The following is a 57,671-nucleotide window of genomic DNA, read 5'->3' as shown; positions in this document are numbered from 1 at the left end:
ACTGCTGGTATTGCCCATGAAATTCAAAACCCCTTAAACTTCGTCAATAATTTCTCTGAAGTAAGCAATGAACTTGTTGATGAAATGAACGAGGAATTGGATAAAGGAGATCTTGAAGAAGTGAAAGCTATTTCATTGGATATCAAGCAAAACCTTGAAAAAATAAACCATCACGGCAAACGTGCGGACAATATTGTAAAAGGTATGTTACAACATTCTAGAAGTAGCAGTGGCACAAAAGAACCTACGGATATAAATGCACTTGCAGATGAGTATTTGCGCTTAGCCTATCATGGTCTGCGGGCAAAGGATAAATCATTTAATGCAGAACTCATTACCGATTTTGACGAGAACATTGGAAAAGTAAATATTGTACCACAAGACATGGGGCGGGTAATTCTTAATTTGATTACCAATGCCTTTTATGCGGTAAATGAAAAAGCTAATTCTGACATTGAAGGTTATAAACCTACCGTAAAAATTACATCAAAGCGAACTCCCCACCTTGGAGGGGTTGGGGGTGGGTCTCAAAGTGTACAAATTTCCATTTCCGATAACGGTAACGGTATTCCTGATAAAGTAAAAGAGAAAATATTCCAACCCTTTTTTACCACTAAACCTACTGGGCAAGGTACCGGCTTGGGGTTAAGCATGAGCTACGATATTATTACTAAGGGGCATGGTGGTGAATTGCTGGTGACAACACAACAAGGTAAAGGAACCACTTTTAAAATCATTTTTCCCATAATTTAAATGATAATGAAACATATATTATACATTATTGGTTTTCTGCTTTCGTTGACAATTTTTAGTCAAGAGGACAAAGTGTTAGTCATTTCAGATAGTACTGTTGCTGATAATTGGATGATTCTTGGAATGGATTGGCGTTTTCAAAAAGGAGATAATATATTATGGGCTAATCCAGAATTTGATGACTCTACCTGGAATGAATTCTCTAGTAATAACTTAAATCTGATTGACGGAAAAAACGTAATTGCAGATAGGGGCGAAATTGTATGGTTGCGTAAACGTATTATGGCAGACCAGTCATTAAATGATGCACTGGTTTTAAATATCTTTCAAGAAGGAGCTTCAGAAATTTATTTAGATGGCAAACTAATTCACCAATTGGGCAGTGTAAGCTCTAATAAGGATGAAGTTATCTACCATAACCCATTTAGCCAGGTACTTCATTTACCTTTAGAGATAGGCAAGGAACAAATTTTAGCTGTACGTTTTGTCAATGCGCAATACAAATACCCTATCTACTATCATAACGGACTAATTAGAATTTATATATCGTCTTTGCGTAATGCCAATTCAACTGATGTGGTAAAGAATAAACGTGTAGCTTTTTTTCAACAATATGTCAATAGTTATTATATCTCACTTGGTCTTGCTATTCTAATGTTTATTATTTTCCTATCGTTTTTTATTTTCTTTCCTAAAGAGAAAATTAACGGTTATTTTGCTGCCTCTTTATTATTCTTAATTCTATTTACCTTAGGAGTATTGTCGTTCTATCATAATACTGGCACTTATTTTTGGCTAACGTTTTATTATGACACTTGCATTCTTATTTCAAGCCTTATTCTTTTATTCTGTTTTTACAAAATATTAGAACAGCCTATAGACCTTGTTTTTAAAGCTATTAGTTTTTTATGTTTTTCAACTATAGGTTGTTACTTTTTATATGATCCTGAGCAGTTGGGGCCAATCTGGACAATTTTCTATTGTGCTGGTATTATACGTTTAAGTTTAAAATCTTGGAACAAAAATAAAGTTGCCAGCTTTTTATTTTTAAGTACTAGTTGTATTAACCTTGTCTTTTGGACTTTAATGATATGTTGGTATATGGGTTTAGTAGACCAGCGCATAGATAAATTTATTCCTTTTTCTTTTATGCTCGTTCCTGTTGTTTTAGCTATCTATTTAGGTTACGCATTTGGAAAGCGCAGTCAAGATTTAAGATTAAATTTAAATCGTGTCCAAGAATTATCCAAAGAAAAAGAATCCATTTTATCTGAACAAAAAGATACTTTAGAGCAACAAGTTAAGGAGCGCACATCAGAATTAAATCAATCTTTAGAAGAATTAAAAACCACCCAATCTCAACTCATACAATCCGAGAAAATGGCGAGCCTTGGTGAACTCACTGCCGGCATTGCCCATGAAATTCAAAACCCCTTAAACTTCGTCAATAATTTCTCTGAAGTAAGCAATGAACTTGTTGATGAAATGAACGAGGAATTGGATAAAGGAGATCTTGAAGAAGTGAAGGCTATTTCATTGGATATCAAACAAAACCTAGAAAAAATAAACCATCATGGCAAACGTGCAGACAATATTGTAAAGGGAATGCTTCAACATTCCAGAAGCAGCAGCGGCACAAAAGAACCAACTGATATCAATGCCCTTGCTGATGAGTATTTGCGCTTGGCCTATCATGGTCTGCGGGCAAAGGATAAGTCATTTAATGCAGAACTCATTACCGATTTTGACGAGAACATTGGAAAAGTAAATATTGTACCACAAGACATGGGGCGGGTAATTCTCAATTTGATTACCAATGCCTTTTATGCAGTAAATGAAAAAGCTAATTCTGACATTGAAGGTTATAAACCTACCGTAAAAATTACATCAAAGCGAACTCCCCTCCTTGGAGGGGTTGGGGGTGGGTCTCAAAGTGTACAAATTTCTATTTCGGATAACGGTAACGGCATTCCGAAGGAAATCGTAGAGAAAATATTCCAGCCCTTTTTCACCACCAAACCTACTGGACAAGGTACCGGCTTGGGGTTAAGCATGAGCTACGATATTGTGACAAAAGGACATGATGGAAAGTTAAAAGTAGAAACAACTAAAAATAAGGGAACCACATTTATTATAGAATTACCGAACTAAACCAACAACCAAACCAGTATGAAAAATACACAACAAAGTAAACTTGTTCTAATAATAGGCTTTTTCTGCTGCTTGTTTTTGGTTTCTTGCCATAAACAAAGCAAGTCCGAAACTGAAACTACTGTAGGTGACTTTAAGGTTCCCGAAACCATTCCATTACAATTTACGGACCCCGAACCTTTTGAATGGGAAACCATAACCAATGATACGCTGACAACTCCCGTTTTTTATGATTTAAACGTAGATGCCTTGCCAAGCAAACCGTTTGAATTTAATGAATTTAAGCCACTGGAAACTCCCATGAAAGAATACGATTTGGATTGGGAAAATTTTCCTGTAGAGAAATTGAAGCTTGATTCTGCGTCATTTACAGTTACAAAATCTACCATAAAAAAACCAACTATTACTAAAATGAAACCCCCAGCGAATATGGCTGGCACAAATGTGAATCTTCTACAGCTTTCCACAAATGAGGGATTGCCCTCTAACGATATTACATCGTTTTTAGAAACTGAGGATGGTGGTATTTGGATAGGGTCTTCCATGAATAATACACCCCTAACCTACTATGATGGTGAGAACGCCTTAGTTTACGATTACCCAGGAGTGTATAAAATGACATTTGACCAACAAGGTAAGCTTTGGTTGGTAAGTCCTGGACCAAATTTTTTAACGGTGTTAGACTTTATAAACAATACAGCTTATACAATAACTAAAACGGCAAGCTTTATTCCGTTTGACATTCTCTGCGATCATACGGGAACCCTATACATAATCTCCGATAGTGAAGGGATATACAAAATGGACTCGGAAATGAAAAGTTTGCAAAAGATTTCAAATATAGGACGAAATAAGCCCTTTAAACTTTTTGAAGATAGCAAAGATAACTTATGGTTAGGGTTTATAGATGGTCTTGCGGTATTGAATAAAGAAAGAACTGAGATTAAAACAATCTCAACCATAGCCAATTTAGAAATAAATTCTGTTGTTTATGAATTTAAAGAAGATGCACAAAATGGTATTTGGTTAAGTTACCCTTACCCAAATCCTGATACTAAAACCACTCCAAGCATTTTAAGACTAGCATTAGATAAGAATAAAGTTAGTGTATTAGGTGAAGAAAACGGATATACCATAAAAGGTGACAATATGGAATTTGATTCTGACGACAACTTATGGATATTTGGCCCTAGAGAGGCATATATTCTAAGTGCAAATAGAAATGCCTCTAAAAAAATTAAGCTAAACGCTAAACGAGAAGAATCCCTTAAAATACCAACACCCTTAAAGCGTAAGGATGGGTCACTTTGGATTGCCTCCACTGATAATGGAGTAATTATCGCCAATGAATTTACTTTACAAACAGAATATTTTGATACCACCAGAGGCTTAATAGATGACCAAGTTTGGGAAATAGAAGAAGACTCAAAGGGTGAACTATGGCTTGGAACCGCTGCGGGTATAAATATTATTGACTTAAATAAAAAAACTATAAAAACCCTAAGTTTTGAGCAATTACATAGTGCACCCAATACAATCAATTTTATCAAAGAAATATCACCGGACATGTATTATTTAAGCACAAGGCCCGGCTTTTCTATTCTTGATAAAAAGAAAAATAAACTTTCCGTCTATGCCAATTCTTCCAACATTTTTGGTGCAGGAATTTCTATTTTAAATGAAGGTACAATTGCGAACTACTCTAGATCAGGACTGTACATATTTAATATTGAAAACAACACCGTTAAAAAAGCAGTCTCTAAAAATGGCCTGGAAATTTTAAAGGCAGGAAGCGGATCCGTCATAGCTTATGACAAAGAAATTATTTGGATACCTACTACAAACGGACTAGCCAAAGTAAATTTAAAAACGAACTCCGTTAGTTATCTTAGTAAAGAGCAAGGTCTTAGCCATGAAAATGTATCTTCAGCAAAACTTTCTAATGAAGGTGAATTATGGATAGCAACCTTAAACGGTATAGACATACTTAATTTAGAACAAAATACGCTTACTACTATTGAAAGTGAAAATGGATTATACCCACTAGATTTTTACGACCTAGTTGAAAGAGGGAACTTTATGTATGCGGCTAGTGGTAATGGTTTAATTGCCATGGAAAAAGCCACTGCAAAAACAACAGATAAAGGCTTCTACAATTTTAATGTTGGACTCGGTTTTAAATCGAATGATTATTTACAAAATTCACCTAAATTTTTAAAAAACGGCCAGTTTTGGTCAGGTGTTACGAATGATTCCAATGAGTGGAAACTACTTGTTCTTAATTCAGAACCACAACAAGATAGTACTACTGGAACAGTGAAAATTAACAACATTTTCGTCATGGATGAAAACCCGGGGTTCGGGTTCAACCTAAAGAAAGATTCTACAAAGGTGCAAACTTCAACCTATGCCAATACCAATGGTATAACATGGGAGTCGGTAAAACATCTTTACAACCTACCTCAAGGCCTTATCCTACCCTATGACCAGAACAGTATTAGTTTTAGTTATGGAAGTAATGATATATTCAACAGGGATAAATTAAACTATCGTTTTATTCTAGATGGTGAAGATGAAGATTGGAGCTATGCTGCAAATGCTACCAAGACCAAAAACTATTATAACTTAAAACCAGGAGATTACACCTTTAAAGTGGCTGATAGAAGTGGTAATAGCGACTGGTCCGTACCAGATACACTTTCATTTAAAATAAAGCCGCCATGGTGGCAAACTTGGTGGGCATACTTGCTCTTCGGTTTAATTGCAGCTAGCATATTAAGGGCATATATTGTATTTAGAGCCAGAAAATTAACTAAAGAGAATAGAATCCTAGAAGAACGTGTTTCTCATAGAACGGTTCAGCTTAAGACTAAAATAGACGAATTAAAGTCTACACAATCAAAGCTTATACAATCCGAGAAAATGGCAAGTTTGGGTGAACTCACTGCCGGGATTGCCCATGAAATTCAAAATCCGCTAAACTTTGTCAACAACTTCTCTGAGGTAAATAAAGAACTTCTGGAAGAACTGGAAGAAGAAATTGAAAATGGTAATTATGATGAAGTAAAAGCTTTGGCTAAAGATGTATCTGCTAACGAAGATAAAATTATCTTTCATGGCAAACGTGCCGATGGTATCGTGAAAGGAATGCTACAGCATAGCCGTAGCAGCACCGGTCAAAAAGAAATGACCGATATCAATGGTTTATCTGATGAGTACCTACGCCTAGCCTATCATGGTTTACGTGCAAAGGACAAAAGCTTCAATGCCACGTTAAATACCGACTTTGATGATGCTATCGGTAAAATAAACATTGTTGGCCAGGATATTGGGAGGGTTATTTTAAATCTTATTACCAATGCCTTTTATGTGGTAAAAAAGAAAAAAGAAGAAAACCCAAATGGTTACGAACCTTCCGTTTCGGTAACTACAGAAAAACAGGGCAATATGGTGCTTATTAAAGTATCTGATAATGGTAATGGAGTGCCTAAAGAGGTATTGGATAAAATATTTCAACCCTTTTTCACTACCAAACCTTCTGGTGAAGGCACCGGATTAGGACTATCACTAAGCTATGATATTGTAAAGGTACATGGTGGCGAATTAACGGTAGAAACAAAACAAGGAGAAGGCACCACCTTCACCATCTCATTACCAATGAATTAAATAGCAAAATGTTCCCTCATTATAATATGTACAAACACAAAAAAAAAGATTATGAAGATATTAGTTGTAGATGACGAACAAGATGTAAAAGTGCTTTTTCAACAGCGTTTTAGAAAAGAAATAAGAAAAGAGGAACTAGAATTTGTTTTTGCATTCTCTGGAGAAGATGCACTCAAAATTATGAAAACAATGCAGCATGAAGCGGTATTGATTTTATCAGATATCAATATGCCTGGCATGAGCGGCTTAGAGTTATTGGATAACATCAAAAAAAATTATGTGAAACCACCACCAATGGTTATGATGATTACCGCTTATGGAGATGATGAAAATAGAACAATGGCAAAAAATCTAGGTGCAGACGACTTTCTAACCAAACCTTTAGATTTTTCACTTCTTAAAGACAAGCTGATAACCTTAACGTAAGACTATGGCAAAAATAATGGTAGTAGATGATGAGACGGACTTAGAGATACTCATCAAACAGAAATTTAGAAAACAGATACGGCAGAACGAATACGAGTTTGTATTTGCTATAAACGGTAGAGATGCGCTAGAGAAACTTGGGGAAAATCCCGGTATAGATATTGTTTTGAGCGATATTAACATGCCAGAGATGGACGGTCTTACCCTACTCTCAGAATTACATGAATCTAGCCCTTTAATTAAATCGGTTATTGTTTCCGCCTATGGTGACATGGAAAATATTCGTGTAGCCATGAACCGAGGTGCCTTTGATTTTATCACCAAACCCATAAACTTTGAAGACTTGACCATTACCATGGAAAAGACTTTAAAGCATGCCATGGAAATTAGAAAAACGCTACAGGCCATTAAAGAAAATAATATTCTAAAAATGTATGTTGACGAAAACGTACTCAATTTTATGGGTGGCCAAGAGTATGAGTCTAAGATAATGGCAAACGAGAATATTGAAGGTACCATAATGTTTGTAGACGTATGCGGATTCACAAAAATTAGTGAGACCACTAGTCCTGACATTGTTGTTTCAATGCTAAATACCTATTTCGATACCATGGTCAAAGAAATAATGGAGCAAGATGGTATCATAGATAAATTTATAGGTGATGCCGTCATGGCCGTTTTTAGAGGAGAATATCATTTAGACCGTGCCATTGATGCCGCATTGGCCATTAGAAATCAAGTGAACAGCTTACCCAAAGAGGAAGGCAAAGAAACATACCAGCCAAAAGTTTCTATAGGTATTAAAAGTGGTGAAATGATTTCCGGAAATATTGGTTCCGCTACCCTTAAGCGTTTAGATTACACTGTTATAGGAGATTCGGTAAATACTGCCGCTAGATTGCAAGATGCCGCTAAAGAAAATCAAATTATCATCTGTGAAAGTTGTTATGAACAGGTAAAAGAGGCTTTTAAATGTGAGAACCTAGGTAGTATTAACATGAAGAACAAAGCACAACCGCTTACGGTGTACAATGTGATAGAATAGCCATTGAAATTAAAATTAAAGCCATCAACAAATCAACAAACAAAAAAAGAAAAAACAACGTGAGAGTAAGCTGTCCGATACATCAAATATGTAACAGCCATAATAATGAAATACAACAAGAAAACGTAAACCAGAACAAAACCATCCAAAAATGAAAAAAATGAAATATGTTGTACAACTACTAATATTCGCACTTTTATTTACAAGCTGTGCCGATGAACAACGAGCAACAAAGAAAACAACCTTACCCCCTATTTCAGAAGTGTATGAAAGTTATTATGAGGGTAGTTTGGCGTTGTATCCTGTCTATGGAAATTTTTATGGTATCAATAGGTATTTTGATACACTACCTAATAACCTGACAGATGAATATAGAGCTAAAGAAGTAGCCCATTATCAAACACACCTTGATAAAATTCAGAAGTATAACAGAACAGAACTAAACGAATCGGACCAATTAAATTATGATATTTTGGTTTGGTATGCTACAAACCAACTGGGTTACAATCACAATTTTACAAAGTATTTGCCCATAGACCAACTAAAATCTACTAACCTATATGTAGCGCAACTGGCTTCGGGTAGCAGTATACAACCCTTTGCTACCGTAAAAGATTATGAAAACTGGATAAAAAGACTAGAAGATTACAATGTATGGTTAGACACAGCGCTTGTGAAAATGAAGGAGGGCATTACATTAGGGTATGTGCAGCCAGAAGCTATTGTAAAAAAAATAATTCCGCAATTTGAGGCAATGGCAAAAGGACCGGCTGAAGACCATTTATTTTACAGTCCCGTAAAAAATATACCTGAAGGGTTTACAGAAGCTGAAAAATCAGCCATTGAAGCTATGTATCATAAAATGATTACAGAAGAGATTATACCTAGGTATCAAAAATTAGCAGAATTTTTTAAAACGGATTATTTAAAAGCCGCCCGGTCCACTTCTGGTATTGGTCCATTACCCGGAAGTTCGGAATTCTATAAAAATCAAATTGAATACATGACCTCTACAAACCTTTCTCCAGATTCCATATTTGATTTAGGAAAATCTGAAGTAGCACGGATTAGAACAGAAATGGAATTGGTTAAAAAAGAGGTGGGCTTCCAAGGTAGCCTAGATGATTTTTTTATTCACGTTCGTACCAATAAAGACTTAATGCCTTATACAGACCCACAACAATTGTTAAGCAGTTTTGATTCCATTCAACAGCGTATGGCACCACAATTAGCCAAGTTGTTCGATAAAAAACCTAAAACACCCTTTATGGTTAAACGCACTGAGGCTTTTCGTGAAAAATCGGCAAGTGCACAATACAACCCTGGTAATCCTGATGGTTCAAGACCTGGCATATTTTATATACCTATTCCTGATGTTACTTCCTATAATGTATATTCTGACGAGTCCTTATTTTTACACGAAGCAATCCCCGGTCATCACTATCAAATAATGCTTGCCTCAGAAAACGATAGCATTCCTGCTTTTAGGCTGTTTACAGAATCCGGTGCTTATATAGAAGGTTGGGGTCTGTATGCTGAATCGTTAGGAAAAGAATTAGGATTATACGATGACCCATATCAATATTTTGGAATGTTAAGTGCTGAAATGCATAGAGCTATACGCTTGGTCGTAGATACCGGGCTACATCATAAAGGGTGGACACGTGAAGAAGCCATTGCGTATTCAATGGAAAACGAAGCATTTCCAGAAGCACAAATTGTATCAGAGGTTGAGCGATACATGGTGATGCCGGCTCAAGCATTATCCTATAAATTAGGGCAGCTAACTATTTTGAATCTTAGAAAAGAAGCCGAAAAAGCATTAGCTGATGACTTTGATATAAAGGCGTTTCACAATACCATTCTTGATGCTGGTGATATGCCGCTAGCCGTATTAGAACAAAAGGTTCGAGCTTGGATTGAAAAAGAAAGAAAATAGCGAGCGAAAAAAAATATAAAGGTTTGATATTGGACTACTAAAGAAAAAATTATGAAAAAATCAAAAATTTTCAACATCATACTTATGATAGCCTTAATGATTCCTTTTTTTGGATATCAGCAAGAGAATGTCAAGCAAAGAACAAAGCAATCAGTTGAAGAGCAACTGAGCTTCATTAAAAACAAGTCTAATTTTGAAGATGAAAGTGAACGACTAAAAGCTTTTTTTGAAGCTTATGCGAAAAATCAAATAGCGGCATCCCCAGCAATAGCAACATTCTTTGGCAAGCCAGGATATGATGATGTATGGGATGACCTTTCAATAGAGGGTGCTAAAATTAAATTAGCTAATTTAAAATTGTTCAATGAAGCTCAAAAGTGGTTTGATGTCAACGAATTGACGGAAGAAGAGCTCGAAAATTTAGATATTTTCAATAGAGCTGTAGGTAGTCAATATTCTCTTGAAAGTCAGTTTCCTGAAAAGTATTTAATCATTGATCAAATAGATGGGTTTCACATATATCTTCCTGCAATTATACAAATGATGCCTACCAATTCTTCAACTGGAGTAAAGAATATTTTGTCCAGATTAGAAGGACTACCTAAATTATTGCAACAGGCTCAAAGTACCTTGACCGAGGGAATTGAAAAAGGAATCGTGATGCCCCGAAATACGGTCATTCAAGTACCCGAACAATTAAAACAAATCATCTCGAATACTCCCGAAGAAAGTGTTTTCTATGCCCCCTTCGCAAACCTCAAAGAAGGAATTACAATAGAGGAGAGAACGTCCATAACCGATGATGCATTAAAGATTATAGCTAATAAAGTAAATCCTGCTTTCATAAAGTTTACTGATTTTATGGAGAAAGAATACCTGCCCAATGCTCGTGAGAGTTATGGTCTTAACCAGTTACCCAATGGCGAAGCTTGGTACAATGAACTTATTACATATCACACATCCACCAATATAACCGCCAAAGAAGTACACACATTGGGATTATCTGAGGTAGCAAGAATTAAAAAAGAAATGGAAAATTTGAAGTCGGATATTGGCTTCGAAGGAGACCTTACCGCCTTTAATAATTTCTTAAGAGAAGACCCTCAATTTTTCTTTGAAACTCCAGAAGAGCTGCTCACAGCCTACCGTGACATTTGTAAGCGCATAGATCCTGTTTTACCTAAACTCTTTGGTAAGCTACCTAGACTACCTTATGGTGTAAAGAAAGTACCAGCCTACTCAGAAAAAGCCTCTACAACTGCTTATTACTACCCAGGTTCTTTACAATCTGGGGTACCTGGTTATTTTTATGCAAACACCTATAACTTAAATGCCAGACCTAAATGGGAAATGGAAGCATTGAGTATTCATGAAGCCGTTCCCGGTCATCACCTACAAATAGCGCTAGCTTCAGAGCTTGAAGACGTTCCTGAATTTAGATCTATGCTGAATTTCACCGCATTTATTGAAGGTTGGGGACTTTATTCGGAAAGCTTAGGTCCAGAATTGGGTTTCTATAAAGACCCTTATTCCAAATATGGGCAACTAACGTATGAGATGTGGCGTGCCATTCGCTTAGTCGTAGATACGGGAATCCACGCTTACGGTTGGTCTAGGCAAGAAGCCATAGACTATTTTAAAATGAATTCGGGTAAAAGCATAGGTGATATTACTGTAGAAATAGACAGGTATATTGCAATGCCAGGACAGGCGTTGGCTTACAAAATTGGGGAATTAAAAATAAAAGAATTAAGAAAAAAAGCTGAGACAGCTCTTACTGATCAATTTGATATTAGGGCATTTCATGATGTGGTTTTGGGAAGTGGGACTATTCCCTTGGATGTTTTGGAAGTCAATGTGAATAACTGGATTTTAAAGCAAACAAAAGAACTATAAAATCAAAATTAAATATTATGACATTAGAGTTAAAAGAGGCTTTTAAATGTGAGAACCTAGGTAGTATTAACATGAAGAATAAAGCACAACCTCTTACGGTGTACAATGTGATAGAATAGCCATTGAAATTAAATTTAAAGCCATGACCAAACCGATTGACAATAAAAACAAGAATTCCAATAAAACCAAACAAGAACATAACCCATTGTCCGCTTTTGAGAAAGGTCTTTTAGATGAATTAAAATCCAAGGGACATGCAGAAGAATTAGTAGATCATTATTGGGGCACCATTAATTATGTATCTGGACTCATAAAGGCTTCGGAATTGAAGGCGGGACTTATACTCTCTTTCTACGGTATTATTCTCAATTTCATCTACCAAAGTGCTGCTCCAGTAATGCATTCCGTATCAAATGCCATTTTGTTCTATATACTAATTGGACTGTGGTTTGTAGCTACCGTAGTTTCCATTTTTTTTAGTGTACGCTGCTTTATTCCAAAACTTGAAGGGAACTACAGTGATAATGTGTTTTATTTTGGAGATGTCATTACCAAATTTGGAACCATCAAAGAATTTTCAAGGAAATTTTACAACGTGAGCATTAATGAACAAGAAGTTTTTGAGCAACTGGGGGAACAGATTTACATCAATTCAAAAATATCTGCGTGGAAGTTTAGAAACGTTCAACGATCTATATTCTTTTTAGCTATTAGCCTTGTACTACTGCTATTAACAGCAGTTTATTATGGAGTGTTAAGAATTATGTGACCATAAGCACAGACCGCTATAACACTTAAATGTATTATTTAAAACTAACATCAAATAACCCATATAATGAATACTATGAAACCTTTACTACTACTTATAACTTTATGCTTGACCACTCTGGTTTTTGCTCAGACAGATTCAGAAAAAGCAGAGATGACCGTTGATAAAAATGAAATTGAGGGACATATATATTTTTTGGCCGATGATGCCTTAAAAGGTCGTGCTACTGGATCTCCAGAATTAAAAATAGCGGCATCCTATCTAGCTAATACTTTACGCGGGTATGGCATAAAACCGCATTCTGCCATAAATTCTTACTATCAGAAATTTAATTTAATACAAACCACTGCACCCAAAGTACTAAAGGTTGCCATTAATGGAGAAAACTATCCACACACCATTGCAGTGGAAGCAAAAGGGAGTGATCTTTCCGGAGAAGCAATCTATCTTAATTTTGGAATTGAAGAAGATTACAAAGGAAAAGATGTCAACGGAAAACTTATTATAGTAAAAGGTGGAACTTCAGAAGCTTCAGATGCTAGAGCAGTATATAATACCCATAAAGAAAAACAGGAATTAGCAATCAAAAATGGGGCAATAGGATTAATTGAGATGACTTTACTTGAAGAAGATTGGTGGACCAGGGTTTCTCATTTCATGGAAGAAGGTGTTAAGATACCTGATACTAAAGATGAACAAATGCCAAAACCGGATTTTATTCATCTTTGGGTAAATTCCTCAGCTAATAAACTTGCTACATTTAATAATGCTAAGCTAGCATATGCAATAGAAACTGACGGAATAAAAGAAGAAACCCTAGAAACACAAAATGTAATAGGTGTTCTAGAAGGTACCGATCCAAAACTAAAAGAAGAATTCATTATGTATTCTGCACATTATGACCATGTGGGTATTGGTAAACCTGATGCTGCGGGTGATAGTATTTATAATGGTGCACGGGATAATGCCATAGGCACTACTGCTGTTTTAAGTATGGCAGAGAATATTGGAAAGTTTCCTACAAAACGGTCAGCTATATTCATTTTTTTTACCGGAGAGGAAAAAGGTTTATTAGGTAGTCAATATTATGTTGAGCACCCTATATTTCCTCTCAAGCAAATAGTATATGGTTTCAATACCGATGGTGGAGGATATAACAATACAAAATTGGCTACCGTAGTTGGATTAAATAGAACAACAGCACAAAAACATATTGTTTCAGGTGCCGCAACTTTTGGTTTAAAAGCCATTGATGACCCTGCTCCTGAACAAGGACTATTTGATCGTAGCGATAATGTAAGCTTTGCCAGTAAGGGTGTTCCCGCTCCTACTTATTCAACTGGTTTTGATGCCTTTGATGATGAAATTAACAAATATTACCACCAACCTGGTGATGAGGCGGATAGTTTGGATTATGATTATCTATTGAAATTTTACCAAGGCTATGTGCTCTCAGGTAGGTTGATAGCCAATGACCCTGAAACTCCTTTTTGGGTGAAAGATGATAAATATGAAGCTGCAGGTAATGTGTTGTATGGTAAAGTTCCTGAAGCTCCAATTAAAAATTGAACCCCCTCTAAAATAAATCAATTTGACGCCAAGAAATCAGAACAATTGACCAATGATTAATTTCTTTAGAAAAATCCGCAGAAACCTGCTCGAAGAAGGCAAAGTCTCCAAGTACTTAAAATACGCCATCGGTGAAATTATTCTCGTTGTTGTTGGAATATTGATTGCATTACAGATTAATAATTGGAATGAGTATCGTAAAAGCAGAGAAGTAGAACTGAACTACCTCAAGAACATTCAAGAAGATATACTATCGGATTCTTTATATTTTGAAAGAAGTTGGTTTAAAAGAGGTGATAAAAAAATACAAGGCTTAAATAAAGCTAAAAATTATTATCTGAACGGTATTATACCAACCGATACCATCACATTTATAAATGATGTAGCTTATGGTGGTATTTATGGCATCGGCAGGCTTACCCCTAATAACAGAACTTATAATGAGTTGTCAAGTACAGGTAATATTAGCCTAATCTCAGACCAAGACATTCGTGATGAGATTGTTGCGTACTATTTAAATTTAGAATTCTTATATGAATATGGGGCCGATTCACGTAGTGATTATCCTCATTTTATGAACTCATATAAAGTATTTAACCCTAAATTTCCAGATTCAGTAAGCCCCGCCGAAATCCCCATTCTTTTAAAAATGATGCGTAAGGATAAATTTTACCAACTCACTAATTCAGAATTAACCTATGCCTATTCCATTCTAAATAGGCTTGAGTATGTCAAAAAAGATGCTGCACTCTTATATCACAGAATAGATAATTATTTAGAGCATCATGAAAAGTAAGATTCAAGCCAGTTTTAATTACTCATCACTTACCAATCTAAGGCGAGGAAATTGAATGTGCATATAATATACTTCTATCGAATCTTAAATAAAAAATTTCTAAGCAGACTCAAATAACCCACCCCTAACCCCTCCAAGGAGGGGAATAGTTCGTTGCTTAACCAAATCTTCATTTACAGATGCTCGTAACTTACTAATTTGAAAACCGAAAGAAACCTTCAAACTAAAACGTGTTTTTCCCCCTCTCGGGAGGGGATTTAGGGGTGGGTAATACGAATAGTGAATCAACCTGCTAGAGCTCTCAAAAATCTACAAACCTTTATAAGCCTTCAACACATTCTCAATCTTAGCCTCTGTCCCTTCATCTATGTTTTGATGTTCTGGATGCTCTAACAACCACTTTACGGTCCTTTTTATCCCTTCCGAGAACGGAATTGTGGCTTTAAACCCCGGTACAAAAGTTTTTATCTTGGTATTATCGAACAAGACACTTTCTGCTTTGTCCGCTAAAAGTGTACCCGTAAATGACGGCTCTACTTTACAAATAAAGTCCGACGCTATATGAACTACTTTTGCTTCCTTCCCTAAGGCATCAGCCAAAATCTTATAAATCATATTCCAGGTCAGCACCTCATCTGAAGTAATATGAAAGGCATGTCCTATTGCGGTCTGTAATCCTAATAAACCTACAAATCCCTTTGCAAAATCATCTGAATGTGTCACTGTCCAAAGTGAGGTTCCGTCTCCATGTACAATTATTTCTTTGCCATCCAATATTCGCTGTGCGGTATTGAACTTATCAAATCCACCAACGGCTATAGGTATTACCGTATCGTACGTTAAGGATGGTCTTACTATAGTAATAGGAAACCCTTCCTCACGATATGCTTTCTGTAACCTGTCCTCACATTGAATTTTACCTTGAGAATAATCCCATAGATTATTATGTAACGGAGTAGATTCCGTAATCACCGGATAGCTCAATGGCGTTTGATAACAAGATGCCGAACTTATAAAAATGTATTGCTTGGTCTTTCCTTTAAACAATTCAATATCACGCACAATATCATCAGGTGTAAACGCTATCCAGTTCACCACAACATCCCACTCATGTTTTTTTAGCTCTTCAAGTTCATCTGGTTTGTTGATATCACCAATGATGCTGTGCGCGCCATTGATATCAACTTTGGCTTTGCCCCTATTTAATAGGTACAAATCCATTCCTTTGGCAACTGCCAATCTACTACTTGGTGTACTTATATTCCCTGTTCCTCCTATAAATAATACTTTCATTTCTATATTTTAAATTCTTGATGATTCCATGAAACTGAACGGTCTAAACATCTCTATAAAATGTTAATCCGTTTTTAAATGGATCGTAAAAAGCAAACTCCCTTGTTCCCCATGCGGTTTCCCTTAGCAATGTATGTGCATTAAAAACATCTACACTTGAATACTCGTTGTACAAAGCTTCTATGTTTTGAGAGACAATGCGCAACATAGGTCTATCTATATCTACCTCCCACATTTTTTTATTGTGCCATTGCAAATGGATCTCAATATCGTCCCTTAAGATACCCGCATATTTTGGGTTTTTAGCATCATCTGCAAAGGCAATTCTAAAACCCAATCGGTTAACATAAAAATCTAATGCTTCAACCACATCCCAAACCGGAAGCACAGGGTGAATTTGATGTAAATAGCCTTTTTCTTCCATACCGTGAAAATACAAAAAGGATTAAAGGTTTGAATGTTAATACTTCCTCAAATCTTAATGTAATGCGTTCAATTTTTTTAGTAATTCGCTATCTTCAAGGCATCATTTCAAACCAAACTCAACACTATGAAAATTATTACAAAAACACTCTTTCTCCTATTATTTTCAATAACGGTAACTGCACAAGTTTCTTCAAATCTTGAGCTTACCGATATATTTAATATGGAGTATGTATCTGACCCTCAGATATCGCCAGATGGTAGTAAAATAATCTACGTTAGAAACTTCAAGGATATTATGACCGACAAGAATTTATCTAATCTTTGGATCATAAATTACGACGGTTCACAAAATAGACCTTTGACAACTGGCAACCAAAACGACTACTATCCACGCTGGTCTCATGACGGTAAAAAAATCATTTTTAAATCGAACAAAGAGGATTCCAAAATGAAATTATACCTCATGTGGATGGATACCAAAGAAATTGCTCCTTTAACGAATACTCCTAAAAGTCCCGGTGCCGTAAGCTGGTCTCATGATGATCGTTATTTAGCTTTTACCATGTTTGTGCCAGAGGCTGAAAAATCTATCGTAAAAATGCCTTCTAAGCCTGAAGGCGCCAAATGGAATACCCCACCAACATATATTGACAAATTAAACTATAGGGGTGACGGTCAAGGATATATTAAAGGCGGACATACTCAAATTTTCACCTTATCTATTGATGGCGGTACGCCAAAGCAATTAACGACTACAACATTTGACCATGGTGCTCCCGTATGGGCCAAAAATGACAAAGCGTTATACTTCTCCGCAAATTTTAATCCTGATGAGGCTTTTGAACCTGCCAATAGCGAGGTCTATAAATTAGACTTATCAACAGCAGAGGTAACTCCGCTGACTTCTAGATATGGACCGGACAATTCACCTACAGTTTCTCCAGATGGTAAGTTAATAGCTTACACCGGTAAAGATGATAAATTACAGGGGTATGAAATTACCAATCTTTATGTGATGAATACCGATGGAAGCAACCCTAGGTTAATTTCCGGTGATTTTGATAGGGATATTGCCAATGTACAGTGGTCAAATGATGGCAAAGGTCTTTATTTTCAATATGATACGGAAGGATCTACCAAAATAGGCCATATTACTTTGAATGGTAAAGTAACCACTCTTGTTGAAGGACTTGGTGGTTTGTCATTGGGAAGACCCTATAACGCGGGTGATTTTACCGTTTCTAACAACTCTAAATTTGCCTATACGTTAGGTAATACCGAACACCCTTCTGATTTAGGTGCTGCCGACAAAAAAGGTTCTAAACGATTGACTTTTGTAAACGACGATCTTTTCTCTTTTCGTGATTTAGGCAAGACCGAAGAAATTTGGTGGGAATCTTCATATGACCAGAAAAAAATACAAGGTTGGGTGGTTACACCGCCAAATTTTGACCCAAGTAAAAAATATCCGTTTATTCTTGAAATTCATGGCGGACCGTTTACTAGCTACGGCTCAGTTTACAGTGCAGAGATACAGGCTTATGCTGCAGCTGGTTATGTTGTGCTGTACAGTAACCCAAGGGGAAGTACTAGCTATGGAGCGGAATTTGGTAACTTAATTCACCACGACTACCCCAATCACGATTATGAAGATTTAATGAGCGGTGTAGATGCCGTCATTGAAAAAGGATTTATAGATACCAACAATCTATTTGTTACCGGTGGTAGTGGCGGCGGAGTACTTACTGCATGGATAGTGGGTAAAACTGACCGATTTAAGGCTGCAGTAGTTGCCAAACCAGTAATAAATTGGACAAGTTTTGTGCTTTATGCAGATGGTGCTGCTTTCTTTTCTAAATATTGGTTCGGCAAAAAACCTTGGGAAGATCCGGAAAACTATTTTAGACGCTCTCCGTTAATGTATGTTGCCAATGTTACTACGCCAACTATGCTGCTAACGGGTGAAGAAGATTATAGAACGCCTATTGCAGAATCTGAACAGTTCTATACCGCCCTTAAATTAGAAGGTGTTGAAACGGCTATGGTGCGTATTCCCGGAGCAGGACATGGCATTGCTAACAGACCTAGTAATTTAGTAGCCAAAATTGCCAGTGTACTAGCTTGGTTTGAAAAATACAAGGATGCGGAATAGTATAAAATATATAAGTTTTGTTCTGGCATTATGCATGTCGATATCAAACCTTTGTGGTCAAGAAATTAATGTACTTACCTATAATATAAAGTACGACAATGTTAATGATTCCGTAAACAATTGGAACGATCGCAAGGCTGCCATGGTTGATCTTTTACAATATTATAACCCTGGTATCATTGGCATGCAAGAAGTGCTGCATCATCAACTAACGTTTTTAGATGAACAGCTTTCCAATTATAATTATATAGGTGTTGGTCGTGATGACGGAAAAGAAAAAGGCGAATACTCCCCTATTCTGTTCAACACCAAATTATATAAACTATTAAAAAGTGAAACATTTTGGTTGTCCGATACACCAAGTAAAATATCTGTAGGATGGGATGCCGCGATGGAACGTATTTGCACCTATGGATTATTTGAAGATTTAAATACGGGAAAGCAATTTTTGGTCTTCAATACGCATTTTGACCATGTAGGTACAGTTGCTCGTGAAAACTCGGCAAAACTCATTGTATCCAAGATAAAGGAGGTTAATGGTGATCATCTTCCGGTGGTGCTTATGGGCGACTTGAATTTGAATCCCACGGAAAAACCGATTCAATTTTTACAAAATGCCCTGGCTGATGGAAAATCAATCGCTCAAAAACCTTTTTACGGGCCAACGGGAACCTTTAGTGGTTTTGACCATTCGCGTATATTAACCAATCGTATCGATTACATATTCGTAGAAAACTTTGAAGTTTTAGAGTATCTACATATTGATGATAGAATGGAAAACAATAAACATATCTCTGACCACCTACCGGTCTTTGCAAAGCTTTTAATGAACAAATAAGTACTTCTTTCATATTAGATATTACGAAGCCTCTTCTTCTTAAAATTAAGAGGCTTTGTATTTCAATATAAAAGCATTTTCAACTAAGGTTCCAATACCAGACTCTTATAAATAAATCCTTTATCTCCGCTTGAAAGTTCTATGTGTACCCAATCATTTGTATACCCTAATAATGACAAGGTATCATTCCGTTTTACTTCTCCTAACTTTATACCCGCAACCTCTGGGGCATTTCTATAATTGGCAATTACTGCCGATACTTTTATAAATTTAGGTGCGCTCAATACCCTTTTTATATCAGGTCTTTCTGTCTTCTTTACAAACGGAAGCGGATCAATAGCCCCTTGACCGGATTTATAAATTCCAAAATGTAAATGTGGTGCAGTAGTACGGGCATTTCCCGTATTTCCTACCAGACCCAAAGTATCACCTATAACTACTCTATTACCGGTTGATACCAATATACTATCTAAATGAGCATAATAAAGCGATTTACCAAAGAGTCCCGCTCTTAACCAAACCTGTTTACCACCTAATCCTTTTTCGCCAGTAGCGCTTACCATACCATCAACCGCCGCAATTACCGGTGTTCCCCTTTCTGCAAAAATATCAATACCCTCATGACTACGTGCTCCACCCCCTCTAACCGCGCCCCAAAAACTTTGAATGGCTTTATTGTCCTTTCCGAGCACGGGAAAACCAAAACTAGGCGATGTATATATTTGAAAGGAAAACATTCCTTGTGAGTTCAATTCCGGTTGAATGGTAATTTTATAAATTCCGGTTTCATCAATAGGTACTCTCGCATGATGTTCTCCCAACTTATTATGAAATTCATCCGTTAAACTACTATCTGGGTTAACCTTTATGAGATTAATAAAACTTCGTATTCCCAGTACATTGTTCTCAACCTCAACATTTAATACCTCACCTTCATTCAAGTACATATTATAACTATAAACTGTAATGCGATCTTTAAAATATTGACCTTGCTCGGCATAAGGAAGGCGTATTTGAAGACTATCGGCTTTTGCCAATTTATACGCCTGTTGCCATGTATTAAAACGCAACGAATCTAAATTTTCAAATTCTCGTGCATAAAGCTCTCTTGCCGTTGGTTGTACAATGACATCGGTAACTTTTCTTATTTGCTTACAGCTATAAATCATTACCATAAACAGTAGAAAAATACATGCTTTGATTTTTGAACTTAAACTCATTTATTCTATGTATAGCTATTATTACAAATGAAAAATCGGACCGTATTAGGGTCCGATTTTCATTTCATTTCATTCAATTACTTCTTTAAAAAAGAAATCAAAATTTCATTCAATTCGTCAGGGTGTGTTACGTTTAGCCCGTGTGGAGCACCTTCAATTACTTCAAGAGTGCTATATTTTATGCCATCATGTGCTTGTTTTGCCGAAGTTTCTATAGGTACTGTTGCATCGGAATCACCATGTACAATTAATGTAGGTACGGTAACATTTTCAAGCTCTGGTCTAAAATCTGTATGCATCCATGCCAACGCAGCCTGTATAGTAGCTCTGGGTGAAGCAAAAGAGGCTATAGTAAAATCATAGTCCAACTGCGCCTGACTGATTTTTTCTCCTTTATTTTCTTCAAAATTGTAGAAACCTTTACTGAACTCCTTTAAGAAACCCACCCTATCTTTTTGAAGAGCATCAATAATACCTTCCAAGGCATCTTCCGGTACTCCTGAAGGATTATCCGGTTTTTGTTTTACCAATGGTATAATAGAACTGATCAATGCTGCTTTTGCTATTCTACTAGGACCATAATCCGTTAAATAGCGTACAACTTCACCACCTCCCATTGAAAAACCAACAATAATGGCATCCTTTAGTTCCAGCTCTTCAATAATAGCGTTTAAGTCACTTGCCAATGAAGAATAATCATAGGCATCCCATGGAGATGAAGAAGTACCAAAACCTCTACGATCATAAGAAATACACCTAAAACCTTCTTCTACTATTTTCCAAACCTGTTGTTCCCATGATTTTCTGCTCAACGGCCAACCATGAATTAATATTACCGGTTGTCCGCTACCGTAATCCTCATAAAATATATCTACTTGTTCTTTTGCTTTTGTATTTGTTATAAAGGGCATATATGTCTATTTTAAATTCACTTCCAAGATATTCAAGATTAACGAATTTACTTAGCCTTAAAGGTGAAATAATTGGTTCAAAAAACGGATATTTATAACCAGCTTTTGAATTCAATATATTTAAGACCATATGTTTATACCAAATCACTATAAGAACACAGACGTTAAAGAAATACATGATTTCTTAAAAAATAACAGTTTTGGTATTTTAATCAATACTATTGAAGGTAAACCTTGGGGAACCCATATTCCTTTAGAACTAAGTAAAAATGAATTGGGTAATGACATTTTGGTGGGACATATTGCCAAAGCCAATTTACAAAGCAAGAACCTTAATAACGGGGAACAGGTGTTATGTATTTTTAATGGACCGCATAGCTATATTTCTTCATCTTGGTACCAGCAAGAAGAAGTACCAACATGGAACTATATTGCAGTACATGTTTATGGTACCGTAAAAATTCAGACATCCGATGAATTATTGACCTCTCTACATGCTCTAGTAGATAAATATGAGCAACAATCTGAACATCCTGTTTCACTGAACAACATGTCTAAAAAAACAATGAGACAGGTAACTGGCATCATTGGTTTTGAAATTGAAATCAATGATATACAGGCTGTAAACAAACTATCTCAAGGAAGAAGCCATGACCACCCAAAAATTATCTCTGAGTTAGAAAAACAAGGTGCATCTGAAAAAGCGGTTGCAGAAGAAATGAAAAAAAGATTGCATGAATAAGTTAGTGTTCAAGCTAACATTTAAACCTTTAGAGTTGCCATCCTTTGTGCCTATCAAGTAATTTTAACTTGAATTTGAACACCCTTAAAATATCTTATGATGCGTGAAGAAGTAACAATTTTTGATTTCAATAAAACCAGCAACCGAAAACAATGGGATTTGGTCAATGATGAAGTTATGGGTGGTATTTCCATGGGGCTTATTCAAATTGATGATGATGGTAACGGTATTTTCAGTGGTCATGTTTCATTGGAAAACAATGGCGGATTTTGCCTAATTAAGCATGATATAAATCGCATATCGGTTGAAAAATATTCATCATTCGTTATCAAATTAAAGGGTGATGGTAAAAAATATGCCTTTAGATGTAAATCTGGCGAACATCAACGCCATACTTATAGCTATAGTTTTAAAACTACCAAAGATTGGCAAACGATCCAAATACCTTTTAAAGAAATGGAAGCTGTATTTAGGGGCGATAACTTAGAACTGCCAAATTACCATGGGGATTTTCTGGCTCAAATTGCCTTTATAATAAAAAACGGAGTAGCCGAAGACTTCACCTTAAAAATTGATAGTATTAAAATAGTTTAGGCAAGCAAATAAAATAATAAATTTTGAACTAATCCCCGTTGATTTTAGTCATTTTTATTTTACTAATTTTTAGGTAAGTTTAGATAATCAACCACCAACAATATGATTTATCAACTTACATCTTTAAAGAGATTGATAGTCCCTTTTAAAGTAGATGCACTCTTACCAAACATCTTCATTTTAATTCCAAGGGTATTTACTGGCTATCTTCTCGCATTCGTATTTGCCATCAACAAATTTGGCACTCCCTGGACACCTAAATCAATGAACCTTCAATTATTTGAAGTATCAGATTGGTTTGTAGAATTAACCAAGGATTTTGGATTACCATTTTCTTTAATGCCAGAAGTTTTTGCTTGGTCTGCCGGTTTAACCGAAGCATTGGGCGGTATTTTATTGTTATTAGGTCTTAATACCAGAATTACAGCTTTTTTTATTACTACAACTATGTTCATTACCATTGCATTTAGACCGTGGGACCAATCTTGGAACATTATGCCCACTTTTATGTTTTTCTGCTTAGGTCTATTTTTTATGGGTTTTGGCTCTGGGAAATTTGGGTTAGACTACCTCATTACCAAACGCTAGATGGTCGATATTTTTATATCGGCATTGAATTACGACAATTGGGTACTACAATAAAACAATTGGGTAATCTACTTTTTCAAAAAATACAGGTTTAAAGCACCTTTGAAGTAATCAATTAATCTTTAAAACCTTTAAAAATGAAAAAGTTACTATTCTCTATTATCGTATTAGCCATGAGCTTAACCATGAATGCTCAAAATAGTGAAGGCATTACATTAACAGTAGTTATTGAAAATGTTTTAAACAGTGAAGGACATGTATTAAGCGGACTTCATAATGAAGACACCTTTATGAAAGCAGAAGGCATAAAAACAAGTAAAGACAAAGCGGAAGCTGGAGAATTAGTATTGACCTTTGAAAATATTCAACCCGGTGATTATGCATTTTCTGTATTGCACGATAAAAATGACAATAACCGAATGGATTTTGCCACTAACGGAATGCCAACGGAAGATTATGCCATGAGCGGTAATTCAATGCCAATGGGCCCACCGACATTTGCAGACTCTAAATTTACGGTTTCCACGGAAGACCTTGAATTAAGATTGCGTTTCTAACATAAAAATAGCTTACATATAGTTCTTGTAATAGGTCATGATAATGGTTTTTAGTAATTTTAAAGCTTTAAACTATACACATGACCATTACTCAATTACAATATGTTCTAGCGGTTGCAGAGCACAAGAATTTTACCTTAGCAGCAGAGAAAAGCTTTGTAACACAACCTACATTGAGTATGCAGGTACAAAAACTTGAAGATGAGCTAGATATACTATTATTTGATCGTAGCAAAAAACCGATAACCATTACTGAAGTGGGTAAAAAAATTGTTGATCAAGCAAAGAATATCGTAAATGAGGCTGCACGTATAAAAGATATTGTAGAGCAAGAAAAAGGATATATTGGCGGAGATTATGTTCTGGGAATTATCCCAACGATAATGCCTACTTTATTGCCTATGTTTCTTAAGAATTTTATTCAGAAATATCCCAAGGTAAATCTAATTATCAAAGAACAAAATACAGAAAGTCTTATTCAAAATATTGAAGATGGCCACATAGATGCTGCAATTGCAGCAACACCTTTAGAAGTAGATTTCATTACAGAAAGACCTTTATATTATGAGCCATTTGTTGGCTATGTTCCTATGGAACACCGCTTGGGCAAAAGCACTAAAATAACCCCGGATGATTTAGATATTGAAGATATACTGTTATTACAGGATGGTCATTGTTTTAGGGAAGGTGTCCTAAATTTGTGCAAAGCACCAAAAATTGGAGGAGAACACTTTAGCCTACAAAGCGGTAGTTTTGAAACACTTATTAACTTATCTAATGAAGGTTTAGGTATGACATTACTTCCCTATTTAAATACACTTGAGCTTGACAGTTCAAAGAAAAAGAATTTAAAATATTTTAAGGACCCATCACCGGCAAGGGAGGTAAGTCTAATATACCATAAAAAGGAACTTAAAGTTCAAATTACGGAAGCCTTAAGAGATGTTATTACTGGCATTGTTCGCGGTGCCATTGCATTTCAAGATGTAAAGATTATTAGTCCGCTCACTAAGTAAAGTACCTCAGGGCAAGCCCGTGAGGCACTTAAAGGAAACAAACTTATAAATTCGAGGTAAGCCTCGGGATATTATACCCTTTGGCGGTGCCAATAAATTTATTGTTTCATAAATCTGTATAAACATCCTTCTATGCATATGCCAGGGTAAGAAGGTGATAGTGTTAAGCTAGTCTTGCTACTGTTAAAATCTGCCGTAAAACCTAATGTATCTTTTTCTCCTTCGGTAATAAAATACAAATAAAGTTCTGGCGCTATTATTTCATAACTACCTGTATTCAAAGTCTCCTTATCAAAGTTGGTTCTTTCATAATTACCGAATTCATCAAAAATATACCGATAACCCTCATCAACATCTTGCCATTCGGTAGCTCCACCAGGACTTACATAAGATTCCGTCAACAGCCACTCTCCCACTAAACTAGTATCGTCTACTGGCGTATTGTCAAATTCGGTGTCATCATTTTGACATTGCATTAAAAAGAGCAAACTAATGGCAACAAATATTCTAGTAATCATCATACTTTTTTAAATAAGACTCACAAAACACCAATTGGTTGCTTAAAAAAAAGAGCCACTTTACGTGGCTCTTACTTATGCTTTTAAATAAACTAAACTTTGTTTTAACTCTGGTTTATCCGTTATGAAACTTTCTAACCAGATTTTCAATTCTTCTACCTCTTCAGGTAATAACGTCTTTAAGGCTTTCTTTAACTCCTTACAAAAAAGCAAGGTATCAAAACTAACCTTTTTAAGTACTGTTTTACTATACTCTAGCATAGACTTAGACATTTTGTTGTTAGATTAATAGGTTTTGTTGTTGCATAAAGGTAAACAGAAATACGGAATTAATATTGTATACAAAAAGTTAAAGTAATACTCTTCGTGTTAAAATTTTATGGGTATCATAAGATTTCTATTTTGTACTTTCGAATTCATGAAAAACTTGGTTTTTATTATTGTACTTATTTTTCTTGTATCCTCCTGTGGTTCAAAAAAATCTTTCATTAAGAAAAATTTAGACCAGCGTCTATCATCCACTTTCTATGAAAATCAGTTCACAGGTGTTTTAGTAATTGATGCAAATTCTAAAGACACCATATATAGCCTTAATGATCATAAGTATTTTACCCCTGCGAGCAACACTAAAATTTTCACACTTTTTACCGCTATAAAAACACTCCCGGACCAAATACCTGCATTGCAATATATTGACCGTAACGACACCTTGTATTTTGAAGGCACAGGCGACCCATCATTCCTACATCCTTATCTAAAAGATTCTACCGCATTTAAATTTCTAAAAAGTAAAAAGAATTTAGTATTCGCAACAGATAATTTCATGGATACCAAATTTGGACCAGGTTGGGCATGGGACGATTATCAGTATTATTATTCACCTGAGCGCAACGCTTTTCCACTGTATGGCAATGTGGTAATGATACACAAGGATACATCACTTTTGGTTTCGCCCACATACTTTAAGGATAGTATTTTACAAATTAGAAATACCAAAAACCGTAAGGAGACTTCGAACCTATTTTTTTACCCACCCAATTATGCTGACACTTTAGAAATACCTTTTATTATAAACACCCTCAACACAAAGGCCATTTTAGAGCAAGCATTGAACAAGCCTATTTTGAACAGGTCTAAAATGCCCATTGGAACAAAACAAACTTTACCTGGAATTCAGGCAGATTCACTCTACATTAGAATGATGCATGAAAGTGATAATTTCATTGCAGAACAATTATTGGTTCTAGCTGCCTCTACATTAAAGGATACTTTGAATAGTGGTTTAGCTAGAGAATATATCTTAGAACATGAACTAAACCAATTAGCGCAAACTCCAAGATGGGTAGACGGCTCAGGTTTATCTCGCTACAATCTGTTTACCCCACAAAATATGGTGCACGTTTTAAACGAATTATTTGTTCTTGTACCCAAAGAGCGATTATATTCCATTTTTCCTGCCGGTGGCTTATCAGGAACCCTCAAGAATAGATTTAAAGGTGTAGACCAACCGTATATTTTTGCCAAATCGGGCAGTTTGAGCAACAATTACTGCTTAAGCGGTTATTTACTGGCAAAATCTGGTAAAACGCTTATCTTCAGTTTTATGAACAACCATTATAAAAATGCTACCAGTGACGAAAGAACCCAACTTGAACTTATGCTACAAACACTTAGGGACAACTATTGATCATAAAACATCTGTTGATACATGTTTTGCATATTTCTCTTTAAGTAATTGGATTTTTGGCGTAATATGTGTTTTGCAAAATGGCTTTTCGGTATCTTTAAAATAGTAATTTTGAAATCGTTCTTCTGAGGAATTAAATGCCCCAAATGGTAATATCCCTGTAATAATCGGCTCTTTAAATTCCAATTGTAACGCTGACAATAGCTCTTTCAAAATAGCTTGTTCATTATTCATAAAATAATAAATACCAGACCTGTACTTATGGCGCATTGAATGATTCTGGGTACTTCTATGAGTATCTAAATGAATGGCAACTAAATCTTTTAGCGCAATTAAATTAGGATAATAGTACACAATTACAGCTTCTGAAAAATTTTCAGGATCTTCTTTAGGTGCTATAAAACCCTGTTCTACCTTATGTACACCTTTTAAAGCCATAAAAACGGCTTCTGTGCACCAATGGCAACCACCACCAAACCCTATTTTAAAGAGATTTTGCATACCTATTTGTCGATAAACCGTGCCTAAACTAACCCATTCAATTTTGCATATTGCAATAACATAATTGTCTTGGCATCCTTAATTTCCCCCTTTGAAACCATGGTGATAGCTTCATCAAAATTCAATTCTAAGACTTCAATGTTTTCGGTTTCATCTTCTGCGCCACCACCATCACTTACCTTCATACTATCATCATATTCTCCCACAAAAAGAAACAGCTCTTCGGTAACTGAACCGGGCGACATGTAGGTTTGAAAAACTTTTTGCACATTTTTGATCTTATATCCGGTTTCTTCCTCAGTTTCTTTTCGTACACAATCTGCAGGGTTATCGCCATCTAAAAGCCCGGCACAAACTTCGATCATCATTCCGTCTTTATTACCATTAACATAGGTAGGCATTCTAAATTGCCTGGTAAGAACCACCGTCTTTTTTTTAGAGTTATACAATAAAATGGCAGCACCATTACCCCTATCATAAGCCTCTCTTTCCTGGGTTTCCCAACTACCATCTGGCTTTTGGTAGTCATAGGTGTATTTATTTAAAATATACCAATTATCAGAAAGTATTTCTCTTTTTACATTCTTTATGCCTCCATTTTTCAAATCAATAGCCGTTTTAAATTGTGATTATAAAGATAAAGCAGTACGTTTTAAAATGTGAAGAAATAAACTAGGTCTTTCCAATACTTACATTAATAGCTTAGAAAAGGTTATTTAGCAAAAACTCTTGCTAATATGCCCTATGAACCAGTATCTTTTCATGACAAACCAAACAACCTTTGATTTTGAAGCATTTATACCTTTACGCCGTTCTATTACTTAGCTTAGCTACTTCTTGCAATGAAGAAAAAAAAGATACTGAAACTAAGAACTTACCAAAAATTGCCATTGCCGGTTTGGGCATTGAAAGTAGCACCTTTTCACCTGCCCTTTCTACTGAGGAAGCCTTTCATGCTAAAGTAGGTGATTCGGTTTTCACCAGATATCCCTTTTTACAGCCAGATTCTATAAATAGAAAAAGAGCGCAATGGGTACCAACACTTGTGGGGAAATCGCTACCAGGTGGAACGGTAACGCGAGAAGCCTACGAATCTTTGGTTGGTAAAAGTTTGAAAATGCTAGAAGAAAACAAACCATATGACGGACTCTTTTTTGACATACATGGCGCAATGAGTGTGGTTGGATTAGATGACCCTGAAGGTGACCTTATAATGCGTATTCGTGAAGTAATAGGTGATGATGTACTTATTTCTACATCTATGGATTTGCACGGTAACGTATCTGAACGATTGGCAAAACATACGGATTTAATAACGTGCTACCGTATGGCACCGCATGAAGATGCTATTAAATCTAAAAGAAGAGCGGTTACTAATTTAATTGACCGACTTGAAAGTGGCAAAGGTAAACCCGCCTTTAAGGCTTGGGTACCTGTACCTATTTTATTACCCGGAGAAAAAACAAGTACGCGTATAGAGCCCGGTAAGAGTTTATACGCAAAAGTTCCTACCGTTGCCAATCAAGAAGGTGTTATTGATGCCGCCATATGGATCGGCTATGCCTGGGCAGATGAACCCCGTAACCACGCTGTTGTAATGGTGACCGGAGATGATAAGGAAAAAGTTGCCGAAGGAGCTGAGAAATTGGCACAAAATTTTTGGGATGTGCGTAACGAATTTGAATTTGTTGCACCTACTACCACGCTAGATGAAAGCTTAAAACTTGCTTTGGCCAGTGAAAAGAAACCTTATATGATCAGTGATATGGGCGATAATCCTACTGCTGGCGGTGCAGGTGATGTAACTTGGACATTGAAAGAGCTTTTGGCCAGACCGGAATTTAAGTCTAAAAACGGAACCTCTCTTATTTATGCTTCCATTCCGGGACCTGAGTTTGTAGAAAAAGCGTTAGAAATAGGAATTGGTGGTAAAATTAAAGCTGAAGCAGGCGCTGCCGTGGATGATAGATTTGCAGGACCCCTAACGTTAGAAGGTACCGTTACCGCTATTAAAGAAGGTGATGTTAACGCTGAGATAGAAGTAGTTGTTAAGGTTGGTAATATTGATGTCATCGTGACCAAAAAACGCAAACCCTACCATCTTTTAAGTGATTTTACCAATTTAGGCTTGGACCCCAAAAACACGGATATTGTAGTCGTAAAAATTGGTTACTTGGTTCCTGAACTTTATGATATGCGTGGCGATTGGACCATGGCACTTACTCCCGGCGGAGTGGACCAAGATTTAAATAGATTAGGTTATAAGAGAATTAAAAGACCTATGTTTCCATTGGATAGCACTATGGCACAGCCAGATTTAAAACCTAAGTGGATTCCGGCAGCAGATGCGAAATAATTACACGGTAATGGCCTTATTCAAATAACGCCTAAATGGTAGCATTTCTTTATAAGCTGCTATTAATTCATCATCAAACTTAGCTTTGTTGGTTTCCTTAGTACTAAACTCTTGGAATACGGCAAAGGTTTTGTTTTTAAGCAATTCTATATGTTTATGATCTTTGGCGAACCCCTTAGGTGCATTGGTCAGTTTAGCATCTTCATAGAGGTCACCAAAACGGGTTTTAAAGGATTTCTTATTTAATATTTTCACCAATTCTTCTCCATCATAATCAATGGCTTCACGAACACTACGCAATACTTTTGGCTCCGGTCTCCATAATCCTCCCGCAAAAATGCAACGGTCTATACCCAACTCAAAATAGAAATCGGCAGTTTTTGGTTTCTTGTCAAACCCCGCTCCTAAATGGTCTTTGTAAATAGGTTTATTGGGATGAAACATAAGATTATTATTGATACGATTTATTCCCTTTTTACCTGGAGTATCATAGTACTCGTCATCAATAGCCGATAGTCTCCTATTCATACTATCTAACCAGTCTATATATTCATCACGTACCTGTTTGTACCATTTACGATTGGCATCCATCCATTCCTTTGAATTGTTTTGTTGTAATTCTTTTAGGAAGTCTATCTGATTTTTGAAACTCATAAGTTCGTTGCTCGTTGCTGGTTGCTGGTTGCTGGTTGCTGGTTGTTGGTTGTTGGTTGTTGGTTGTTGGTTGTTGGAAAATTAAAATACAAACTCAAGCTCAAAATTCAAGTTCAAGTTCAAATTCTAATTAACATACTTTGTACTTAATAATTTCTTCTACTGGTTTTTGGCTTTTGGCTATTACGCTTCGCGTTTTTTAGTATTAAGTAATAAATATTTAGGTACTGAGATATTATATTAGTAGTTGTTCTAGTAATTCTTATTTCATAATAGCTTCCATTTAGTAAGCTTAGCTTTGCTAAATAATATATCTCCTATCAAGTCTATTTTCTACACTCTATACTCTATTTTCACGCTTCTAACTTTAGACTTCGTACTTAATACTTTGTACCTTGTACCCTGTACCCAGTACCCTGTCCATAATTTTTAAAACCTAGTATCGCCACCAACAATATCTCCTAAAGTCCCAAGAATACTACCTTCTCCTTTATCTTTTCCTCCTCTTGGTATTGATGCCAAAACTCTTCCTGCTAAACGACTGAAAGGTAAGGACTGAATATAGACTGTGCCGGGTCCGCGAAGGGTTGCGAAGAATAAGCCTTCACCACCAAAAACCGTATTACGAATACCACCAACGAATTCTATATCATAGTCCACATCTTTTGTAAAGCCAACAATACATCCCGTATCTACTTTTAGTACCTCACCAGGACCAAGGGTTTTCTTTGCCAACGTACCACCTGCATGTATAAAGGACATTCCGTCTCCTTCAAGCTTTTGCATAATAAAACCTTCACCTCCAAAAAGTCCACGACCTAATCTCTTAGAAAATTCAATACCGACAGATACACCCTTTGCAGCGCATAAAAAGGCATCTTTCTGACAAATAAAGCGTCCGCCCATTTCAGAAAGGTCAATTGGCAAAATTTTACCTGGATATGGAGAGGCAAAACTTACCTGTTTTTTACCTTGACCAATATTTAAAAATGCCGTCATAAATAGACTTTCTCCCGTAAGCATACGTTTACCTGCCGAGAAAATTTTACCAAGAACACTATTGTCTTGATTGCTACCATCACCAAAAATGGTATTCATTTTAATATCGGTATCCATCATCATAAAGCTTCCTGCTTCGGCTACTACTGCCTCTTGTGGATCTAACTCTATTTCAACATATTGCATTTCTTCTCCAAAAATCTCGTAATCTATTTCGTGTGCGTTCATTTCTATATTGTTTTTGATTGATGCTAATTAGTTGCTAGCAGAAGTACTTTTGTTACAACTAAACCGAATTATTTTAAAAGAGATTTTAAAAATTCTTCGGTCTTTTGCGAGCCAATAAGGTATTTTTCACCATTGGTCAATGTTAGGGCGACTCCTTCTTTACCCTTAACATTATAAACTGTACCGTACTTTTTAGTTTTTCTGATACCATACCCTACAAAATCATAATTAACGATCTGTTGTTCTACTACTTCATTTAAATCAATGACTTTACTAAAAAATAATAGATGACGAATTTTTATATCCTTATCTGAAACCACTACTTTAAGTTTTGATAATGCCAAAAATAAAATGGTAGCTACATAAACTAGGACGCAGATAAATTGAACAATAGATAACCTACCCGATATCCATGAAATGCTAATATTACCGGAAGCATTAGGAATTTGATCTGTACATAAACTTATAATAGTTATTACCTTACCTATTACAAATAATAGTATTGGAGCAAGTATGATCAACCACAACCACCATTGGGTAAACTTCTGAGTCTCTTTGAATCTTATTGCTCTTTTCATTGAAACTACTTTTTCTGTTTCAACCTTACCGTCCATTCAAAATCAAAAGTACTTACCACTACCCCGTCTTCATTAACACCAACAGATTTCATCCAAATGGTTTGTCCTTCTCCAGTTGCAATGGTCTTTTCCAAAGCTTCTTTAATTAAGTGTCCGTCCTCACAGGTAAACGTTATTTTACCGGTAGCTTTTTTAGAAAAGTTAGCCTTATTATTAGCGACCAACATAGAAATCTTCTTTCCTGTTGCTTCAATTTGGTCTATCATCATTGCTCCGGTAGATAGTTCTGCAGCCATACCCTGTACTGCCCAAAACATAGAATTAAACGGATTCTGATTGATCCAACGGTGGGTAACGGTCACTGCAGACCTATTTTTATCTATTTCTCTTAAACGTACTCCGCACCACCAAGCTGCAGGTAGTTTAAAAAATGAAAACATATTGAATTTACTAGCTGTTACCGCCATATTGTCTATTTTTTTTACCAAAAGTAGTATTTATTTAGACTATTCTAAAATGTTAAAATATTGTTAAATATTAGTACTATGCGTTACATAGTACCTTTTTTTAGACATATATTTGCATAGGAAGTTAATAGGTAATCAAAGTAATTGGCTTTTACATAGTATTAAAATCAATCATCATCATCAACGAAGCAATCATGACAGAATCAGTAACAAAACACGAAAGAAACCTCTCTGCACTAATACATGCCAGTACGTTTTCTAAATTCTTTATTCCGTTCGGAAACTTCATCATTCCGCTCGTATTGTGGACGGCAAATAAAAAAGAATATGAGTTTGTGGACCATAATGGCAAACAAGCATTGAACTTTCAAATTAGCATATTACTCTACTCTATTCTTGTAGGTATGGTAAGTATTCCGTTTTTCCTAGGTGGATTCTTACCTAATATTTTTGACTTTGACAATTTTGGCTTAGTGAACGTTCATAGCTTCAATAACATCAATTTTCATTTCGACTCAGATGATTTTTTTGGTCCATGGATGATACCCGTTGGGTTACTTGGATTGGCACAATCTGCCCTATTCATCATCAATATAGTATATACCATTCTTGCGACGATCAAGACCAATGAAGGCGAAGTTTTTGAATATCCGTTAAGTATTAAATTTATAAAATAAGTGAATCAGTCAATATATATCAGGGTATTCATCACACCCGTAGGAGTTTATTCATCAATCAATTAAAACCTGTTTAATCACAGTCAAAACAATCAATCGATCAACATGTTTATTCATCGAACAAAAAACGAACAGTTAACCTATGCAGACGACAGAAACAATGGAGCAATCCCCTCCAAAAGCGGGACTGCATAAAAAGCAAAAAGACATTATGAACGTAGAAAATACAAAAGCGCAAATGCGAAAAGGGGTTTTGGAGTATTGCATCCTGTCCATCTTGAATGGGGAAGACAAGTATGCTTCAGAAATCTTAAAAACGCTAAAAGATGCTAAAATGCTAGTAGTGGAAGGAACTATTTACCCACTACTGACCAGATTAAAAAATGCGGGTCTTCTGAACTATCGTTGGGAAGAATCTACATCTGGACCGCCAAGAAAATATTATACACTTACCGAAACCGGTAAACTTTTCCTTAAGGAACTGGATACTACCTGGGACGAATTAAGAAAAGCAACCAACCTAGTAACCAACTCAAAAAACAGCTAATCATGAACAAAACAGTAAATATAAATTTAGCGAACATGCTCTTTCATATAGATGAAGAGGCATACAATATAATGCGTAGGTATTTAGAATCGGTAAAACGATCTTTTGCCAATACACCTGGTAGCGATGAGATCATTGCTGATATAGAAGCAAGAATTGCCGAGCTTTTTCATGATAAACTTGAAAACGAAAGACAAGTCATTACCAAAAAAGAGGTAGATGAAGTTATTGCCATTATGGGACAACCAGAAGATTATATGGTTGATGAGGATATCTTTGAAGACGAGCCAAGGGCTAAAACCACTTCATCTCAGAACAAGGTGAAAAAACTTTATAGAGACACCGAGAAAAAATATGTTGCCGGGGTTTCTGCCGGTTTAGCACACTATTTCAACATTGACCCATTATGGATCCGTCTACTTTGGATTTTCTTGACCATTTTCACATGGGGCGGCTTTATCTTTATTTACGGTTTACTTTGGATTCTTATACCTGAAGCTAAAACTACGGCCCAAAAATTGGACATGAGCGGGGAAACTGTCAATATCAGCAATATTGAACGTAAAGTTAAAGAGGGTTTTGATGACGTTGCGGATCGTGTAAAAAGTGTTGACTATGAAAAAGTAGGCAATACCGTCAAAAAAGGAGGAAAAACAATCTTTGACACATTTGGAGATATTGTTATGTTTCTATTTAAGATCTTTGGCAAATTAATTGGTATACTTTTAGTAATTATTGGTGCAACCACTTTAATTGGTCTATTTGTGGGTATGTTCACCGTGGGTATACTAGACATAATTCATGTACCGGGCATTGACTTTTACAATGTGGTCAATTCTACCAACATGCCAATTTGGGTAGTTTCATTACTAGCATTTTTTGCCATCGGAATTCCGTTCTTTTTCTTAATGTATTTAGGGTTGAAAATTTTAGTGAACAACTTAAAGTCTATTGGAACGGTTGCCAAGTTTGCGCTATTAGGCTTATGGTTGATTTCAATTATACTACTGATCATTTTTGGTATAAGAGAAGCAGCTTCACACGCCTATACCGGTAGCACTTCTATTGAAGATGAGATTACGAACGTAATACCTACAGATACTTTGAACATTAGATTAGTATCTACTGACGAGTACGATTATGAAAAGGATATGCATATGGGAGATACCTTTATCTCTTACGATGAGGCCGGTAATAAAATATTGGTTTCAGATGATGTAAGGTTTAGAATTCGTAAATCCAAAGATTCGTTAGTTAGGGTTCAGATCAGAAAAGAAGCGGACGGTCCTTCCAATAGAGAAGCAAAGGATATCGCAAGTCAAATACTATACGAATATGAGGTAAGCGGAAATACCATCTCATTGAATGATTATTTGACCACGCAAGGTCCTAAGTTTAAAGACCAAGAAGTTCGTGTAAGTATATTTTTACCGGTAGGTACCATCTTAACTTATGAGCAAACCAATTCTAGAAGCTGGATTACCACGGCAAATACGGATAGGGATACAGACGGCTTAGAGGGATACTTATGGAAAATGAACAATAACGGAGAACTTGAATGTCTTGATTGCCCTGAGTATATTAAAATGAACGATGACGAAGACCACAATGGCTCTAACCGTATAAATATCAACGAGAACGGCATTGACATCAACATTAACGATAACGGCGAAAAAGGCAAGATCATCATTAACGAAAATGGCATTAACATCGACGTAAACGATAATGGAGAATCGTTTAAAATGAAGTTAGACGAAAATGGCGTTAAAATAGATGCCAACGATAGTATCAATTAATTACGGTTCATATACCTAAATCTACAATTCAGTAACATATAGTGGTAGAAAAGGTAACAAACGATCATTTTTACATCATCAAATAACAATCATAAAAACAAACAATCATGACAACATTAGTAAGAATAACAGTAGCTTTTGTTTTAGCCCTTTTACTTTCATCTTGTGGCTTTGACATCAATTTTGGAACTGGAGAAGCCGGCAACGGGGTAGTAGTAGAAGAAACTAGGGAAATAACCGAAGAATTCACCGAAGTTTCTGCCTCAGAAGGTCTAGAAGTTTTTATTTCGCAAGGAAGCGATTTTGACATTGCTGTAGAAGCAGATGAAAATATCATAGACCTCATAGGTACCGATATCAAAAACGGTAAATTAAAAATTCACTGTGTAGAGAACATTGGTCGTGCCACCAAAAAGATATTCGTTACCATGCCCAACGTCACAGGGCTTTATGCTTCAAGTGGTGCACACTTAACTACCGAAAATAAAATTAAATCGGACAAGTTGGAGATAGATGCAAGTAGCGGTGCCATATTAAATGCCATGGTACAAGCTAACAATATGGATATAGACGCTAGCAGCGGTGCAAATATTTCACTTGAGGGCAATGCTAATGAAGTATACGTAGATGCCAGTAGCGGATCTAATGTTAGGGCAAATGATTTAGCAACCTCAAACGCTAATGCCGATGCCAGTAGTGGTGCCAATATTAGCATTGATGTAAAAGACAATTTAACTGCTGAAGCCTCTAGCGGTGGCAATATTTCTTATAAAGGAGACCCAACGGTTCAGAAGAATAAATCGGTTTCCGGCAGTGTTCACAAGTACTAAAAAATTCATCAATCAATTCAACATTGGAACCCACTGAAATATCAGTGGGTTTTCGTTTTTTAGTCCTATCCTTATCTGTATATTAGTACAATGCAAGTACATCTAAAAAAATACATTTTACCCTTAAGGCACACCTTTAGCATATCACGGGAATCTCATGATTTTCAAGATACTTTAATAGCTTCCTTATCCTTGAACGGTAAAACCGGTTATGGTGAAGCCACTGCTAACCCATATTATAAAATTACGGTTCTGAGCATGACCAATGAAATTAATGCCATAGCCTCAGAGATTGAAAATTTCAATTTTACCACACCTGAACTTTTTCACTCGTTTTTGGTAGGTAAAGGCTTATCTAATTTTGCCATTTGTGCACTTGATCTGGCAGCTCATGATCTGTATGGAAAATTACAGGGAAAACCATTATATAAGTTATGGGGTACGGATAATGATCATTACCCTACCACAAATTATACTATTGGTATAGCTCCTATTGATGTAATGCTCGCCAAAATGCAAGAAGTGCCATGGCCTATCTATAAAATTAAATTGGGTACTAGTGATGATGTTGCCATTGTTCGTGAGTTACGTGAACATACAAATGCCATTTTTAGAATTGATGCCAATTGTGCGTGGACGGCAGAGGAAACCATACATAATGCTCCTTTATTAAAAGATTTAGGTGTAGAATTTTTAGAACAACCTTTAAAAGCGGACGACTGGTCTGGCATGGAAGAGGTTATGCACCACAGTGTGCTACCGGTAATTGCAGATGAAAGTTGCATTGTAGAAAACGACGTTGAAAAATGTGCTCTGCATTTTAATGGTATAAATATTAAATTGACCAAATGTGGAGGCCTAACCCCTGCCCTACGTATGATCAGCAAGGCAAAAGAATTAGGTATTAAGGTAATGGTAGGCTGCATGACAGAATCTACCGTTGGTATTTCTGCAATAGCCCAACTAATTCCGCAATTGGATTATGTAGATATGGATGGCGCCATGTTGTTAAAAAGTGATATTGCCACCGGAGTTCAAATAACAGATGAAGGAAAAGTAATTTTTCCAAACTTAGCCGGTAGCGGTGTTCAACTTTTAGATTGATGCATACTATTAATGAATTTCCAGGAAGGACAATAACCAAAGATGGTAAAGAACACCTCTATTTTGGAGGCACTTCTTATTTAGGACTTCAAACCAATGAAGAGTTTCAATCACTGTTCATTAATAACATCAAAAAATACGGCACATCCTATAGTGCTTCACGAAAGTCTAATATTAAGATTTCTATTTTTGATGAGATTGAAAGCTATCTTAGAGTGCTAACAGGCAGCGAGGCTTGTGTTACCATGTCTTCCGGTTATTTGGCCGGGCAATTGGTATGTGACTATTTCAGTAATATCAACTACAGTTTGTATTATGCACCAAACACCCACTCTGCACTCTTTAGAAATCAACAAAAAGTATTTAAAAACTGGCAAGAACTTGAAGGGGCTATTCATAAAAACACTGGCAAAACACCAGTCCTTTTTTTAGATAGTATTGATTTTCATGGCGACAATTTCCCTGACTATAACTTTCTTAAAAAACTACCGCTGAAGGATATCATTCTAGTAGTAGATGATTCTCATGGAATAGGAATTACAGGAGAGCAAGGTGGCGGAAGCTATCGTTATTTACAAACGTTACAGCCAAAGGAACTATTAGCTTCTTGCTCTTTAGGTAAAGGTTTTGGCATACAAGCAGGCGCCATTTTTGGGAGTAACAAAACAATAGAAAATTTAAAAAACACCTCATTTTATGGAGGTGCCAGCCCTGCCACTCCAGCATCATTAGCTACTATAAAAGATGCCAGTATATTAATATTGAACAAAAGGAAACAACTGGATCAACATATCCATTTGTTTCTAAAAACTATCGTTGATTCTTCGCTATTTGTATATGCAAAAGGGCACCCTACCTTTAATTTTCAAAATGAATTGCTCGCCCAATATTTACAAGAAAACAACATCATAGTTACAAATTTCAGGTATCCAACAGAAAACGATTCTTTAATGAGCCGTATAGTTTTAAGCGCTTCACATACCCAGAAAGACATTATAAGTCTTTGCAATATTCTTAACACTTTCTCTACACAATCGTAGTATTTACCACAAGTGTCTTATTTTAAATATATTATTCACAATTATTTGGTGTTATTTTTATCAAATTCTAAAAATTATTCGTATCTTTTTAATACACAATCAACTCTTTTATTAACTAACACGCTACCACTATGAAGAAATTACTAGGATTGGTATTGTTGATGCTGGTATTGGTCTCAGCCGCTTCAACAAATTCCATAAACGACAACTACATGCATACCATACAAGGCACATGGGAACTTGAAAGTTTTTATAATTACGATGGTCAACAAGTAATTGATACCGTGCCTACGGCTGACGGATATAGACAGGTTAAAATGTACTATAATGGTAAAATTATGTGGACAAGATATGTTCCTGTAGACAAAATAGGCCGATTTGGTTACGGCACCTATAAAATTACCGATGACAGATTAATGGAAACATTGGAATATGGCGACAATGAAATGATTGAAGCCATGGATACCATGCGTATTTTTACTTTTGAACTACAACTAACCGATGACAGGTTCAGCCAAATAAGCCTTGATGAAGAAGGTAACAGAACATTTTCTGAAAACTACGTTAGGATAGACTAACCACATTTTGCAAACATTAAAAGAGCCCGTTCGCATGAACGGGCTCTTTTTAATATATTATGAATGGTTCTTAATATTTATCGGCTACTGCTTCTTCAACAGAACCAATAGAGGCTAAATAACGTTCAGCATCTAGCGCTGCCATACAACCGGTTCCAGCAGCTGTAACAGCTTGTCTATATTCCTTATCCTGAGCATCGCCACTAGCGAATATCCCTGGTAAATTGGTCTTTGTAGATTTACCTTTGGTAATTAGGTAACCCGTTTCATCCATATCCAATTGACCTTTAAAGATATCTGTATTAGGTTTATGCCCAATAGCAATGAAAAGACCGGTAATTGCAATTTCTTCCTTTTCACCAGTCTGATTGTTCACCATACGTAAACCTTCTACAACTTGCTCACCCAAAACCTCATCAACCTCAGTATTATAACGTACCTCTATATTCTTGATACTGTTTACCCTATGTTGCATAGCTTTAGAAGCTCTCATTTCATCTCTACGTACCAACATAGTTACTTTATTACAGATATTGGCCAAATAAGAAGCCTCCTCTGCCGCAGTATCCCCTGCACCAACAATTGCCACGTCTTGTCCCTTATAGAAGAAACCGTCACAAACGGCACATGCGGATACTCCACCACCACGTAAGCGTTGCTCACTTGGCAAGTTTAAATATTTAGCGGAAGCTCCTGTTGAAATAATAACAGTTTCAGCTTCAATTTCCTTATCATTATCTGCGACAACCTTATGAATACCGCCTTTTTCTTTTGAAAACTCTACAGAAGTAATCATACCAATTCTAACCTCTGTACCAAAGCGTTCTGCTTGTTGTTGCAATTGTACCATCATAGTAGGACCGTCTATACCCTCTGGATATCCCGGAAAATTATCAACTTCAGTCGTGGTGGTCAATTGACCTCCAGGTTCCATTCCTGTGTACATAACAGGCTTTAAATCTGCACGTGCAGCATATATTGCTGCTGTATAACCTGCAGGTCCAGACCCTATAATCAATGTTTTTACACGTTCTATTTTATCAGACATAATATCAAGTGGTTCTATTAAATTTTCTATAACAAAAGTAGGTTTTTGAGCTAGAAACTTACAATATAGTTATCAAAAGTTTTTATACGATTATTAGCAATGAAGATAAGTATTCACTATTTTTCGGCTGTTTTTCCAAGTTTAAATTAATATTAATCTTTAGAAAAATGAACCTTCCCCCATTCTTAACGTAAGTATCGTAGAACTTTTATGATTATTGAATGAAGACCTTTAACTGTGCTATTATAGAGGATTCCATTACCCAAAGGAAGCTTCTAGAACAAATTATTGCAAAAAGTAAGCATTTAAAATTAATACACGCTGCCAGCGCCAATGCGGAAACTTTAAAGGAAATAAATAAGTCAAAAATTGATTTATTATTTCTTGATATTGAAATGCCGGACATGAACGGTTTTGAGTTTTTATCTGGACTAACCATACAGCCCCAGGTAATTATTACCAGCCATGATCAAAAGTATGCGCTTGAAGCGTTTGACTTCAATGTAACCGATTTTCTATTGAAACCCTATAGCACCGATCGGTTTGAGGCTGCCATTACCAAAGCCATAGATAAGGTGAAATCTACTAAAAAGAAACAGCCGGAAAGCAAATTGGTTGTAAAGCACAACCTTAAGCAAGTTGAACTCAACGTGCACGCAATTTTATACGTTGAGGCACTGGGCGATTATGTAAAGGTGGTAACCGAAGAGCGTAATTATGTTATCTTATCTACAATGAGCGCTTTTAACGATAGACTAGAGGCAGATAAGTTCATAAGAATTCACAAATCCTATATCGTCAACCTAAAAATGGTTGAACGTTATAACCATGAATTCATCGAAATTCAAAACAAGAAAATACCAATTAGCCGTGCAAAAATTGTTGAACTTGATCAACTGTTAAACTGCTTAGATTAAAAACTGTATTTTTCTATTCTTTAAGCATTTCAGCAGTTGCAACTGTTCTAAAACCTGTATGCTCTAATGAGGAATCCATACTGGACCCCATTCTTGCAGATACACGGTAACTTGCGCAATACGATGCACTACACAAAAATGACCCTCCTTTGATCACTCTTTCTTTTGCAAGCGGGTTATTTGGTGTGTACGGACTTTCAGCTCCTTTGGGGTTCACCAAAACCGTATTTTTAGATTTAGCTTCTTTGTAATAATCGGTATTATACCAATCACTGGTCCATTCCCACACATTACCTGCCATATCATATAATCCCAACGCATTTGGCGGATATGATTTTACGGGAGCCCTAAGTTCAAAACCATCTGCCATGGTATTTTCAACAGGAAATTCTCCTTCCCACGTATTCGCTTTTTCCGCCAAAACGGATACATCATCGCCCCAATTATAGATGGTACCATATGAGCCCGCTCTTGATGCCAGCTCCCATTCCGCCTCTGTAGGCAAGCGCCTATTTGCCCATTCGCAATAAGCCAATGCATCTTCGTATGAAACCTGTACTACCGGGTAATCATCTTTTCCCTTTATGGAACTCATTGGCCCGTTAGGGTGTTTCCAATCTGCGCCAATGGTCCAATTCCACCACTGGGAAAAATCATAAAGATTAGGTACTGAAGATTTTGCTTTTTTAAAAGTCAATGAACCCGGCTGCAATATGGAATCGTGTGGTTTTTCCGTGCCTGCCGGTACTTGCTTTTTCAATTCTTCCCAATCAATTCCCCTTTCTGCGACCGTTACATAGCCTGTTGCTTTTACAAATGCAGAAAATTGTGCATTGGTTACTTCGGTAACGTCCATAAAAAAACCATCTACCATTACATCGATTGCCGGCTTTTCATGATCCATTGCTATTTTATCATTATTAACAGCACCTTGTTTAAAAACAGCACCCGGCACCCAAACCATACCTTCAGGAGCAGTTACTCCTTCCGGTTTTTCATTCAATAACGTATGATCTATTACCGGTGTAGACTTTTCAATCTCGGTTTTTTCTTCTTGTTGTATTTTGTCTTTCTTGGGTTCCGACTTACAATTGACCATCAACACACCAAAAATGATCAAGGCTACATAATGCATGCTTTTCTTCATGGTCTAAATATACTTTCTACTATTTAAAATTCTGATCAATAATAAGATTTTAACGTATTGGACTTATTACATAATCAAAAGAAAGGTTTTCCGGTTTGATCTGATATGCTTCTAACGGCAGGTTTCCCCAGCTATTATCACCACCTACACCCATTTGACTATGATCAATATTTATATTGATCAAATCTCTTGTAGGGATATCAAACGTATGCTGCTGCCTTTTTTCCATTCCTTCATCAAAATCTGAATTCAATTGATGGTGCGCACTAAACGAGAATAGATCTGGTGCTGTAATTTCAATACCCTTACCGTCCTTGTTAACAAAGGACAAAGTTCTAATATCCGTTCTGTTTCCATTCTCTTGGGGACGTATATATTCATAATACAGATCAGACACCTTAGCATTATACACGCCCACCAGAGCAGATGTATTACGATCTTGGTAGTTTTCATGTTTTCCCCTACCATACCATGCTACCTGATTGTAATTGTTATCAATGATCAGGTTATTACCAAATCTTGGCAGTATGGGCAAATCACCCTTAATACCTGTCAATTGTGTGCTCACCAAAATTTCACCTTTCGCATTAATAGTGTAGGTTACCCTTACTTCTCCATTTACCGATGGTAGACCGTATGTTGCATTTAACTTAAAATCATTTCTAATCTTAAACGGATTAGCGGTTAATTTTACAGCATCAATAATTTTCTTGCCTTCATTGGAATTCACTTCTAAACGCAATAGATTTTGAGTATCGGTAGCATCTTTCCAAAGCTTTAAAAGTTTTGGCATATTGTAGCCATAATCGTTATCATTGGGTGCGCGCCAGAAATTAACGGCAGGTCCCTTTTGCAGCAAATTACCCTGTCCGTAATCTATGGATGACAATGTTCCGTCCTTACTATTAAAACCTATTTTGAATCCGTCACCTGTAACGGTTATGATATCTTCTTTCTTGGTCAGTTTTAATCCGTCAATATTCTCTTCAAAAACAGATGGTTTAAAATCTGTCAATTGAAACTGTTCGTAAGCCAATAAGTAGTGCTCAGGAATTAATGCACTTTCTTGCTTTGTGGTCATATACACATTCAAATGATACTCAGAAGTGGCATTTGCTAATTCTGGCAATTCTATTTGCACCTCTTTAGTTTGATAAGGAGCAATATCAACATCGGCAATTTTTCCTTTACCTACTTCTACCCCATTCTCCAACAATCTCCATGAAAAATTATATTCGGACAGGTTTGTAAAATCATACATATTCTTTAAACTGATTTTTCCCGCTTTTGGATTCTCCGATGTAAACTTTACATATTGATATACTTTTTTCACTTCATATAAAGCCGGATGTGCAGAACGGTCAGGATCAACCAAACCGTTCAAGCAGAAGTTGTTATCGTTCTGTAATTCCGCACCGCCCAAATCGCCCCCAAAAGCATAAAACGCTTCACCATTCTCATTGGTAGCCTTTAGACCTTGATCTACCCAATCCCAAATAAAGCCACCTTGTAAAACATCATATTTCTCAATAACATCCCAATAATCTTGTAAATTACCAACGCTGTTGCCCATGGCATGTGCATACTCGCACTGAATCAAAGGTCTTTTGGGGTCGTTCTCCGCATAGGCTATAGTCTCAGGTATTCTTGCATACATAGGTGCCTGTATATCGGTATTAGAGAAATTTGTAGCTCCTTCGTACTGTACAGGTCTTGTTGTATCATGTGCCTTTAACCAATCATACGTATCAAAAAGGTTTTGACCGTTACCGGCTTCGTTTCCTAAAGACCAGGTTACTATAGAAGTATAATTTTTATCGCGTTCAAACATTCTTATCGTTCTATCTAAATGCATTTCTCTCCACTCAGGTCTATATGCAGGGTGAATGGCAATTGCAGCCTCATCACCATCCAAACCTTGATTGGTTGCTCCCATACCATGAATTTCAATATTGGCTTCATCAACTACATAAAAACCATATTTATCTGCCATTCTATAGAAAAATTCGTTTTTAGGATAATGACTACAGCGAATAGCATTGATATTGTTTTGCTTCATCACCTCCATATCTTTCAACATAACCTCTTCACTGATCACATGCCCGGTTACTTCATCATGATCATGAAGGTTTACGCCTTTGATCAATACGGGCATACCGTTCACCAAAAATTGATTGTTCTTGATCTCAATTCTTCTAAATCCGATTTTTGAACTGATGGCTTCGGTAACATTGCCTTTTTTATCCTTTAATGTAAAAAGTAGTGCATAAAGATTAGGTTTTTCAGCATTCCATGTTTTTACATTAGGAATTTCTTGAGCGAATTTTACCGTAGTAATTCCTTCAACGACATCTAAACTTTGGTTTACTTTAAAGACTTCTTGTGCTCCATCCAATAATGTAATTTCTACTTGAGTACCTTTTTGTTTCTTACCGGTATTTGCCAATTCTAGGTCTAAACGGAATTTACCGTTCGTATAGGTCTCATCTAAATCTGCCACCACCGTGTAGTCTTTGATAGTAGCTTTATTGGTTGCATACAAATAGACATCCCTATCTATACCACTTAACCTCCAAAAATCCTGATCTTCTAAATAACTGGCATCAGACCAGCGTAACACCTGTACGGAAAGGTCATTTTTGCCTTCTTTTACATACTTGTTGATATGAAATTCTGCCGGAGTTTTACTGCCTTCACTATACCCTACCATTTGCCCGTTCAAGTATACGTACATGGCACCGCTTACGGCTCCAAAATGGAGGTACACTTCTTTATCTTCCCAGTTTTCAGGAATTTCAAAATGACGCTTATAACTACCAACGGAATTAATATCGTGAGGTATAAATGGCGGATTCTTTGGAAACGGATATACCACATTCGTATATATGGGCGTACCGTAACCTTCCAGTTCCCAATTAGACGGAACCTTTATCTTGTTCCACCTAGAGGTATCATAATCCGGTTTATAAAATGATATAGGTCTTTCCGTTACACTTGCCGCGTAATTAAAACTCCATTCTCCATTTAAAGACTGATAGTTTAAAGAATTCTCCCAACTTTCATTTGCCAAAGCTGATTTCACGTCCTCATAGCGATAAAGCGATGCCGTAGGCTCTTCTCTGTTGATCTGAAATATTTCAGGATTCTCCCATTCCGGATTTTCCCATGTTGGAGCTTGTGCATTTAAAAATGCTGTGAATAAAAAGATGCCGAGTACGCAAATTTTAATACCGTTTTTCATGTTCTAGTTGTTCAAGTGTGTTAGTTTCAATATTTGCAAAAATCAATTATATAATAGAGATTTCGCATTTATACCGATTTCAATTAATGAAATTCACATTTTAGTACACACATAATTATGTACTACATTAAATTCCATCCTTGCAAAATACAACTAAACTTATGGATTTAAAAATGCATATAAATTGATGTTTTATTTTATGGTAAGATTTCTGAAGACAGTTTTCTATTCGCTTAACAATCCGTTCTCTAAAAGAGGTATTTGAAAACGTTCGGTTTCGGGCTTTGTGTGTTCCCTTTTAAATATTTCAGCTGCCCTCTTTAAAATATTAGGATGCTCACTGGCAACATTATTGGTTTCGGTAGGGTCATCATTTAAATTATACAATTCTAATGTTGGGTCTTTATCATCCTTCAAATGCTGACGTACCACCTTCCATTCACCCATTCTTATGGCAATTTGCCCACCATATTCCGGAAACTCCCAATACATAAATTCATGCTCAGCTTGTCCCTTTTCTCCCATTAAGGTGGGCATAAAACTAATGCCATCCGTATCTATTGGAGTTTCATAATCAACAATATCTGCAAATGTTGCCAGCATATCATAATGGGCAGATGCATGATCGCTCGTAGTACCAGGCTTGATTTTTCCTGGCCAAGTAAAAAATGTTGGCACACGTATACCGCCTTCATAGACAAACCCTTTGCCTTTCCCATATTCCCCGTCAAAAGGTTTGGAGCTTTCAAAAAATGTTGGATCTGCACCACCAGCGTAGCTTGGACCGTTATCCGAAGTGAAAACGATCAAAGTGTTTTCATATATACCCTCGTCTTTTAATTGTTGTACCAATTTACCCACATTCTCGTCAAAATAAGACACCATAGCCGCATAGGCAGCATGTGGATTTTGATGTGAAAAGTACCCATTACCGTTACCGGATAAATAAGGCTCCTCTGCGCCGTACTTTTCTTTGTAATAATCTACCCAACGCTGTGGTGCTTGTAACGCCACATGGGGTATTGGCGTTGCCCAATACAGGAAAAAAGGATTCTCCTTATACTCATTTACAAAGGCTGTAAGCTCTTTAAACATTAAGTCCGGAGCGTAATCGGTAAGCGTATAGTCTTTATAGCTTTCTGGGTTCTTTGGGTCTAATCCTTTTGGAAAAGGCGCACTTGGCGCAATGGTATCGTTCGCCAAATGCACACGGTTTCTGTTTTTGTACAAATGCAGCGGATAATAGGTATGCGCCTGTCGCTGACAATTGAATCCGTAGAAAAAATCAAAACCCATTTCATTAGGGATGGAATGCGTATGTGGAGCTCCCAAACCCCACTTTCCAATTAACGCGGTTCTATACCCCTCATCTTGCAAATAATTGGCAATGGTTTTTGTACCCTTCGGTACCGGTCGTTGACCTTCTAAAGTTGAGTCCTTAGCCATTGCCCTATAATTCCAAACATCACCACGATCGTTCCACTCATCATTACCACGTATAAATGCCTTACCCGCATGTTTACCTGTAAGAAACATATACCTTGCCGGGGCACATACCGGGGCACTTGAATAATGCTGTGTAAAAATCATGCCTTGTTTTGCCAAGGCATCTATATTAGGAGTTTCAATTTTTTCTTGACCAAAGACGCCAATTTCAGCATAGCCCAGATCATCTGCCAAAATATAAATAATGTTAGGTTTTTGTTCTGTGGGCGCGGCTGTATTACTTTCTTCTTTACACGATATAAGAAGAATAGCAATTATAAATACATATTTCATGATGGATCGTTTGGTGTTGGTTGTTTTAAAGATACCTAATTATCCAAAACCTCTGCTATCATCCCTTTAAACATTTGTATGCCGGTTGCTATTAATTCATCTGGAAAATCATAATTGGCATGGTGCAATGCTGGATGCTCCTCACCTGCCCCTAAACCGAAAATAGCGCTTTTATATTGTTGGGAATACCATCCAAAATCTTCTCCGAATTTCAAGGGATTTACATGCTGGTTTACATAAAGGTTTTCTTGCTTCGCTACTTTTTTAATCAAAGAAACACATGTGTCATCATTATTGGATGACGGAAAATACTCAAACCAATCTATAGTATATTGAAGCGAGTACGATTGCGCAATGGCATTCACCGCCTTTTTAATTTTATCCTCTAACTGGGTCATGTTTTCACCACTCCATGTACGTATGGTGTAATGGATTTCAGCATCTTCTGCCGATATGCCATAGTTTTTCTCCCCTAAATTCATATAAATGGGCGTACACAAGGCAAAGTTTTCATTATGAGCATTTGGCTCTGAAAAGTGGGCAATGCTTTTAATTAACTCTGAAACTGCCAATGCGGGATTCACCCCATTTTCAGGCTCTGAAGCATGGGCTTTTTTTCCTTTAAGCCGAATACAAATACTTTGTACGGTAGCCGTAAAATAACCCGACCTTACCGTTATTGAATGTTTTTTACTACCTGGTAAATTATGTAGGGCAAATACATAGTCTATTGTTAAGTTTTTGAACCTACTATCTTCAATGACGTTTGCCGCGCCTTTACCGGTTTCCTCTGCAGGCTGAAACAACAACACTACTTTACCCCGTTTAAAGGTTGCCTCTTTCAACCATGGCGCCAAACCGGCAACAATGGTCATATGACCGTCATGGCCACATTTGTGCGAAACTCCACTATTTTTAGAACGGTAATTAAATGTATTTTCCTCAACTATAGGTAAAGCATCTAACTCGCACCTAATTACAACCGTAGGTCCACTTTCTGCAAATTGATAAACAACCCCAACCCCTGTACCTCCTACACCTTCAATGATTTGGGTAGGATTAAAATCTTTTACAAACTCAACAATACGATTTGCCGTTTCATGTTCCTTACCTGAAAGCTCAGGATTTTCATGTAGTTGTTTTCTAAGAAGAACCAAAGTATCAATCATAGTTTAAAATTACTTATAAACTAAAATTTACAGAAACTAACTTACTTTAAAAGGTGTATTAGTTATTAAAAATTTCTTCTAAATGAAAATATCAAAATCATCATTTACTACTACAACTTAAAAACATCATTAAGTCTTCCAATTTTAAAACCTTGTTCAAGCACAAATTTACTTTCTTCGCTTTCCGGATTTAATAACGGGTTGGTATGGTTAAAATGAATGAAAACAATCTTACTTTTTTCAGCGTCCGTCAACCCTTTAAACTTCTCTAAACTTTCAATGACAAAAGGGTGTGGAATTTCGCCAATATCTCTATTATTAATTTCTTTCCCACTGTAAAATGTGGCATCTAAAAATGCAAAATCTACTTTTTGTATTTCCTCAATAATATTCTTGTCCCAGGTATCCCATTTATCAATATCCGGAATAAACAGTGCACTTTTATTTGGACCCTTAATATGATAACCCACCGTTTCTGAATACTCATCTCTATGTGGTACCACTATGGGAGTTACACTAATTTTATCAGATAGTTGTATGGCTACCTGTTCAACCATTTTATACAGTTGCACATTTTTTCTTTTCACAAGCTGATCCCAAGGTCCATTGGTCAAAAGGAAATCTTCCATTTTAGGCATGACATAGACCGGAGTTTCACGAGCATCCATTGCTTCCTTACCTAAATACATTAAACCTGTGTAATGACCAATATGTGCGTGGGTCAAGAAAATTCCGTTTACTACCTCATTAGTGCCCTTTGCATTAAATTGAGTTAGCATTTTCATTTGTTGGGCAATGTCCGGGGTAGCTTCAAACATGTAAGACTTATGATTTTCAGCGTCTACCAAGCCTAATGACACCACCCTTCTCTGAGAATCTGGATGTTCAAACAAATCAGCACAGCATTCTTTTTTACAAGCAATTTGGGGCGACCCGGCATCTTGAACATTGCCAAGAACCACAATAGCGGTTTCTTCTATAGCATTGGCTTTCACCTGTTGCACAGTCTGTTTTGGTGTTGATTTATCTGCGCAGGAAATAAATAGTAATGCCGCTAAAATTAAAATATGCTTTTTCATTTTATTTTTCATTCTATACCAAAATAATACTTGGTTAAAATAGTAGACTATTTATTTTAAATGAATAATGGCTATCAATCTCCAATCCAAGTGTTTTCAAAAATACTGCAGAAGATTCCTAACAGGCTGATTTAAAATTATTTTTTACTAAGCTAAATTTTGATTGTTTCGTTCACTTCTAATTTTCAATTCAGTGATACCATAATCCCGCTTACCGAAAGGCAAGTTTAAAACAATTAAGGTTAAAATATACGTTTCTAAAACATAAAGATAAGATACTAACACTGAACATAAATGACCAATTAGTATTAGCTAAGTTGGTTACTTTACGCTCATATAGAAAAGTCAACAGCTTTTAAATAAAGTCTAAAAAACCATGTAAAATTTGAATTCCGACGTATAATACAAGGCTGTGTTATTCACGATTTAACCTATTTACTTTTGGTTGAATAATCCAAATGCCAATGATATAGAACCAAAGCAGAAAAAACTCTCCAGCGAAATCGCCAAAAGTTACAACTCTTTGAAGCTCTGCGGTTCTTATTGTTTTAGCCACGAAATATATGGTATGGAAAATACAGAACATTGAAAATAAATGAAGTGGCAGAATAATAACTAAGAACCAAGTACTATTTGAAAAACCATAAGTAAACATCCCAGAAAAAAGACCGCCTATAAGCATCATAAAAGCAATAGTATAGACCAATGGAATTATGAATAAGGCTTTAAACCTCTTAACCTTCATTTCAATATCGACAGGTATGTTTTTTTGAAGTCCAATTGCTATTGACCAAAACCAACCAAAAAACACTAGACTAAACAATATTAGTACATAAGGTAAAAAATCAAAATGAAAATAACGCTCATTAAGCACTTGGGTAACACCTTCTTCTCCAACTACTTCCATTGGTTGTGTACGACTTCCGAAAATTTCAAATATGAAGTACAATTGATATATTATGGGAAGACCTAACATTACAATGAAGAGTTGCCAATGTTTAAGCCTTAAGAAGAATTGTATCATTTATAAGTTTAGTTTATGGGCTTTACAATTATTTTTCTTTACTAAGCAAGTAGTTAAACTATGTTTACTTTAAGTTTGGAGTAGACTTCATTGTTACGGAATGGATTTTATTTAGTTCAACCTGCCTTCGTAGAGTTTATTGATCGTTGCACAATTAGTTGTTCCCTATCAACTCTAATGTTTCTTTAATAAAATCGGTTTTTCCCAATACATAGGAACCTCTATCATTTTTAAATTTAGCGGCTAGTTCTAGTTTCAAATCTTCATACTCTTTCGCTCGTTTCTTATTGGTATTTAGAAAATCCCGAAAATCTATTTGTTTCCACATCACATTCTCTTTCGGGCACATATGAATATGGAAAATTTGTTCCTTTTTGCCGTCCAGATTATATCCTTTTCCAAATGATGAATATTCCTCTATATCTTCTCTTGCTGGCACTTTAAAATGAGCGTAGCCCAACTGCGTAAATTCTTCAATTAAATTTTCATCAAACAAATATGCTTTAGGTATTTCAATCATTATATCAATATATGGTTTGGATTTTATCGAAGGAATTGATGAACTCCCAAAATGCTCCATACGTAAAATCTTTTCATTACCAACCTTATCTAAAATCCGTTTTTTCTCGTTTTCAAAAATGTTTTTCCATTCAGGATTATGGTCCACCAATGCTATCGGAAAAAGTGTATTCCAATCCTTTTTAGTTAAATCATTTAATGTCCTTTTCATTAATTCTTAAGTTCTTAGATTTTGTATTGCGGTTAATTCATGAATAATAGTAGGTATTTTTGTACTTATCTTACGTCTACCTACGAGGCTAATTTTTTTAGTTTCACTTTATCTTTTTTCCAAAGTTAAATTTGAGTATTTCACTCTAACATAATTTTCACACAGTATTTTTATAAATGTATATAAATCTTTATAATACTTAAGTTTTAAAATGAGCGTATACAAATAATTAGTTTTCATCTGGTTTGATCCAGTCTGCATTTCTGACGAATAATAAATATTGAGCATAATCAGTGGTGTAAGTACCCTCAATAATATCATATGTATTCCAGATGGGTATTAACTTTTTAACTTTGGTTCCCCTTGTGGAATTTAAGTAAGGGGAACCCTGAGCGTCTAATTTAAGTAAGCTGATGCTGTTTGGCTCCGTAACTTTTTTATAGTCCGCTATTCCTTTTATGTACATAAAAAGCCTATTATCCTGTGAGTATTCAAATCTTGTAAATGCTTTGCCTTTGTCTTGCATAAATTTAGGTAGACTTCTGCTATCTACCGTCAATTTAGAGTCAACGTACAAGGTATTTAAGCTAACCAATTTGTTGGCGTATGGCAGCGTGGAGTCCTTTTTTACCTTTCCAGCAAAAGTATAGTTATACCCTTGCAGGGTATGAGAAAAACCAAAATCACCATAAATATTGTTATATTCCCATTGATTTTGTTCATAAAATCTCTTAAAATTTTGATACATAAACGTATCACGACTTCTAATTTCTCTATAATTGGAAATATTGTACTCTATATTTTTTAATAAATTGAACGTAGACATATCTAAATGTGATTTCTCTTTGTCTAGAATCAAGCTGAGTTTATTTTTAGACCAAGAAATTAATGAATCATTCGTTTCGTGAATCTCACCATGATATTTCATCGGTAGCTTTTCTTTCAATAATTTACGAACCAGTTCAAAATCTGCTATTCTATCTATGCCAACAAGTTTAAATTTTTTGTTCTCAGGTAGTTGAGCGTAATATGTTCTCATTTTGTTCCATTTATTTCTGTATTGCTTTGAAATACTTCCTATATAAACTGGCCACTCTTTGAGAATTTTATGGAGTTCCATTTCATTTGCCCCTTTTAGATACTCTTGCAGATAATAACCTTGGGCAATATCCATTTCAGCCAAATAAATATCAATTTTTATTTTATCATGTATTTGTGTAAATAATGCAAAGTCTATTCTTGGAGAAGTTTCAACCTCGTGCACTTCACCAACCAGAAAGAGTCTGTTATTATAAAAACTTTCATCCAGAGAATTAAACTGTAAAGAATCTTTAATTTTAACCACTTCTGTCTGTTCTTGTAAATAGTTTACATATTTACTAGATGAACAACTTATACATAGTGAAATTAAAATTGCAAGGGTAAATAGATTACGGATTTTCATTTGATTGTTTTTAAGTTCTCCACAAAGAGAATCCATAAAAACAGAAACAAAAAAATAGTGTGACCAGCTTGAATGTTTTGGGTTATAATTGCAGTCTTAGGGATAGTTTTGACTTTATTTTGACGAATTTGAAAGCCTTTTACTTAAAGCCTTATAGTAAATTTGAGAAATTGGAATGGTTTCTTCCGTTGTTGAAATCCTTATATAACGTTTTCTAGCATTTCCTTCTACAGATTCCAGATAATCCAGATTTACTAAATAAGAACGGTGTACTTGCCAAGCCTTTGGCAATTGTTTCATAATGTTAGATAATGTATTTCTAAATGTTTCTTGCTGCATTCCATTATCCGTTTTATAAAATACGTCCACATAATTTTGTTGCGCCTTGGCATAAATAAAATCCGCTTCACAAATTGTTAAGGTTTCAGATTTATTATTGCCAACAATGGTTACGGTCTTTTTACTCCTACTATTTTCTATATCATAAAACGGAACTTCTATTGCCCCATAATTAGATCGCAAATAAAGCCATAATGGTACTACGATAGGTATAAATGGCAATCCGAACGATTTTATAAAACCCCACACGGCTTCTGAAGTAAATGATGATTGCAGGCTAATTAGAAAAAAATGATATAAAAAAGAGAGAAGAAAAATTAATAAGAGTGTTCCAGTGATATAAAAAAACTCATTTATAATAAACCAACGCTTTGTCTGTACGTTGTACACATAGTTTTCAAAAGGATGAATAAGTATTATTGGTATAATGATACAAAGCGAATATCCTGAAAGAATTAAATATTTAAATGAGAAATCATTGCTATTATCAAAAGGTTCTAAAGTTATCAATAACACTGGAACCAAAACCCCCAGTACTAATGCAATCAAAAAAGTATGTCTCCATTTTTTGGTATAGGCTATAGTTTTATTTAGTGAAATCATTTGTAATACCTAAGAATCTTATTAGTTACAGCTTAGCTCCTAAACTTTTCAGTTGGTACAAAGTTATAGATAAGTTTTATTTTCACATGTCCTGAGCTAAATTGAACATTTCTTTCACTCGCAATTTTCAATCTAGCGACTTTATAAATATACGCAGACCATACGGTTTTGCCCTAAAGCCCTATATTTTTTTATGCATTGTTGTGCTTTCGTTTCTTTTAAAAGCAAGATGTAGAAGAAAGAATATTAGTAGTATGGTCAACAGTAAAATTGAATTCTTTATTATCTTTCCCTCCTATGTATAAGACATAGTACCAATTTCCAGATTTAGTTAATTTATAATGTCCATTTATTTCCCCTTGGTAAATCTCATCGTAATAATCAATAATTGTCGGTTGGGTTCCACCTTCAATGTATTCATTTCTAACAAATTTCAATGGTATAGATTCTGATTGCCCATGGTATTTAATTTCCATAGCCTTATTTGAATTGTTAAAGCGAATCCAAATTTTTTGAGATTTATTATTATCGTTTGTGTAACAAATGTAATTTGAAATAGATGAGTTGGTGTCTTCAATTTCATTAATCACTTTTTTTTCAATTTTATTTGCATCATTTTTTGATTCACTATTGTGTTGTAGCGTATCAGGGTTTATTTCCTTTTGTTTCTTATTTGATTTTTGTCCACAAGAAACTATGGACAAAACTAAAAAAAACAGTATAAGACCTTTTTTCATATTGTTAATTTAATGACGCACAACGGCTAGGCTATGGCAAGAAGGGCAGGCAAGGAAATTTTTCGTTTCCGTCTGGTCTGCTAGCCAGAGCTTTTTGTTTTGTAATTATTTTATCTTTTTTAATTGCCAAATCCAAAAGATTTGGTGGACTTGGCAAACACCCCCAAGCCTCTAAATATTGTTCTTTATATCCTATTTGTTATAGGTATTGTGCCTGTTGCACAAGTTAACGAAAAAACCATATAGGGCCAACGTGATCTTAACGTTGTTGTGTTAACTTTAGGTATGCAGGGAAAAAAGGAGTATCAGGAAAAACTTTTCGTCCGTTTCCAGTTGAGCGAGCGAATACCGAAGAGCAATTTCTACAGGCGTTTAAAAGAGGTTCTGGACCTGGATTTTCTCTATAAGCTGACCAAAGGCTATTACGGTGAAAGCGGCCAGAAGAGCATAGACCCCGTGGTCTTCTTTAAGCTCTGCCTTGTGGGCTACCTGGAGAACATCATCAGCGACCGTAAGCTTATCGACCATTGTTCGATGCGTTTGGATATACTATTTTTCATAGGCTACGATATCGACGAGAAGCTGCCATGGCATTCTACCATAAGCCGTACGCGCCAGCTCTTCCCGGAAAGTGTATTCGAGGAGGTCTTCACCAAGGTTTTACGAATGTGCGTGGAAAAAGGGATGGTTTCCGGTCATACCCAGGCGATAGATTCCGCACCGGTAAAGGCCAATGCGAGTATGGATACATTGGAGCTGAAGGTTCCCGAGGAGGAGCTTGACGAACATCTTCGCAAGGTACGAGCGATCAGCGCCATGGACAAAGAAGTGCCCCACCGCAAGAGCAAGGGCGACAGGTCGGATAAGGGGCAGCGTAGCATCGGTGCCAACAATAAGGAACTTAATGCGATAAAGGGCAGGAACAAAAAATGGGCGAAGGACCAGGATCAAAGACCTGGCGCCGGCAACAAGGGGGCAAAGTATACGAGCAACAAGACCCATTACAGTCCTACCGATCCCGATGCCCGTATCAGCGTAAAGCCCGGCAAGGCGAGAAAGCTGAACTACCTGAGCCAGTTGAGCGTGGATACCGCCCATCATGTAATTACCGATATCAGGGCGTACCATGCCGATGGCAAGGACAACCAGCAGTTACAGGATATCGTACGGCGCCTACGGAGAAGATTATGGCAACAGGGCCTCGTCTTTGAGAACTGCGTGGCCGATACGGGCTATAGCAGTGGCGAGAACTATGCCTTTTTGGAAAGCAGGGGACTCAAGAGCTTCATACCCGCCCACGGGACGTTCAAGGGCGGTCCCGATGGTTTCGTTTATGAACAAGAAACGGACAGCTACCGCTGTCCCCAAGGGAAAACGATACCGTTCACCAAGGAGTTCAGGGATTATCGCACGGGAACAAGAAAGAAGGAATACCGTGCAAGAAAGCATATCTGCACCGGGTGCCCCTTACGCAGTAGCTGCCTGGGCAAGAGCGCACAGGAGAAGAAGTTCAGCGTTACCTATTACCGTGCGGAGTATTTTCGTAACATCGCCCGGGTGGAGAGCCCACTGGGGCGGTATATGAAGGGCAAGCGGCAGAGCACGGTAGAGCCCGTTTTTGGAACCTTGACCCAGTTCATGGGACTGAGGAAGATAAATACCATCGGGCTCGCACAGGCGAACAAGGTCATGCACCTATCGGCGATCGCCTACAATCTCAAGACCTGCCTGCCGGCAGGCAGGAATACCTGAAATTCGAGAACAAATACCCGAAAAGTGGGGCAGGAAAGCTTGCCCTGCCATTATTCGTAAAAATCATGGTCCAATACTTGAAAAGCCTTTCTCCGGCGCACCCAAAATTTAGGTTCAGCTTCTGACATGGCATAAAAAAAGCCCCTTAAAGAGGCTTATATCGATAGTGATTATTTCTAATTATAGGCTTGTGCAACGGTTACTATTGTTAGCAACTGTTATTTTACGTCTTCTACGTCATTAAAAATATCCCAAACAGATTCCCATTTCCCATTTGGTTGTTTTTTACTCAATATTATCCATTTGTATGTTCCGCTTGCTCCTTCTGAATCTCTCGTTTCAAATCCAGAACCTCTAATTACAGCCCAATCATCAAGCATAATTACTTCCTTTACTGTTTCAGTCATCTCAATGAGAGTTGAGTCATTCCGTTTGTTAAACATTTCTGCGTAACGGTCTTTAATTGCTTTTCTTCCCTGATAAGATGGTTGGTCTGGAACCATAAACACAGCATTTTCTGAATAAGTATTTGCACATCCTTCAGCATCTCCATTTATCCAGGCAGTTACGAACTCATTAGTAACTTCTTGAATCATTTCAAAATCAGAGCCACTTGTTACTATTTCTTTTTTCGGCTCATCATTAGATTTGTTGTAAAAATTTCCACATACAAATCCTATGATAAGTAAGACGGCAGATACAAGAATTTTAAAGATTAGTTTATTCATAATTGGTTGTTTTTTCTAATAGTTGCT

52 protein-coding genes (1 of these 52 running past the window's edge) are annotated in these 57,671 nt (G+C 36.3%); 28 read left to right on the top strand and 24 right to left on the bottom strand.

Annotation, left to right across the window (positions count from 1 at the left end):
- From VBZ51_RS18540 to VBZ51_RS18495, 10 genes are all read left to right on the top strand, one after another.
- On the top strand, positions 1-753 hold the 3' portion of the coding sequence (locus tag VBZ51_RS18540; RefSeq protein WP_416577912.1) for an ATP-binding protein. Its footprint begins 1,425 nt before the window's first position; only the last 753 of its 2,178 coding nucleotides appear in the window; its start codon lies beyond the left edge, outside the window; its stop codon occupies positions 751-753.
- A 6-nt stretch (positions 754-759) separates the two neighbouring features.
- Positions 760-2,904, top strand: a complete 2,145-nt coding sequence (locus tag VBZ51_RS18535; protein WP_416577911.1) for an ATP-binding protein — start codon at positions 760-762, stop codon at positions 2,902-2,904.
- 18 nt (positions 2,905-2,922) lie between these two features.
- The gene (locus tag VBZ51_RS18530) at positions 2,923-6,570 is read left to right on the top strand and encodes an ATP-binding protein (RefSeq protein WP_416577910.1); all 3,648 of its coding nucleotides are present in this window, start codon (positions 2,923-2,925) and stop codon (positions 6,568-6,570) included.
- 51 nt (positions 6,571-6,621) lie between these two features.
- Complete coding sequence (locus tag VBZ51_RS18525) at positions 6,622-6,996, top strand: response regulator (RefSeq protein WP_091603270.1); 375 nt, start codon at positions 6,622-6,624, stop codon at positions 6,994-6,996.
- A gap of 4 nt (positions 6,997-7,000) precedes the next feature.
- Entirely contained in the window at positions 7,001-8,041 is a 1,041-nt protein-coding gene (locus VBZ51_RS18520) for an adenylate/guanylate cyclase domain-containing protein (RefSeq protein WP_091603267.1), read from the top strand.
- Between the two features lie 151 nt (positions 8,042-8,192).
- Positions 8,193-9,980: a DUF885 domain-containing protein gene (locus tag VBZ51_RS18515; RefSeq protein ID WP_416577909.1), complete on the top strand. Its 1,788-nt coding sequence runs from the start codon at positions 8,193-8,195 to the stop codon at positions 9,978-9,980.
- 51 nt (positions 9,981-10,031) lie between these two features.
- On the top strand, positions 10,032-11,876 hold the full coding sequence (locus tag VBZ51_RS18510) for a DUF885 domain-containing protein (protein WP_416577908.1): 1,845 nt from the start codon (positions 10,032-10,034) through the stop codon (positions 11,874-11,876).
- A 142-nt stretch (positions 11,877-12,018) separates the two neighbouring features.
- Positions 12,019-12,645, top strand: a complete 627-nt coding sequence (locus tag VBZ51_RS18505) for a Pycsar system effector family protein (protein ID WP_245188905.1) — start codon at positions 12,019-12,021, stop codon at positions 12,643-12,645.
- A 75-nt stretch (positions 12,646-12,720) separates the two neighbouring features.
- Positions 12,721-14,214 carry a M28 family peptidase gene (locus VBZ51_RS18500; RefSeq protein ID WP_416577907.1) on the top strand — a complete coding sequence of 498 codons (1,494 nt, stop codon included), beginning with the start codon at positions 12,721-12,723 and terminating at the stop codon, positions 14,212-14,214.
- A 52-nt stretch (positions 14,215-14,266) separates the two neighbouring features.
- Positions 14,267-15,010 (top strand): DUF6090 family protein, encoded by a 744-nt coding sequence (locus tag VBZ51_RS18495; protein WP_058105623.1) that lies wholly within the window; start codon positions 14,267-14,269, stop codon positions 15,008-15,010.
- A gap of 309 nt (positions 15,011-15,319) precedes the next feature.
- Here VBZ51_RS18495 and VBZ51_RS18490 read toward each other — a convergent pair whose 3' ends face one another.
- Together VBZ51_RS18490 and VBZ51_RS18485 are read right to left on the bottom strand one after the other, a co-directional pair.
- The gene (locus tag VBZ51_RS18490) at positions 15,320-16,303 is read right to left on the bottom strand and encodes an SDR family oxidoreductase (protein WP_416577906.1); all 984 of its coding nucleotides are present in this window, start codon (positions 16,301-16,303) and stop codon (positions 15,320-15,322) included.
- A gap of 43 nt (positions 16,304-16,346) precedes the next feature.
- Positions 16,347-16,727 carry a glyoxalase superfamily protein gene (locus tag VBZ51_RS18485; protein ID WP_416577905.1) on the bottom strand — a complete coding sequence of 127 codons (381 nt, stop codon included), beginning with the start codon at positions 16,725-16,727 and terminating at the stop codon, positions 16,347-16,349.
- 126 nt (positions 16,728-16,853) lie between these two features.
- On the opposite strand from VBZ51_RS18485, the gene VBZ51_RS18480 reads away from it, so the two are divergent.
- Together VBZ51_RS18480 and VBZ51_RS18475 are read left to right on the top strand one after the other, a co-directional pair.
- Complete coding sequence (locus tag VBZ51_RS18480) at positions 16,854-18,881, top strand: S9 family peptidase (RefSeq protein ID WP_416577904.1); 2,028 nt, start codon at positions 16,854-16,856, stop codon at positions 18,879-18,881.
- Positions 18,882-18,915: 34 nt separating this feature from the next.
- A complete protein-coding gene (locus VBZ51_RS18475; protein WP_416577903.1) occupies positions 18,916-19,719 on the top strand; it encodes an endonuclease/exonuclease/phosphatase family protein in 804 nt (267 codons plus the stop codon).
- An 83-nt stretch (positions 19,720-19,802) separates the two neighbouring features.
- Here VBZ51_RS18475 and VBZ51_RS18470 read toward each other — a convergent pair whose 3' ends face one another.
- Positions 19,803-20,939 (bottom strand): peptidoglycan DD-metalloendopeptidase family protein, encoded by a 1,137-nt coding sequence (locus VBZ51_RS18470; RefSeq protein ID WP_416577902.1) that lies wholly within the window; start codon positions 20,937-20,939, stop codon positions 19,803-19,805.
- Between the two features lie 77 nt (positions 20,940-21,016).
- Positions 21,017-21,850 (bottom strand): alpha/beta fold hydrolase, encoded by an 834-nt coding sequence (locus VBZ51_RS18465; protein ID WP_416577901.1) that lies wholly within the window; start codon positions 21,848-21,850, stop codon positions 21,017-21,019.
- Between the two features lie 130 nt (positions 21,851-21,980).
- Between VBZ51_RS18465 and VBZ51_RS18460 the strand changes: the two genes are divergently transcribed.
- The 5 genes from VBZ51_RS18460 to VBZ51_RS18440 all read left to right on the top strand — a co-directional run bounded on the left by VBZ51_RS18460 (position 21,981) and on the right by VBZ51_RS18440 (position 25,347).
- Positions 21,981-22,592, top strand: coding sequence for an FMN-binding negative transcriptional regulator (locus VBZ51_RS18460; protein ID WP_416577900.1), 612 nt, complete (start codon positions 21,981-21,983; stop codon positions 22,590-22,592).
- Between the two features lie 96 nt (positions 22,593-22,688).
- Positions 22,689-23,186: a CIA30 family protein gene (locus tag VBZ51_RS18455; protein ID WP_416577899.1), complete on the top strand. Its 498-nt coding sequence runs from the start codon at positions 22,689-22,691 to the stop codon at positions 23,184-23,186.
- 102 nt (positions 23,187-23,288) lie between these two features.
- Positions 23,289-23,774: a DoxX family membrane protein gene (locus VBZ51_RS18450; protein WP_058105615.1), complete on the top strand. Its 486-nt coding sequence runs from the start codon at positions 23,289-23,291 to the stop codon at positions 23,772-23,774.
- A gap of 137 nt (positions 23,775-23,911) precedes the next feature.
- Entirely contained in the window at positions 23,912-24,331 is a 420-nt protein-coding gene (locus VBZ51_RS18445) for a DUF2141 domain-containing protein (RefSeq protein ID WP_058105614.1), read from the top strand.
- A gap of 80 nt (positions 24,332-24,411) precedes the next feature.
- Positions 24,412-25,347, top strand: a complete 936-nt coding sequence (locus tag VBZ51_RS18440) for a LysR substrate-binding domain-containing protein (RefSeq protein WP_058105613.1) — start codon at positions 24,412-24,414, stop codon at positions 25,345-25,347.
- Positions 25,348-25,445: 98 nt separating this feature from the next.
- On the opposite strand, the gene VBZ51_RS18435 is transcribed toward VBZ51_RS18440, so the two are convergent.
- Both VBZ51_RS18435 and VBZ51_RS18430 read right to left on the bottom strand, forming a co-directional pair.
- Positions 25,446-25,865, bottom strand: a complete 420-nt coding sequence (locus tag VBZ51_RS18435) for a hypothetical protein (protein ID WP_058105612.1) — start codon at positions 25,863-25,865, stop codon at positions 25,446-25,448.
- 75 nt (positions 25,866-25,940) lie between these two features.
- Complete coding sequence (locus VBZ51_RS18430) at positions 25,941-26,138, bottom strand: hypothetical protein (RefSeq protein ID WP_058105611.1); 198 nt, start codon at positions 26,136-26,138, stop codon at positions 25,941-25,943.
- 145 nt (positions 26,139-26,283) lie between these two features.
- Between VBZ51_RS18430 and VBZ51_RS18425 the strand changes: the two genes are divergently transcribed.
- Positions 26,284-27,552 carry a D-alanyl-D-alanine carboxypeptidase/D-alanyl-D-alanine-endopeptidase gene (locus VBZ51_RS18425; protein WP_416577898.1) on the top strand — a complete coding sequence of 423 codons (1,269 nt, stop codon included), beginning with the start codon at positions 26,284-26,286 and terminating at the stop codon, positions 27,550-27,552.
- Here the strand turns inward: VBZ51_RS18425 and VBZ51_RS18420 are convergent, their stop codons facing one another.
- Together VBZ51_RS18420 and nudK are read right to left on the bottom strand one after the other, a co-directional pair.
- On the bottom strand, positions 27,553-28,053 hold the full coding sequence (locus VBZ51_RS18420) for a peptide-methionine (S)-S-oxide reductase (protein WP_416577897.1): 501 nt from the start codon (positions 28,051-28,053) through the stop codon (positions 27,553-27,555).
- A 23-nt stretch (positions 28,054-28,076) separates the two neighbouring features.
- A complete protein-coding gene (gene nudK, locus VBZ51_RS18415) occupies positions 28,077-28,658 on the bottom strand; it encodes a GDP-mannose pyrophosphatase NudK (protein ID WP_416577896.1) in 582 nt (193 codons plus the stop codon).
- A gap of 182 nt (positions 28,659-28,840) precedes the next feature.
- Here nudK and VBZ51_RS18410 point away from each other — a divergent pair, with 182 nt between their 5' ends.
- Entirely contained in the window at positions 28,841-30,409 is a 1,569-nt protein-coding gene (locus tag VBZ51_RS18410; protein ID WP_416577895.1) for a M81 family metallopeptidase, read from the top strand.
- On the opposite strand, the gene VBZ51_RS18405 is transcribed toward VBZ51_RS18410, so the two are convergent.
- The 4 genes from VBZ51_RS18405 to VBZ51_RS18390 all read right to left on the bottom strand — a co-directional run bounded on the left by VBZ51_RS18405 (position 30,410) and on the right by VBZ51_RS18390 (position 33,335).
- Entirely contained in the window at positions 30,410-31,063 is a 654-nt protein-coding gene (locus tag VBZ51_RS18405; RefSeq protein ID WP_071339719.1) for a DUF2461 domain-containing protein, read from the bottom strand.
- A gap of 429 nt (positions 31,064-31,492) precedes the next feature.
- Positions 31,493-32,290, bottom strand: coding sequence for a TIGR00266 family protein (locus VBZ51_RS18400; RefSeq protein WP_071339720.1), 798 nt, complete (start codon positions 32,288-32,290; stop codon positions 31,493-31,495).
- Between the two features lie 68 nt (positions 32,291-32,358).
- The gene (locus VBZ51_RS18395; RefSeq protein ID WP_416577894.1) at positions 32,359-32,868 is read right to left on the bottom strand and encodes a hypothetical protein; all 510 of its coding nucleotides are present in this window, start codon (positions 32,866-32,868) and stop codon (positions 32,359-32,361) included.
- Between the two features lie 5 nt (positions 32,869-32,873).
- The gene (locus VBZ51_RS18390) at positions 32,874-33,335 is read right to left on the bottom strand and encodes a DUF4442 domain-containing protein (RefSeq protein ID WP_416577893.1); all 462 of its coding nucleotides are present in this window, start codon (positions 33,333-33,335) and stop codon (positions 32,874-32,876) included.
- Positions 33,336-33,529: 194 nt separating this feature from the next.
- Here VBZ51_RS18390 and VBZ51_RS18385 point away from each other — a divergent pair, with 194 nt between their 5' ends.
- From VBZ51_RS18385 to VBZ51_RS18355, 7 genes are all read left to right on the top strand, one after another.
- Entirely contained in the window at positions 33,530-34,012 is a 483-nt protein-coding gene (locus tag VBZ51_RS18385; protein WP_074674321.1) for a DUF4870 domain-containing protein, read from the top strand.
- A gap of 211 nt (positions 34,013-34,223) precedes the next feature.
- Positions 34,224-34,559, top strand: coding sequence for a PadR family transcriptional regulator (locus VBZ51_RS18380; protein ID WP_058105659.1), 336 nt, complete (start codon positions 34,224-34,226; stop codon positions 34,557-34,559).
- Between the two features lie 2 nt (positions 34,560-34,561).
- Positions 34,562-36,355 (top strand): PspC domain-containing protein, encoded by a 1,794-nt coding sequence (locus VBZ51_RS18375; protein WP_416577892.1) that lies wholly within the window; start codon positions 34,562-34,564, stop codon positions 36,353-36,355.
- A gap of 107 nt (positions 36,356-36,462) precedes the next feature.
- Positions 36,463-37,185, top strand: a complete 723-nt coding sequence (locus VBZ51_RS18370) for a head GIN domain-containing protein (protein WP_058105601.1) — start codon at positions 36,463-36,465, stop codon at positions 37,183-37,185.
- 90 nt (positions 37,186-37,275) lie between these two features.
- The gene (locus VBZ51_RS18365; protein WP_416577891.1) at positions 37,276-38,289 is read left to right on the top strand and encodes a dipeptide epimerase; all 1,014 of its coding nucleotides are present in this window, start codon (positions 37,276-37,278) and stop codon (positions 38,287-38,289) included.
- A complete protein-coding gene (locus tag VBZ51_RS18360; RefSeq protein WP_416577890.1) occupies positions 38,289-39,329 on the top strand; it encodes a pyridoxal phosphate-dependent aminotransferase family protein in 1,041 nt (346 codons plus the stop codon). Before VBZ51_RS18365 ends, VBZ51_RS18360 begins: the two co-directional genes overlap by 1 nt.
- 131 nt (positions 39,330-39,460) lie before the next feature.
- Positions 39,461-39,907: a hypothetical protein gene (locus VBZ51_RS18355; RefSeq protein WP_099193192.1), complete on the top strand. Its 447-nt coding sequence runs from the start codon at positions 39,461-39,463 to the stop codon at positions 39,905-39,907.
- 70 nt (positions 39,908-39,977) lie between these two features.
- On the opposite strand, the gene trxB is transcribed toward VBZ51_RS18355, so the two are convergent.
- A complete protein-coding gene (gene trxB / locus VBZ51_RS18350) occupies positions 39,978-40,955 on the bottom strand; it encodes a thioredoxin-disulfide reductase (RefSeq protein WP_416577889.1) in 978 nt (325 codons plus the stop codon).
- A gap of 221 nt (positions 40,956-41,176) precedes the next feature.
- Here trxB and VBZ51_RS18345 point away from each other — a divergent pair, with 221 nt between their 5' ends.
- Positions 41,177-41,872 (top strand): LytR/AlgR family response regulator transcription factor, encoded by a 696-nt coding sequence (locus tag VBZ51_RS18345; RefSeq protein WP_416577888.1) that lies wholly within the window; start codon positions 41,177-41,179, stop codon positions 41,870-41,872.
- A 13-nt stretch (positions 41,873-41,885) separates the two neighbouring features.
- On the opposite strand, the gene VBZ51_RS18340 is transcribed toward VBZ51_RS18345, so the two are convergent.
- The 10 genes from VBZ51_RS18340 to VBZ51_RS18295 form a co-directional block, all read right to left on the bottom strand.
- Positions 41,886-43,019: a formylglycine-generating enzyme family protein gene (locus VBZ51_RS18340; protein WP_416577887.1), complete on the bottom strand. Its 1,134-nt coding sequence runs from the start codon at positions 43,017-43,019 to the stop codon at positions 41,886-41,888.
- 49 nt (positions 43,020-43,068) lie between these two features.
- Complete coding sequence (locus VBZ51_RS18335) at positions 43,069-46,260, bottom strand: glycoside hydrolase family 2 TIM barrel-domain containing protein (protein WP_416577886.1); 3,192 nt, start codon at positions 46,258-46,260, stop codon at positions 43,069-43,071.
- Positions 46,261-46,485: 225 nt separating this feature from the next.
- A complete protein-coding gene (locus tag VBZ51_RS18330; protein ID WP_416577885.1) occupies positions 46,486-48,039 on the bottom strand; it encodes an arylsulfatase in 1,554 nt (517 codons plus the stop codon).
- 35 nt (positions 48,040-48,074) lie between these two features.
- Complete coding sequence (locus VBZ51_RS18325; protein WP_416577884.1) at positions 48,075-49,208, bottom strand: amidohydrolase; 1,134 nt, start codon at positions 49,206-49,208, stop codon at positions 48,075-48,077.
- A gap of 110 nt (positions 49,209-49,318) precedes the next feature.
- Positions 49,319-50,287, bottom strand: coding sequence for an MBL fold metallo-hydrolase (locus VBZ51_RS18320; RefSeq protein WP_416577883.1), 969 nt, complete (start codon positions 50,285-50,287; stop codon positions 49,319-49,321).
- A gap of 415 nt (positions 50,288-50,702) precedes the next feature.
- A complete protein-coding gene (locus VBZ51_RS18315; protein WP_416577882.1) occupies positions 50,703-51,311 on the bottom strand; it encodes a hypothetical protein in 609 nt (202 codons plus the stop codon).
- A gap of 154 nt (positions 51,312-51,465) precedes the next feature.
- Positions 51,466-52,041, bottom strand: a complete 576-nt coding sequence (locus tag VBZ51_RS18310) for a GrpB family protein (RefSeq protein ID WP_416577881.1) — start codon at positions 52,039-52,041, stop codon at positions 51,466-51,468.
- Positions 52,042-52,270: 229 nt separating this feature from the next.
- Complete coding sequence (locus tag VBZ51_RS18305; protein ID WP_416577880.1) at positions 52,271-53,485, bottom strand: hypothetical protein; 1,215 nt, start codon at positions 53,483-53,485, stop codon at positions 52,271-52,273.
- 114 nt (positions 53,486-53,599) lie between these two features.
- The gene (locus VBZ51_RS18300) at positions 53,600-54,427 is read right to left on the bottom strand and encodes a LytTR family DNA-binding domain-containing protein (RefSeq protein WP_416577879.1); all 828 of its coding nucleotides are present in this window, start codon (positions 54,425-54,427) and stop codon (positions 53,600-53,602) included.
- Positions 54,428-54,645: 218 nt separating this feature from the next.
- Positions 54,646-55,164 carry a hypothetical protein gene (locus VBZ51_RS18295; protein ID WP_416577878.1) on the bottom strand — a complete coding sequence of 173 codons (519 nt, stop codon included), beginning with the start codon at positions 55,162-55,164 and terminating at the stop codon, positions 54,646-54,648.
- Positions 55,165-55,449: 285 nt separating this feature from the next.
- On the opposite strand from VBZ51_RS18295, the gene VBZ51_RS18290 reads away from it, so the two are divergent.
- The gene (locus tag VBZ51_RS18290) at positions 55,450-56,916 is read left to right on the top strand and encodes an IS1182 family transposase (protein WP_416577877.1); all 1,467 of its coding nucleotides are present in this window, start codon (positions 55,450-55,452) and stop codon (positions 56,914-56,916) included.
- Between the two features lie 218 nt (positions 56,917-57,134).
- Here VBZ51_RS18290 and VBZ51_RS18285 read toward each other — a convergent pair whose 3' ends face one another.
- On the bottom strand, positions 57,135-57,644 hold the full coding sequence (locus tag VBZ51_RS18285; protein WP_416577876.1) for a YybH family protein: 510 nt from the start codon (positions 57,642-57,644) through the stop codon (positions 57,135-57,137).
- Positions 57,645-57,671: the final 27 nt, after the last annotated feature.

The organism is Maribacter sp. HS, from assembly GCF_048059195.1.
GTDB classification, from domain to species: domain Bacteria; phylum Bacteroidota; class Bacteroidia; order Flavobacteriales; family Flavobacteriaceae; genus Maribacter; species Maribacter dokdonensis.
Note: the sequence above shows the minus strand (reverse complement) of the source record. Positions and strands in the feature narration are given on the sequence as shown.

Bases quoted from the DNA above. Each gene is read 5' to 3' on its own strand.
- VBZ51_RS18330 (WP_416577885.1), bottom strand. From the start codon at position 48,039: ATGAAATATGTATTTATAATTGCTATTCTTCTTATATCGTGTAAAGAA.
- VBZ51_RS18450 (WP_058105615.1), top strand. From the start codon at position 23,289: ATGATTTATCAACTTACATCTTTAAAGAGATTGATAGTCCCTTTTAAA.
- VBZ51_RS18400 (WP_071339720.1), bottom strand. From the start codon at position 32,290: ATGAACGCACACGAAATAGATTACGAGATTTTTGGAGAAGAAATGCAA.
- VBZ51_RS18380 (WP_058105659.1), top strand. From the start codon at position 34,224: ATGAACGTAGAAAATACAAAAGCGCAAATGCGAAAAGGGGTTTTGGAG.
- VBZ51_RS18355 (WP_099193192.1), top strand. From the start codon at position 39,461: ATGAAGAAATTACTAGGATTGGTATTGTTGATGCTGGTATTGGTCTCA.
- VBZ51_RS18535 (WP_416577911.1), top strand. From the start codon at position 760: ATGAAACATATATTATACATTATTGGTTTTCTGCTTTCGTTGACAATT.
- VBZ51_RS18340 (WP_416577887.1), bottom strand. From the start codon at position 43,019: ATGAAGAAAAGCATGCATTATGTAGCCTTGATCATTTTTGGTGTGTTG.
- VBZ51_RS18460 (WP_416577900.1), top strand. From the start codon at position 21,981: ATGTTTATACCAAATCACTATAAGAACACAGACGTTAAAGAAATACAT.
- VBZ51_RS18440 (WP_058105613.1), top strand. From the start codon at position 24,412: ATGACCATTACTCAATTACAATATGTTCTAGCGGTTGCAGAGCACAAG.
- VBZ51_RS18360 (WP_416577890.1), top strand. From the start codon at position 38,289: ATGCATACTATTAATGAATTTCCAGGAAGGACAATAACCAAAGATGGT.
- VBZ51_RS18515 (WP_416577909.1), top strand. From the start codon at position 8,193: ATGAAAAAAATGAAATATGTTGTACAACTACTAATATTCGCACTTTTA.
- VBZ51_RS18420 (WP_416577897.1), bottom strand. From the start codon at position 28,053: ATGCAAAATCTCTTTAAAATAGGGTTTGGTGGTGGTTGCCATTGGTGC.
- VBZ51_RS18435 (WP_058105612.1), bottom strand. From the start codon at position 25,865: ATGATTACTAGAATATTTGTTGCCATTAGTTTGCTCTTTTTAATGCAA.
- VBZ51_RS18405 (WP_071339719.1), bottom strand. From the start codon at position 31,063: ATGAGTTTCAAAAATCAGATAGACTTCCTAAAAGAATTACAACAAAAC.
- VBZ51_RS18315 (WP_416577882.1), bottom strand. From the start codon at position 51,311: ATGATACAATTCTTCTTAAGGCTTAAACATTGGCAACTCTTCATTGTA.
- VBZ51_RS18390 (WP_416577893.1), bottom strand. From the start codon at position 33,335: ATGGCGGTAACAGCTAGTAAATTCAATATGTTTTCATTTTTTAAACTA.
- VBZ51_RS18525 (WP_091603270.1), top strand. From the start codon at position 6,622: ATGAAGATATTAGTTGTAGATGACGAACAAGATGTAAAAGTGCTTTTT.
- VBZ51_RS18300 (WP_416577879.1), bottom strand. From the start codon at position 54,427: ATGATTTCACTAAATAAAACTATAGCCTATACCAAAAAATGGAGACAT.
- trxB (WP_416577889.1), bottom strand. From the start codon at position 40,955: ATGTCTGATAAAATAGAACGTGTAAAAACATTGATTATAGGGTCTGGA.
- VBZ51_RS18335 (WP_416577886.1), bottom strand. From the start codon at position 46,260: ATGAAAAACGGTATTAAAATTTGCGTACTCGGCATCTTTTTATTCACA.
- VBZ51_RS18500 (WP_416577907.1), top strand. From the start codon at position 12,721: ATGAAACCTTTACTACTACTTATAACTTTATGCTTGACCACTCTGGTT.
- VBZ51_RS18510 (WP_416577908.1), top strand. From the start codon at position 10,032: ATGAAAAAATCAAAAATTTTCAACATCATACTTATGATAGCCTTAATG.
- VBZ51_RS18480 (WP_416577904.1), top strand. From the start codon at position 16,854: ATGAAAATTATTACAAAAACACTCTTTCTCCTATTATTTTCAATAACG.
- VBZ51_RS18505 (WP_245188905.1), top strand. From the start codon at position 12,019: ATGACCAAACCGATTGACAATAAAAACAAGAATTCCAATAAAACCAAA.
- VBZ51_RS18465 (WP_416577901.1), bottom strand. From the start codon at position 21,850: ATGCCCTTTATAACAAATACAAAAGCAAAAGAACAAGTAGATATATTT.
- VBZ51_RS18345 (WP_416577888.1), top strand. From the start codon at position 41,177: ATGAAGACCTTTAACTGTGCTATTATAGAGGATTCCATTACCCAAAGG.
- VBZ51_RS18425 (WP_416577898.1), top strand. From the start codon at position 26,284: ATGAAAAACTTGGTTTTTATTATTGTACTTATTTTTCTTGTATCCTCC.
- VBZ51_RS18295 (WP_416577878.1), bottom strand. From the start codon at position 55,164: ATGAAAAAAGGTCTTATACTGTTTTTTTTAGTTTTGTCCATAGTTTCT.
- VBZ51_RS18320 (WP_416577883.1), bottom strand. From the start codon at position 50,287: ATGAAAAAGCATATTTTAATTTTAGCGGCATTACTATTTATTTCCTGC.
- VBZ51_RS18305 (WP_416577880.1), bottom strand. From the start codon at position 53,485: ATGAAAATCCGTAATCTATTTACCCTTGCAATTTTAATTTCACTATGT.
- VBZ51_RS18520 (WP_091603267.1), top strand. From the start codon at position 7,001: ATGGCAAAAATAATGGTAGTAGATGATGAGACGGACTTAGAGATACTC.
- VBZ51_RS18395 (WP_416577894.1), bottom strand. From the start codon at position 32,868: ATGAAAAGAGCAATAAGATTCAAAGAGACTCAGAAGTTTACCCAATGG.
- VBZ51_RS18490 (WP_416577906.1), bottom strand. From the start codon at position 16,303: ATGAAAGTATTATTTATAGGAGGAACAGGGAATATAAGTACACCAAGT.
- VBZ51_RS18370 (WP_058105601.1), top strand. From the start codon at position 36,463: ATGACAACATTAGTAAGAATAACAGTAGCTTTTGTTTTAGCCCTTTTA.
- VBZ51_RS18325 (WP_416577884.1), bottom strand. From the start codon at position 49,208: ATGATTGATACTTTGGTTCTTCTTAGAAAACAACTACATGAAAATCCT.
- VBZ51_RS18375 (WP_416577892.1), top strand. From the start codon at position 34,562: ATGAACAAAACAGTAAATATAAATTTAGCGAACATGCTCTTTCATATA.
- VBZ51_RS18445 (WP_058105614.1), top strand. From the start codon at position 23,912: ATGAAAAAGTTACTATTCTCTATTATCGTATTAGCCATGAGCTTAACC.
- VBZ51_RS18475 (WP_416577903.1), top strand. From the start codon at position 18,916: ATGTCGATATCAAACCTTTGTGGTCAAGAAATTAATGTACTTACCTAT.
- VBZ51_RS18495 (WP_058105623.1), top strand. From the start codon at position 14,267: ATGATTAATTTCTTTAGAAAAATCCGCAGAAACCTGCTCGAAGAAGGC.
- VBZ51_RS18285 (WP_416577876.1), bottom strand. From the start codon at position 57,644: ATGAATAAACTAATCTTTAAAATTCTTGTATCTGCCGTCTTACTTATC.
- VBZ51_RS18290 (WP_416577877.1), top strand. From the start codon at position 55,450: ATGCAGGGAAAAAAGGAGTATCAGGAAAAACTTTTCGTCCGTTTCCAG.
- VBZ51_RS18365 (WP_416577891.1), top strand. From the start codon at position 37,276: ATGCAAGTACATCTAAAAAAATACATTTTACCCTTAAGGCACACCTTT.
- VBZ51_RS18455 (WP_416577899.1), top strand. From the start codon at position 22,689: ATGATGCGTGAAGAAGTAACAATTTTTGATTTCAATAAAACCAGCAAC.
- VBZ51_RS18385 (WP_074674321.1), top strand. From the start codon at position 33,530: ATGACAGAATCAGTAACAAAACACGAAAGAAACCTCTCTGCACTAATA.
- VBZ51_RS18430 (WP_058105611.1), bottom strand. From the start codon at position 26,138: ATGTCTAAGTCTATGCTAGAGTATAGTAAAACAGTACTTAAAAAGGTT.
- VBZ51_RS18530 (WP_416577910.1), top strand. From the start codon at position 2,923: ATGAAAAATACACAACAAAGTAAACTTGTTCTAATAATAGGCTTTTTC.
- VBZ51_RS18310 (WP_416577881.1), bottom strand. From the start codon at position 52,041: ATGAAAAGGACATTAAATGATTTAACTAAAAAGGATTGGAATACACTT.
- VBZ51_RS18485 (WP_416577905.1), bottom strand. From the start codon at position 16,727: ATGGAAGAAAAAGGCTATTTACATCAAATTCACCCTGTGCTTCCGGTT.
- VBZ51_RS18470 (WP_416577902.1), bottom strand. From the start codon at position 20,939: ATGAGTTTAAGTTCAAAAATCAAAGCATGTATTTTTCTACTGTTTATG.